This window comes from Niabella terrae (assembly GCF_054783135.1).
In genome coordinates this window covers 57,672-115,342 of record NZ_BAAGRD010000003.1, presented here as the reverse complement: position 1 = coordinate 115,342, position 57,671 = coordinate 57,672, and the positions used below count along the sequence as shown (strand labels likewise).

General features: G+C 49.8%; 48 protein-coding genes (2 of these 48 cut by a window edge). 9 read left to right on the top strand and 39 right to left on the bottom strand.

All coding sequences use genetic code 11. From position 1 onward, the window contains the following. The 17 genes from ACYVI9_RS03235 to ACYVI9_RS03155 form a co-directional block, all read right to left on the bottom strand. Positions 1–883: the 5' portion of an MFS transporter gene (locus ACYVI9_RS03235; protein ID WP_460760604.1), read on the bottom strand. It extends 500 nt beyond the left edge of the window; only the first 883 of its 1,383 coding nucleotides appear in the window; it begins with the start codon at positions 881–883; the stop codon falls past the left edge of the window. A gap of 44 nt (positions 884–927) precedes the next feature. Further along, positions 928–1,596 (bottom strand): beta/alpha barrel domain-containing protein, encoded by a 669-nt coding sequence (locus tag ACYVI9_RS03230; protein ID WP_460760601.1) that lies wholly within the window; start codon positions 1,594–1,596, stop codon positions 928–930. A 46-nt stretch (positions 1,597–1,642) separates the two neighbouring features. After that, complete coding sequence (locus ACYVI9_RS03225) at positions 1,643–2,101, bottom strand: NanQ anomerase/TabA/YiaL family protein (RefSeq protein WP_460760598.1); 459 nt, start codon at positions 2,099–2,101, stop codon at positions 1,643–1,645. Positions 2,102–2,180: 79 nt separating this feature from the next. Beyond that, positions 2,181–3,206: a PfkB family carbohydrate kinase gene (locus ACYVI9_RS03220; RefSeq protein WP_460760596.1), complete on the bottom strand. Its 1,026-nt coding sequence runs from the start codon at positions 3,204–3,206 to the stop codon at positions 2,181–2,183. A 45-nt stretch (positions 3,207–3,251) separates the two neighbouring features. Then, the gene (kduI, locus tag ACYVI9_RS03215; protein ID WP_460760593.1) at positions 3,252–4,151 is read right to left on the bottom strand and encodes a 5-dehydro-4-deoxy-D-glucuronate isomerase; all 900 of its coding nucleotides are present in this window, start codon (positions 4,149–4,151) and stop codon (positions 3,252–3,254) included. A gap of 77 nt (positions 4,152–4,228) precedes the next feature. Then, entirely contained in the window at positions 4,229–4,993 is a 765-nt protein-coding gene (locus ACYVI9_RS03210) for an SDR family NAD(P)-dependent oxidoreductase (protein WP_460760590.1), read from the bottom strand. Between the two features lie 100 nt (positions 4,994–5,093). After that, the gene (gene uxaC, locus ACYVI9_RS03205) at positions 5,094–6,509 is read right to left on the bottom strand and encodes a glucuronate isomerase (RefSeq protein ID WP_460760588.1); all 1,416 of its coding nucleotides are present in this window, start codon (positions 6,507–6,509) and stop codon (positions 5,094–5,096) included. Between the two features lie 82 nt (positions 6,510–6,591). Then, on the bottom strand, positions 6,592–8,235 hold the full coding sequence (locus ACYVI9_RS03200) for a UxaA family hydrolase (RefSeq protein ID WP_460760585.1): 1,644 nt from the start codon (positions 8,233–8,235) through the stop codon (positions 6,592–6,594). Between the two features lie 78 nt (positions 8,236–8,313). Further along, positions 8,314–9,750, bottom strand: a complete 1,437-nt coding sequence (locus tag ACYVI9_RS03195) for a tagaturonate reductase (RefSeq protein WP_460760582.1) — start codon at positions 9,748–9,750, stop codon at positions 8,314–8,316. A gap of 71 nt (positions 9,751–9,821) precedes the next feature. Next, a complete protein-coding gene (locus ACYVI9_RS03190) occupies positions 9,822–11,735 on the bottom strand; it encodes a DUF4350 domain-containing protein (protein ID WP_460760580.1) in 1,914 nt (637 codons plus the stop codon). Positions 11,736–11,868: 133 nt separating this feature from the next. Continuing rightward, positions 11,869–13,512, bottom strand: a complete 1,644-nt coding sequence (locus ACYVI9_RS03185; RefSeq protein ID WP_460760577.1) for a glycoside hydrolase family 28 protein — start codon at positions 13,510–13,512, stop codon at positions 11,869–11,871. Positions 13,513–13,667: 155 nt separating this feature from the next. After that, positions 13,668–16,199, bottom strand: coding sequence for a pectinesterase (locus tag ACYVI9_RS03180; RefSeq protein WP_460760574.1), 2,532 nt, complete (start codon positions 16,197–16,199; stop codon positions 13,668–13,670). Between the two features lie 55 nt (positions 16,200–16,254). Beyond that, positions 16,255–18,354 (bottom strand): RagB/SusD family nutrient uptake outer membrane protein, encoded by a 2,100-nt coding sequence (locus tag ACYVI9_RS03175; RefSeq protein ID WP_460760572.1) that lies wholly within the window; start codon positions 18,352–18,354, stop codon positions 16,255–16,257. A gap of 110 nt (positions 18,355–18,464) precedes the next feature. Next, positions 18,465–21,779 carry a SusC/RagA family TonB-linked outer membrane protein gene (locus tag ACYVI9_RS03170; RefSeq protein WP_460760570.1) on the bottom strand — a complete coding sequence of 1,105 codons (3,315 nt, stop codon included), beginning with the start codon at positions 21,777–21,779 and terminating at the stop codon, positions 18,465–18,467. A gap of 316 nt (positions 21,780–22,095) precedes the next feature. Next, entirely contained in the window at positions 22,096–22,299 is a 204-nt protein-coding gene (locus ACYVI9_RS03165; protein WP_460760567.1) for a hypothetical protein, read from the bottom strand. 239 nt (positions 22,300–22,538) lie between these two features. Next, positions 22,539–24,518 (bottom strand): DNA topoisomerase (ATP-hydrolyzing) subunit B, encoded by a 1,980-nt coding sequence (gene gyrB, locus ACYVI9_RS03160; protein ID WP_460760564.1) that lies wholly within the window; start codon positions 24,516–24,518, stop codon positions 22,539–22,541. Between the two features lie 188 nt (positions 24,519–24,706). Next, positions 24,707–26,110 (bottom strand): bifunctional UDP-3-O-[3-hydroxymyristoyl] N-acetylglucosamine deacetylase/3-hydroxyacyl-ACP dehydratase, encoded by a 1,404-nt coding sequence (locus ACYVI9_RS03155; RefSeq protein ID WP_460760561.1) that lies wholly within the window; start codon positions 26,108–26,110, stop codon positions 24,707–24,709. A 225-nt stretch (positions 26,111–26,335) separates the two neighbouring features. On the opposite strand from ACYVI9_RS03155, the gene ACYVI9_RS03150 reads away from it, so the two are divergent. Next, positions 26,336–27,826: a glycine--tRNA ligase gene (locus ACYVI9_RS03150; RefSeq protein WP_460760558.1), complete on the top strand. Its 1,491-nt coding sequence runs from the start codon at positions 26,336–26,338 to the stop codon at positions 27,824–27,826. Here the strand turns inward: ACYVI9_RS03150 and moaCB are convergent. Genes moaCB through ACYVI9_RS03110 form a run of 8 tightly spaced genes read right to left on the bottom strand, consistent with a single transcriptional unit; the run spans position 27,819 to position 34,215 of the window. Next, positions 27,819–28,751 (bottom strand): bifunctional molybdenum cofactor biosynthesis protein MoaC/MoaB, encoded by a 933-nt coding sequence (gene moaCB, locus ACYVI9_RS03145; RefSeq protein ID WP_460760555.1) that lies wholly within the window; start codon positions 28,749–28,751, stop codon positions 27,819–27,821. The two genes, ACYVI9_RS03150 and moaCB, sit on opposite strands and share 8 nt — an antisense overlap. 1 nt (position 28,752) lies before the next feature. Then, entirely contained in the window at positions 28,753–29,181 is a 429-nt protein-coding gene (locus ACYVI9_RS03140; protein ID WP_460760553.1) for a molybdenum cofactor biosynthesis protein MoaE, read from the bottom strand. A gap of 57 nt (positions 29,182–29,238) precedes the next feature. Then, a complete protein-coding gene (locus ACYVI9_RS03135; protein ID WP_460760550.1) occupies positions 29,239–30,372 on the bottom strand; it encodes a ThiF family adenylyltransferase in 1,134 nt (377 codons plus the stop codon). A gap of 4 nt (positions 30,373–30,376) precedes the next feature. Next, the gene (locus ACYVI9_RS03130) at positions 30,377–30,613 is read right to left on the bottom strand and encodes a MoaD/ThiS family protein (RefSeq protein ID WP_460760548.1); all 237 of its coding nucleotides are present in this window, start codon (positions 30,611–30,613) and stop codon (positions 30,377–30,379) included. A gap of 9 nt (positions 30,614–30,622) precedes the next feature. After that, positions 30,623–31,144: a molybdopterin-binding protein gene (locus tag ACYVI9_RS03125; RefSeq protein ID WP_460760545.1), complete on the bottom strand. Its 522-nt coding sequence runs from the start codon at positions 31,142–31,144 to the stop codon at positions 30,623–30,625. 26 nt (positions 31,145–31,170) lie between these two features. Beyond that, a complete protein-coding gene (locus ACYVI9_RS03120; protein ID WP_460760542.1) occupies positions 31,171–32,385 on the bottom strand; it encodes a molybdopterin molybdotransferase MoeA in 1,215 nt (404 codons plus the stop codon). 12 nt (positions 32,386–32,397) lie between these two features. Beyond that, positions 32,398–33,378 carry a GTP 3',8-cyclase MoaA gene (gene moaA, locus ACYVI9_RS03115; protein WP_460760538.1) on the bottom strand — a complete coding sequence of 327 codons (981 nt, stop codon included), beginning with the start codon at positions 33,376–33,378 and terminating at the stop codon, positions 32,398–32,400. Between the two features lie 12 nt (positions 33,379–33,390). Further along, on the bottom strand, positions 33,391–34,215 hold the full coding sequence (locus ACYVI9_RS03110; protein ID WP_460760536.1) for an MOSC domain-containing protein: 825 nt from the start codon (positions 34,213–34,215) through the stop codon (positions 33,391–33,393). 123 nt (positions 34,216–34,338) lie between these two features. Here ACYVI9_RS03110 and ACYVI9_RS03105 point away from each other — a divergent pair, with 123 nt between their 5' ends. Then, positions 34,339–34,926 carry a molybdenum cofactor guanylyltransferase gene (locus ACYVI9_RS03105; RefSeq protein ID WP_460760533.1) on the top strand — a complete coding sequence of 196 codons (588 nt, stop codon included), beginning with the start codon at positions 34,339–34,341 and terminating at the stop codon, positions 34,924–34,926. A gap of 29 nt (positions 34,927–34,955) precedes the next feature. On the opposite strand, the gene ACYVI9_RS03100 is transcribed toward ACYVI9_RS03105, so the two are convergent. From ACYVI9_RS03100 to nirB, 7 genes are all read right to left on the bottom strand, one after another. Beyond that, positions 34,956–36,440: a rubredoxin gene (locus ACYVI9_RS03100; RefSeq protein ID WP_460760530.1), complete on the bottom strand. Its 1,485-nt coding sequence runs from the start codon at positions 36,438–36,440 to the stop codon at positions 34,956–34,958. Continuing rightward, positions 36,437–40,033, bottom strand: coding sequence for a molybdopterin-dependent oxidoreductase (locus ACYVI9_RS03095; protein WP_460760528.1), 3,597 nt, complete (start codon positions 40,031–40,033; stop codon positions 36,437–36,439). The genes ACYVI9_RS03100 and ACYVI9_RS03095 overlap by 4 nt, the downstream gene beginning before the upstream one ends. Before the next feature lie 52 nt (positions 40,034–40,085). Next, positions 40,086–41,387, bottom strand: a complete 1,302-nt coding sequence (locus ACYVI9_RS03090) for a NarK family nitrate/nitrite MFS transporter (RefSeq protein ID WP_460760525.1) — start codon at positions 41,385–41,387, stop codon at positions 40,086–40,088. A gap of 33 nt (positions 41,388–41,420) precedes the next feature. Continuing rightward, complete coding sequence (locus ACYVI9_RS03085; protein WP_460760522.1) at positions 41,421–42,275, bottom strand: formate/nitrite transporter family protein; 855 nt, start codon at positions 42,273–42,275, stop codon at positions 41,421–41,423. An 80-nt stretch (positions 42,276–42,355) separates the two neighbouring features. Continuing rightward, entirely contained in the window at positions 42,356–42,760 is a 405-nt protein-coding gene (locus ACYVI9_RS03080) for a hypothetical protein (RefSeq protein WP_460760520.1), read from the bottom strand. Continuing rightward, on the bottom strand, positions 42,757–43,140 hold the full coding sequence (gene nirD / locus ACYVI9_RS03075) for a nitrite reductase small subunit NirD (RefSeq protein WP_460760517.1): 384 nt from the start codon (positions 43,138–43,140) through the stop codon (positions 42,757–42,759). Before nirD ends, ACYVI9_RS03080 begins: the two co-directional genes overlap by 4 nt. A gap of 32 nt (positions 43,141–43,172) precedes the next feature. Then, on the bottom strand, positions 43,173–45,656 hold the full coding sequence (nirB, locus tag ACYVI9_RS03070) for a nitrite reductase large subunit NirB (protein WP_460760515.1): 2,484 nt from the start codon (positions 45,654–45,656) through the stop codon (positions 43,173–43,175). Between the two features lie 193 nt (positions 45,657–45,849). Here nirB and cobA point away from each other — a divergent pair, with 193 nt between their 5' ends. Further along, entirely contained in the window at positions 45,850–46,638 is a 789-nt protein-coding gene (gene cobA / locus ACYVI9_RS03065; protein ID WP_460760512.1) for a uroporphyrinogen-III C-methyltransferase, read from the top strand. A gap of 203 nt (positions 46,639–46,841) precedes the next feature. Beyond that, positions 46,842–47,030, top strand: a complete 189-nt coding sequence (locus ACYVI9_RS03060; protein ID WP_460760510.1) for a hypothetical protein — start codon at positions 46,842–46,844, stop codon at positions 47,028–47,030. A 14-nt stretch (positions 47,031–47,044) separates the two neighbouring features. Here the strand turns inward: ACYVI9_RS03060 and ACYVI9_RS03055 are convergent, their stop codons facing one another. The 6 genes from ACYVI9_RS03055 to ACYVI9_RS03030 form a co-directional block, all read right to left on the bottom strand. Beyond that, positions 47,045–47,554 (bottom strand): PH domain-containing protein, encoded by a 510-nt coding sequence (locus ACYVI9_RS03055; RefSeq protein WP_460760507.1) that lies wholly within the window; start codon positions 47,552–47,554, stop codon positions 47,045–47,047. Between the two features lie 49 nt (positions 47,555–47,603). Continuing rightward, positions 47,604–48,983 carry an alpha/beta hydrolase family protein gene (locus ACYVI9_RS03050; RefSeq protein ID WP_460760505.1) on the bottom strand — a complete coding sequence of 460 codons (1,380 nt, stop codon included), beginning with the start codon at positions 48,981–48,983 and terminating at the stop codon, positions 47,604–47,606. 21 nt (positions 48,984–49,004) lie between these two features. Beyond that, on the bottom strand, positions 49,005–49,586 hold the full coding sequence (locus tag ACYVI9_RS03045; protein WP_460760502.1) for a hypothetical protein: 582 nt from the start codon (positions 49,584–49,586) through the stop codon (positions 49,005–49,007). Beyond that, complete coding sequence (locus ACYVI9_RS03040) at positions 49,573–49,851, bottom strand: DUF2089 family protein (RefSeq protein WP_460760499.1); 279 nt, start codon at positions 49,849–49,851, stop codon at positions 49,573–49,575. Before ACYVI9_RS03040 ends, ACYVI9_RS03045 begins: the two co-directional genes overlap by 14 nt. Before the next feature lie 162 nt (positions 49,852–50,013). After that, positions 50,014–50,805, bottom strand: a complete 792-nt coding sequence (locus ACYVI9_RS03035) for an MBL fold metallo-hydrolase (protein WP_460760496.1) — start codon at positions 50,803–50,805, stop codon at positions 50,014–50,016. Positions 50,806–50,838: 33 nt separating this feature from the next. Further along, entirely contained in the window at positions 50,839–51,126 is a 288-nt protein-coding gene (locus ACYVI9_RS03030) for a hypothetical protein (RefSeq protein ID WP_460760493.1), read from the bottom strand. Positions 51,127–51,291: 165 nt separating this feature from the next. On the opposite strand from ACYVI9_RS03030, the gene ACYVI9_RS03025 reads away from it, so the two are divergent. From ACYVI9_RS03025 to ACYVI9_RS03015, 3 genes are all read left to right on the top strand, one after another. Continuing rightward, on the top strand, positions 51,292–52,509 hold the full coding sequence (locus ACYVI9_RS03025; RefSeq protein ID WP_460760490.1) for an HD domain-containing protein: 1,218 nt from the start codon (positions 51,292–51,294) through the stop codon (positions 52,507–52,509). A 146-nt stretch (positions 52,510–52,655) separates the two neighbouring features. Further along, on the top strand, positions 52,656–53,696 hold the full coding sequence (lpxD, locus tag ACYVI9_RS03020; protein ID WP_460760487.1) for a UDP-3-O-(3-hydroxymyristoyl)glucosamine N-acyltransferase: 1,041 nt from the start codon (positions 52,656–52,658) through the stop codon (positions 53,694–53,696). A gap of 82 nt (positions 53,697–53,778) precedes the next feature. Next, positions 53,779–54,537, top strand: a complete 759-nt coding sequence (locus ACYVI9_RS03015) for a sugar phosphate isomerase/epimerase family protein (protein WP_460760485.1) — start codon at positions 53,779–53,781, stop codon at positions 54,535–54,537. 17 nt (positions 54,538–54,554) lie between these two features. Here the strand turns inward: ACYVI9_RS03015 and gpmI are convergent, their stop codons facing one another. Continuing rightward, positions 54,555–56,105: a 2,3-bisphosphoglycerate-independent phosphoglycerate mutase gene (gene gpmI / locus ACYVI9_RS03010; protein WP_460760482.1), complete on the bottom strand. Its 1,551-nt coding sequence runs from the start codon at positions 56,103–56,105 to the stop codon at positions 54,555–54,557. Between the two features lie 142 nt (positions 56,106–56,247). On the opposite strand from gpmI, the gene ACYVI9_RS03005 reads away from it, so the two are divergent. Both ACYVI9_RS03005 and nadC read left to right on the top strand, forming a co-directional pair. Beyond that, on the top strand, positions 56,248–56,637 hold the full coding sequence (locus ACYVI9_RS03005) for a DUF4783 domain-containing protein (protein ID WP_460760479.1): 390 nt from the start codon (positions 56,248–56,250) through the stop codon (positions 56,635–56,637). 238 nt (positions 56,638–56,875) lie between these two features. Further along, positions 56,876–57,671: the 5' portion of a carboxylating nicotinate-nucleotide diphosphorylase gene (gene nadC / locus ACYVI9_RS03000; protein WP_460760476.1), read on the top strand. 65 nt of this gene lie beyond the right edge of the window; the window shows 796 of its 861 coding nt (coding positions 1–796); the start codon lies at positions 56,876–56,878; its stop codon lies beyond the right edge, outside the window.

Sequence of the window (57,671 nt, the reverse complement as noted above, 5' to 3'; positions counted from 1 at the left end):
TATCCCCTTTTTCCATGCCGTATTGGGCTTTTAGATAAGCCGGTAGCCAGAAAAGAAAAAACCACCAGACACCATCTGTCATAAATTTGCCCACTACAAAGGACCAGGTCTGTTTATAGCCCAGCAGTTTAAACCAGGATATTTTCTCTTTTTCTACGGGTGCTGTCGTCACCAGATCACCTTCCTCCGCTTGCTGAATATAGGCCAGTTCCTCCTGGGAAAGCCGCTTTTGTTTCTCAGGTCGCTCATAAAATATCTTCCAGAAGATCAGCCACAAAAAGCCCAGTGCCCCTACGACAATAAACGCCGCCTGCCAGTGCCATATATCCACAATAAAATAGACCAGCGGAGCGGCCACGACAGCCCCGATATTGGCTCCTGAATTAAAGATACCGGTAGCCAGTGAACGTTCTTTCTTAGGGAAATACTCCGCCGTGGTTTTGATCGCTGCAGGGAAGTTCCCGGATTCCCCAAAGGCCAGTACCGCTCTGGATACCATAAAACCCAGTACCGACGCGCTCGCTACCGTAATACCCAACGCAGAGAATACAGAATGAAAAGCACCGCCCAGCGGAATGGCGACTGCATGAAGTACCGCCCCCAATGACCAGATAATAATGGCCCAGGTAAACCCTTTTTTCGTACCCAGTTTATCAATAATCCGACCGGCGAAAAGCATTGATATGGCATACACGAAAGTAAACACCACATTGATATTCGCATAGTCGGTATTGGACCAGCCGTATTCAGCTTCCAGGGTTGGTTGCAGGAGACTTAAAACCTGTCGGTCAATATAATTAATCGTAGTGGCAAAAAACAGTAAGGCGCATATTGTCCATCTGTACTTCGTCATCTTGCCGTTTGCGGTCATTGCATTGCTCATATTTCAATCGTTGATTTTTGTTTGATTAAATCGGCACCCGGTGTTCAGCCCGTAGTCCTGACGGAGCGGATGGTTTCAAAAACACGGATCGTGCTGTCCGTGATTCCCTGATAATCGCCGGCCGCCATCCGTTCCTTACTAATGAGTTTACTGCCCATTCCTACCGCACAAACACCGGCTTTGAACCATGTCTCGATATTCTCCTTACTGGTATCCACACCCCCGGTGGGCATAAAATACAGATCCGGAAATACCGGTTTGATCGCAGTCAGGTATTTGGGTCCCAGGGTATCTCCCGGAAATAATTTAATAAATCTGATGCCGGCGGTTTCTGCCGCTATAATTTCTGTCGGCGTCATACAACCAGGTGCATATAAAATATCCTGGGCTACTGCGAAGGCCGCAATCTCAGGAACATATCCGGGGCTTACCAGAAAATCTGCACCCAGGTCCAGATACTGCTGTGCCTGATTGAGATTTTTTACGGTTCCGATACCCAATAGCAAACCGGGCATTTCTGCGTTACGCAGGGCCACCAGTTGGCCGAAATTTTTCAACGCGGCCGCACCTCTTGCAGTGTATTCGATGGCCTTAACACCAGCTTTATATACTGCTTTTAAAATGTCGATACTAACCTGGGTATCAGCGTGAAAATATAAAGGCAGCATACCCTGTTCGGTAATCGTCTGTATTGCCTGTTCTGTGTTCGCCATAAACTTAAATTCTTTTGAAAATGGAATACAACAAAGTCGCGGCTGATTAGGCGGCGACTTGTACTTTAAAAACTATTTTTTTGATCTGCCCCTCGCCGATCATTGGTGCATGTACGTCTTCGGGAAACAGAATAACAAACTGATTGCTTGTTAGCGTGAAATAAGTATCTGGCGCATCGCCCCAGAACTGGACATCCTTTTGCTCATCATAGGCTTCCTTCTCCAACAGGCAACGCTGGATGGGCTTCCAGCCAATCTCTTCCACGCCACTAACGCAAAACTGGATATCGATATACTTACGGTGACACTCAAATTTCTCCAGAGATTCGGAACGTGCCTTTCCTGGTTTATCTGAAACAATCGCTTTTAATGCGTCACCCTGAATATCATAAATACCCGGATTAAGGGTAGACAGATCCACTCGAGCTATATAGTCAAAGGCCAGCGCAAACAACGGGTGCAGGCTGGTATACCTGGAAGCGTTATGTAAGGAATCTATGATCATAAATGATAGGTAAATTGTGATTGGTAAATATTGCTGTCTGAGGCCGCCACTTGTTCTGGCATCATCCGCAAATAGGATACTATCGCTGAACCCTGCCGCTGGCATCTCCCTTCATCAGGGTTTTCACGTCGCTTAGCGTTGCATGATTCAAATCCCCGGGAATGGTATGTTTCAACGCCGATGCGGCGACACCGAATTCAGCGGCATCAGACATACTCATACCGGTGACCAGGCCATAGATCAAACCGCTGGCGAAACTATCACCACTGCCGACCCGATCCACGATCCGCACGTCATACTTCCGGCTATGATAGAACTCATTGCCATCACTGACCAGTGCACTCCATCCGTTATCGCTGGCACTGTAGCTTTCCCGGAGTGAGGAAGCCACATATTTAAAATTAAATTTCGCCTTCATCTGCCGGATCACATCCTTATAACCTTCCAGATTCAATTCTCCTTTGGTAATATCGCTATGTGCTGCCTTGAAGCCCAGTGTGGTCTCAGCATCTTCCTCATTGCCAATACATACATCCACATATTTGCAGAGCTCGGACATTACCTGTTGCGCTTTTTCTTTACTCCACAACTTTTTACGATAATTCAGGTCGATTGAAGTCGTAATACCTCTGGCTTTAGCAGCTTTCAGAGCCGCTTCTGTCAGCGCAGCGGCCTGATCGCTTAGCGCCGGAGTGATACCTGTTGTGTGGAACCAGTCTGCGCCGTCAAAAATTTTATCCCAGTCAAATTCGGAAGCATCTGCTGTGGCAATCGAAGCATCCGCACGATCATAAATGACCTGAGAAGCCCGCATCGAGGCGCCGGTTTCCAGAAAATAAATACCCAGGCGTTCACCACCCCTTGCCACATGCGAGGTGTCTACTCCATAACGCCGCAGGTGGTTGATCGCTGACTGGCCAATCGCATTTTCCGGAACCTTAGAAACGAAAACGCCGTTCAATCCATAATTGGAAAGCGCCACCGCCACATTGGCTTCTCCACCGCCATAAGTGACCTCAAAAGAGTCTGCCTGTACAAAACGCTGGTGTCCGGGTGTGGACAGCCGCAGCATAATTTCACCAAGAGTTACTATTTTTTTCGACATATATGTTAATTGAAAAATCTGTTGATTCTAAATACTGAAACTGAATTATTTTAAAGTTGCCACAGGTGCGGGATCCATATCGCTGTACACCAGGTTTTCCCCTGCCATACCCCAGATAAATCCATAATTGGTCGTACCGCAACCAAAATGGGTGCTCCAGGGCGGCGAGATTACCGCCTCATTATTGGCCATTACGAGGTGGCGGGTTTCAAGCGGATTACCCATAAAATGGAAAAGCCGTTGATCCTCGGGTAAATCAAAGTAAAAATAGGCTTCCATCCGCCGGGTATGCGTATGCGGCGGTACAGAATTCCAGACACTGCCGGTCGCCAGTACCGTCAGTCCCATCACCAGCTGGCAACTTCTGATGCCGTCAAGATGAATGTATTTATAAATGGTTCTTTTATTAGAGGTCTCTGTGGCCCCCAATTCCACCGGCGACGCCTGTTCCTTGGTAAACCGGGTATTGGGATACTGAGCGTGTGCCGGTGCTGACAGGATATAATAAATTGCCGGCGTCTTCCGGGATCCGGATGCAAAGCTTACCTTTTTGGTTCCCTTACCTAAATAGAGACAGGACATTTTGTCCAGCTGGTATTTTACACCATCCGCCGTCACGGTACCTCTCCCACCTACATTGATGATGCCCATTTCCCTGCGTTCAAGAAAAAAATCCGCCCGCAGTTCAGGATGATTACCCAGTACCAACGGTTTGGTGACCGGAACCGCACCACCGACAATCAGGCGGTCATAATGGGTGTAAACTAATTTGAGCCGGTCGGCTACCATGAGCTCCTTTATCAGGAAATTATCAATCAGCTGCTGGGTATCCATGGCCTTTGTTTCCTCGGGTCCCACTGCAAAACGTATTTCCATATCCCCATCGATAAACGTATTGGTTTTATAATCCTTTAAGCCGGGGCCTTTTGCTATCTTTTTTGCCATAATAAAATGATTAAGATCCTTCGTCTGTATCGGAATATCCGGGCTCAGACTTCCGGAATAATTCGTATAAATATTGACTATCTGCCCATCCAGCCGCCGTCCACGACCAGAATTTCACCATCGACATAATTGGAGGCGGCAGCGGCTAGAAATATCGCCGGGCCGGCAAAATCTTCGGGCTGTCCCCACCTTCCGGCAGGTATCCGGCTAAGAATGGACTGACTCCGGTCCGCATCCTCACGCAGGGCCTGGGTATTATCCGTGGCTATATATCCCGGTGCGATACCGTTGACGTTCACACCCTTTGAGGCCCATTCATTGCTCATGCCCTTAATCAGGCTGGCCAATGCCGCTTTACTGGCAGCATATCCTGGCACATTAATTCCGCCTTGAAAAGTTAACAGGGAGCAGGTGAAGATGATTTTGCCACCCCCCTGCGCGATCATATGCTTACCCAGTTCGCGGGCCAGAATAAAAGGCGCATTCAGATTAATTTCCAGCACCGCATCCCACCATTCATCGGGGTGTTCTGCCACGGGTTTGCGCATGATGGTGCCTGCATTATTGACCAGAATATCTATACGCGGATGGTCGGTAAGTACACGGCTGATAAATTCGTAAACATTGTCGCGGTCGGACGCATCCAACTTATAGAAACTGAACCTGCGGCCCACAGACAATACATATTGTTCTATTGCTGAACCCGTATCGATCGATCTGGAAGCGACGATTATATCTGCACCTGCATCAGCCAATCCCTTGGCAATACCCATACCAATACCCTTATTGCCGCCCGTAATGATGGCCGTTTTTCCTGTTAAATCAAAATAATTACCCTGCATAATAGTATGTATTGCGGTGCGTCTATTTCCTGACGCTATGACTGCAGCCGCTCCGGTGCCTGAACCTTCTTGAGTTGCACCCAATGTGATTGCGCCGAAGCTACAATTTTATATTTAAGTTAAAATATTTATTTGCATTGTTAAAACAGATATCCTGCACCACTTGACCGATCCATTCCAACTGATCCGGCAACTCTCCATTTTCAATATCATTCCCGAACAAGTTGCACAAAATGCGTCGAAAATATTCATGACGGGGGTAGGAAAGAAAACTCCGGGAGTCTGTCAACATACCAATAAATCTGCTCAGCAGGCCCATATTGGATAGGGCATTCAGTTGCCGGGTCATGCCGTCCTTTTGATCCAGGAACCACCAACCAGACCCCCATTGGATCCTGCCAGGACTGGTACCATCGTTAAAATTACCGATCATGGTGGCCATCAGTTCGTTATCTGCCGGGTTCAGGTTATACAAAATGGTCTTGGTCAGCCGGTCACGATCAATAAGGCCGCCCAGGAATCGGGAAAGGGCCGTTGCCTGCGGGAAATCTCCGATAGAATCCCAACCGGTATCTGGTCCGAGTTGCCGCATCGCTTTTAGATTGTTATTTCTTAATGCGCCCAGATGGAACTGTTGCACCCATCCTTTCTCGTGGTCCCATTCAGCAAAATATACCAACATGGCAGAACGGAACTGATTCTGTTCTTCCAGACTCAGTTCCCGGCCTCCGTAAACCTTATCAAAAATTTCATGAATTTCTTTTTCGGTATAAGGCGCCGCATAAATCTGCTCCAGTCCATGATCTGAAACGCCGCAGCCCATAGTGGCAAAGAAATCATGCCGTTTTTTCAGGGCATCGATAAAATCCTGGAAAAAGGTAATCTTGGTATCTGCAGCGGCTTCCAGTTTGTTGACATAAGCGATAAAGTTCCCGGAATCAGCAACATTCATGGCTGCATCCGGACGCCAGGCTGGCAGAATCGGAATCTCAAAGCCCTCTTCCCTGAGGCTGCGATGGTGCTCCAGGCTATCCACCGGATCATCTGTAGTGCAAATGGTTTTGACATTCATCCGGCGCAGAATATTCCGTACACTATATTCCTTGGTTTGCAGCAGGGCCGTGCAATGATCATAAATCTTACGCGCTGACTGGCTGTCTAAAAGCTCCTCGACACCAAAATACCGTTGCAATTCCAGGTGGGTCCAGTGGTACAGGGGGTTGCGCATGGTGTAGGGTACCGTGGCTGCCCATTTTTCAAACTTTTCATAGTCGGACCGCTCACCTGTACAGTAACTTTCGTCTACCCCATTGGTCCGCATCGCGCGCCACTTATAATGATCGCCGTATAGCCAGATCTGTGTCAGGTTCTCAAATTGGGTATCGGCAGCAATCTGATCAGGAGGTATATGACAGTGGTAATCAATAATCGGCATCGAACTGGCATAATCATGATACAGCCGTTGCGCCGACGCTGTTTCTAATAAAAAATCCTTGTCTAAAAATTTTTTTGACATATAATACTACCTTTTAAAAACCGGGCCTACCGGATAAAAATTGAAAGATACGTAAACTACCCTCAGGATTTCCTGCCAAATATTATAAACTGACGCCTCTCTTCCAGGGAATGAAATCATCCTGATTCAGTAATACCGCTTTGGGAATAACCTCCCCTGAAGCCGCTTTGATACAGTACTCCAGGATATCTTCGCCCATTTCTTCGAGGGTTTTCTCGCCTTCTACAACCGGTCCGCAGTTAATATCTATGATATCGCTCATCCGCTTGGTCAATACATTATTGGTTGAAACCTTGATCGTGGGGCAAACCGGATTCCCGGTAGGTGTACCCAGGCCTGTTGTAAATAATATCAGCGTTGCACCCGATGCCGCTTTACCGGTAGTGGCTTCTACATCATTACCGGGCGTGCATACCAGGTTCAGACCTGACTTGGTCACCGGCTCGGTATAATCCAGCACATCGACAACGGGTGATGTTCCACCTTTTTTAGCCGCACCGGTACTCTTGATGGCATCGGTGATAAGACCGTCTTTAATATTACCCGGGGAAGGATTCATATGAAATCCCGAGCCTACCGCTTCTGCCTGGTGGCTGTAAGTGCTCATCAGGTGGATGAATTTTTTAGCCGCATCCTCTTCCACGGTTCTGTCAATCAATTGCTGTTCTGCTCCGCAGAGCTCGGGAAATTCAGCAAGCAGTACCTTTCCTCCCAAACCAACCAGCAGGTCGCTGGTATATCCTACCGCCGGGTTGGCACTTATACCGCTGAAGCCATCACTTCCGCCGCATTTAACGCCCAGGACCAATTCAGACAGGGGTGCAGGACGTCTTTCAATTTTATTCGCTTCGATCAGTTGCTCGAAAGTATCCCGGATAGCGTCACTAATCAACTGTTCCTCGCTTTGTGACTGCTGTTGTTCGTATACCAGGAGCGGTTTATCGAACTTGGGATTGCGAAGCTTAATCTCTTCCAGCAATTGCTGGGTTTGCAGGTTCTGGCAGCCCAGGCTCAAAATAGTTACACCAGCGACATTGGGATGGTCCGCATAGGCGGCCAGCAATTTACCCAGGATACCTGCGTCCTGACGGGTTCCGCCGCAACCACCCTGGTGGTTCAGAAATTTAATGCCGTCAATATTCTTAAATACGCGGTCCGCCGGACCCGTTTGCGCAATGGGCGACAGGTTCAGGGAATGAATGTCTTCTCCACTTTTATACGCTTCTGTCAACTGGTGAGCAAAGCGTTTGTACTTATCGGTAACCGCATATCCCAGCTCATTATGCAGGGCCTCCCGAATCACATCCAGGTTCCGATTCTCGCAAAATACCGTCGGCATGAACAGCCAGTAATTTGCCGTACCCACACGGCCGTCACTGCGGTGGTAGCCATTGAACTGTCGTCCCTGAAATTTCGATACATCCGGTGATTTCCAGCTATAATTATAGGGCCGGAAAGCATAGGGTTCCGCCGCATGTTTGGTGTTGGTCGTCGTCATCACGCCGCCACGGGGTATAAATTCCTGGGCTTTACCCACCAGCACACCGTACATCGTCACTTCATCCCCCGGTTGCATATCCCTGGTAAAAAACTTGTGTTTTGCATGTACATCATCCTGCAATACATACTCCGTTTCCTGATAACGGATGGTTTGTCCTTTTTTTAAATCTTTTAGTGCCACAATAACATTGTCGTCAGGATGCACTTTTAATACTATTTCTGCCATAATCAGATCATTAGCCTTTCCCGAATCCAAACGGATCACAGGACAGGATTTATTTTAAATTTTCGAGTTTGCTCCCTTCTACAGCAATTGTTTCAGTGCCGCTTCCATGCCGCCACTGAGGATATTTTCGACATACCCCGCCACCTGATCTGCAAATCCCGGAACAGTATCCAGTTCTACATTCCAGATAGACCGGTTGCCGACAATCCCCGCAACCCAGCCTTTGATATCATTCCGGTCAAAAGTAGATTGAATAAATTCCAGAAAGGCCGGTGTATCATTCGGGGTGAAATTTACTTCAGATTTTCCGCTGTACAATACCAGCAGGGCGGCAAAGGAAAAAACAGTAAGTGGCGCCTGCCGGTTCAATTGCTGATGATTATCAAGTACTGTCGGAAAATCACGGGTTTCCCATTTGGACAGCGAGTTCAGGGAAATATCCTTCAGGTAATGTTTCAAATAAGGATTATAGAAGCGTTCCAAAATTTTTGCAGCAAAAGCCTTAAGCTCCTGCTGGTCTTCATCGATAGCCGGCAGGACTTCCGTATCTACCAGCCGGTTGATATACTGCTCTACATCCGGATTGGCGAAAGCTTCACCGACCGTAGTACATCCCAGCTGCAAGGCCACCGGTACCATGGCCGTATGGGCGCCATTCAACACACGCACTTTTTTGGCACGGAAAGGGCGGATATCTTCCATAAACAAAACGTTCAAACCGGCTTTATCCAGCGGCAGCTTCTCTGCAATTTGCGGGTCACCACCAATCGCCCAGACATGGAAATATTCTCCTTTTACTACCAAATTATCGTCAAAGCCAATTTCCGCTTTCACCGCATCAATCGTTTCCCTCGGGAACCCCGGCACGATCCGGTCGACCAGGGTATCATAAAAATGATTGGCCGTCCTGATCCAGTCGATAAATTCGCTGCCTAATTCGTTGGCTTCTGCATGGCGAATCACATAATCACGCAGGGTAGAGCCGTTGTCTTCAATCAGTTCGCAGCACACGATCAGCAAACCTTTTTCGGCGGCACCGCTAAAATGCCGGAATCTTTTGAATAATAAGGCCGTCATCTTGGCCGGAAAAGATTTAGGCGGCTCCGCATTCAGATCATCTCCCTGTTCATAGCGGATACCCGCTTCCGTCGTATTGGAAATGATGATTTCCAGTTCTTCGCTCAAAAAAAGCGCTTCATATTTTTTATAATCGGTATAAGGGTCAATGATATTGGCAACAGATTTGACCAATGCGACCTCCTTTACCGGTTGCTTGTCTTTGATTCCTTCCAGATAAACATGGTACAGGCAATCCTGTTTTTCAAAAATCTCCCGGATATGCTGACTTCCGCCAATGGGTTGTACCAGAGAAATACCATGGTTCATGATACCCTTTTCATTGGCTTTGTCAATCATCCAGTCTACAAATGCCCTGAGAAAATTACCTTCTCCAAACTGCATCACTTTAACCGGATATACCGGCTTTTCTACGGTTGTTTTATTTAACGCTTTCATAATCAAAAATCAAATTTTCTGGTAGGTTATATTTTTGCATATCGCCTTTGGCATGGCAAAATGCTGTGGCCTTATCTAGCCTTTCGCAATAACCATTGTACCCAGTCAGTAGCTGCCTTAAAATTCTCATACTTTAACGGCAGCTTGCGGCCATCCAGATACTCATTGTAAATCCACGGATCACCCAGAACAAAAACGGTCCCCTTACCATAAGATGCAGTGGCCATTACTTCAAAGGCGTTGTTCTTTAACAAACTGCTGGCAGGTGGCTGGATTTGCAGGGAACTGATTTCCTTGATGTACACATTCCGGGCAGTCTTGAATATTGGATTACCGGCGGGTACCGCAACAGTGCCCTGTTCAAATTGATCGTTCTTTACCATCTGCTGGTCATCTCCGTTCATACGAACACCAAATTTTTCAGTTAGCAGGTTGATCTTCTCCTGTTCCGCATTTACTGAATTATTACCCAGCACGACCAGAACGCCGCCCGCTTTTACCCAGGCAGCAATTTGTTGGGCATGGGCTGCTGTCATATAATGGGGATGGGCCGTCTCTTTTTCGGTATCCGGATCGACGATGATATAAACCGAAGCACCTTTAAGGCTGGCTGCGGTCGGGGCCTCCCGAAGTGTTGCCAGCCGCGCACCCTGTCTTTCAAAAATCTTACCCAGGAAGGAGTAACCTCCATTGTCTCTTTCCTCCCAGATATAGTGAAAAGGAATCTGGTCGCCGGATGGACCTTTGCGGTACTCATTATTAAAGTAATTATCCAGCAGTACGGTCTTGCCCCTGCCTGTGGAAAGGTTGGACAGCATCTCAATCTCATTGGCAGCCAGGATAAATGCACCCACGCCCTTGCCGTCATTACGAATCACTTTTTCACTCATATAGTATTCAAAACTGCCGTCCCGGTAACGGGGACTGCCGCCCAGACCGGAAACTGAAACAGTGCCCTCCAGGTTGGTAAAACCCTGCGCATCTCTGGTGAGTTTATACTTCACCAATCCGTCAAATGCCGCTTTGGCGTTGTCTGCATAGGCAGCAGCAATATATCCTTTACGTGCACCTTTTGCCAGGGTATAAGATAGCATAGCGGTAGCAGAGGATTCCAGATAATTAGGTTTGCGATCAGGCAGGTTGACAATATCATACCACATGCCGGTTTTGGCATCCTGTACTTTTACTACCGCTTTTGCAAAACGGTTCAGAATGCCAATGAGCTTGGCCCTTCCTGGATGATCCTCTGGAAAATAATCCAGTGCGTCTACCAGTGCCACCCCATACCAGCCCAGGGCCCGTCCCCAGAAATGCCGGGACCGCCCGGTTTTCTTATCTGCCCATTTTTGTTGCCGGGATTCATCATAACCATGATACAGCAGGCCCGTTTTTGAATCACGGCTGTTTTTCTCCATGAGCACGAACTGCCGGGTCACATCATCGAAAATGCTGTCCTGACCGAATACCTGTGCATATTCGGCATAAAAGGGTTGCCCCATATAGAGCCCATCCAGCCACATTTGCCAGGGATAAATTTGTTTATGCCAGAAACCGCCTTCTTTGGTCCTGGGATGCTTCAGCAGCTGGGCGCGCAACAACTCTACAGCTTTGCGATACTTGGCTTTACCGGTCACCCGGTAAATGGTCAGTAATACCTTACCATTATTCAGGTGATCAATATTGTAGTGTTCAGGATCGTAGTCCTTGATGGTGCCATCTTCACGCACATAAAAATCCATGCTGTGCTCGATGTACTCGAACCATTTGGGATCGCCGGTGGCTTCCCAGATGCCTTCAATGCCTTTCAGTATTACCCCCTGATCATAACTCCACCGGGCCCTGTTGCCTGCCGTGGCACTGAAAGAGTCCGGCCAGATATGCATAGCGGTAAGTGCCATTTGCTGGGAATAGGGTAAGGTCTGGGCATTGGCCGACAGCGCCAGCATGCAACCCAGAATCAGGAGCAGGTTCTTCATCTTTTCCATAATTTCTTGTTCATAATCAAATCGCGCTATAATATCAATCCTCTTGGATTCCCGAGCGGACTATTCTTCCCTCTTTAACATGCCGGTTTCCGAACTTTCAGGGTCCCTGACAGGTACCGGTCGTATCTGCTTATTATTTAAACTCCACTTGTTTGCCATCTGCCCCCAGGGTCACATCCACTCTTTTTTTAGCCGCTGTATAATCGGTACCCGTAAACCGGATATCGCGGATGCGGTTGCCGGAAACCCGAAGCAGACTGGCAGCCCCCGTCGGGTAAGTCAGCCGGTCCATTTGGATATTATCACTGTTGATGATGTCGATTACCGGATCCGTATCCTGACTGAAAACTTTGACATTTCGGAAACTGATACCACTGGCTTCCTGAATATCCACCCCTTTGTCAGACTGAAATACCGCATCAGAAATTGTTATGTTCTTGACCTGCATTTCCGGGAGTCCGCGAATGAAAACAGCCTTACGTGCACCATTGCAGTAGACATTGCTGATCTCAATATTGCGGAACTGCGGCGTGGTTTCGTCCACGGGCAGCTTTTCCACTTTGGGTAGTGTTCGCTTCTCTCCTGCCAAAGGCACCGGATCACGGGCCATATAATACATATCAAATAGGATGGCTTCCCCCGGTATGTCCTTCATATAAATATCCTTGATATAGATATTTTCCACAATACCTCCCCGACCCCGGGTCGTCTTGAACCGCAAACCAATATCACTACCGATAAAAGTGCAGTTACTGACATATACATTATTGACACCACCGCTCATCTCACTGCCCACTACAAAACCGCCATGAGAAGCATATACCGTACAGCCCCTGATGATCACATCCTGGGTTGGCATGCCACGCTCGCGGCCATCGGCATCCCGGCCGCTTTTCATACAAAGCCCGTCATCACCTACATCAAATACACTGTTTTCTATCAGGACATTCCGGCAACTTTCCAGATCGATACCATCTCCGTTCTGTGCATACCAGGGGTTTTTCACAAAAACATTCTTCACCGTGATATTGCTGCTCATCAGCGGATGCAGACACCAGGCCGGAGAATTCTGAAAGGTCACCCCTTCCAGTAATATCCGGTCACAGCGGGTAAATACCGCCAGATTGGGTCGTAAAAAATCCTTTACTGAAGCATAGAATGCTGCATCCTTTTCCGGCGTAATGCGCCCCGGATCCTTCATATCATTCCCCTTGACAAACGACGCCGAAGGCATCCACAGCCTTTCGTCTTTAACAATTCCTCCGGAAGCGACCAGCTGTTTCCACTGACTGGCCGTCAGCTTTTCCTTTTTAACCGCCCGCCATACGTCTCCATTCCCGTCAATAATGCCCTGGCCGGTAATTCCGATATTGCTGGCGCCTTCCGCAGATATGGGCGACTGATTGCGCATTTGCGGAAAGCCCTCCCAGTTGGCTTTAATCAGGGGATACTGGGATTTATCTTTGGTAAACAGCAGGGTAGCTCCGGCTGCCAGATTCAGATTGACATTATTCTTAAGTACGATAGGACCGGTTAACCAGAGTCCCTGGGGCACCACGACAATGCCGCCTCCCGCAGCTGTACAGGCATCTATTGCCTGCTGTATCGCTTTGGTATTCAACTGATGTCCGTCCGGAACGGCACCGTAACGGGTAATCTCGTATCGGTCATTTTTAAAAGAAGTCGCAGCTATTTCAGGTAATTTCCAGCTGGTCTGCGCCGAGGTTACAAAGGCAGTTAATAGGAATAATAAACCAAAAAACACGTTTTTAAACATTGGCAAACTATTATAAGAGTGGACAAGATATAAAGAATCCCATTTGCTGTGACAATTGTCAAACACTTTATTTACGCAAACGTTTCCAATAGTCAAAAATTCCATGGCTTTAAGAAAAAAACACGGTAGATATGGCCGGCAGCCTTGTTTTCGACTCATTCCCAGCTTACTTCCAGGTCACGAATCAGGGTCGCGCCTGCCCCCACAGTTCCTGTGTGCTGGATACCAAAACCTCCAAAATCATTAGGCGGAACGGCGACTTCGATATCAACCACAGCGGACAGCGCTCGGCCAACCCCAGGATCCTCCTTAATTCGTTTGTTCTCCGCATGTACCCGGAGCAGACCCTCTTGATAGCTCAGCAGGATTTCACAGTCAGGCCGAAAACAAACGGTCGAGACCGGAGACGAGAGGGGTTCGACTTTCCCATTATCATAACGCATGAGGGTAAAATCCACCGCATCGCTGTACTTGGAGGTCCGCTCTATCCGCAATGCATAGCCCGTCAAATGCCGGGTATCGAATTTGATGAACAGGTCCAGGTATTGGGCCCGGGCGCTTCCGAATCCCTGACCCGCTGTTTTGGCCGGTATGGCCGTCATCCGAATCTCCATATTCTTATAAGATCCGCCCATCGGTGTATACCGCATCCGGGCCCCCTGTTGTGCCTGCACCAGACCAAAATGATCTGCAGCACCGTCGGTGCCGGCACCCACATACCAGGCGGGCCGGCTATTGTCTGCCTGCCATTGATAGGAACGGGTATCCTCCGGAGCAAAAGCATCAAAACTAAAAAAGCCAGGCAACAGTTCAGGCTGGTTGTCAACTGCCATCCATTCGGGTTCGAAAACCAGGGATCGGGGCGCTGGCAAAACTGCCGCAGCGGCTACAGGTCGGGAACTGATGACCGACCGGGGAGCCCCCATCCGGCTCATTTGATGCCTGGGCTTAATTACCGCCATAATATAGTAACCCGCATCGGCCGCAGTGGGTTGGTACCGGCGCAATGGATGTTCCTGCCGGGTCACGCCGATACGTATGGCGTCTACGCCCCGCGGATCCCGGCAGCGGTACCAGCTGATATCTGAACGATCCGGATATACTGTCTGCAACTGATAAGCTAATCGCAACCCGCCGGAATCGGTGGTCTGCAGACGCAAAGCCTGCAGAAATTCCGGGGGATCTTCCAATTCAGGTAATATGCTTACAAAACTGACCGCCTCCAGACCGGAACGGGTCCGGGCCAGTACCTGCACCCGACAGGTGCTGTCCGTATGGTTGGCGGGGATCAGCAGACAACTACTGTCATTGCGGACAATCAGTCTTGCCGCATGCGCCGCTCCGCCCAGCTGCCAGTTCAGTCCTTCCGGCGGAAGCGGGTTACCGACAGATCCGAGTGCCCGGGCCTGGATCTCCACACTGTCCTTTCCGGTTTCGATGGTCCCTTCCGAAGGGGTTAACCATAGTTGCAGGGCCTTATCCGCTTTTTTACCCGCCTGTCTCAGGATAGCTTTCAGCTCCAGCGGGTCCCAGTCATCCGGACCCTTGAGCAGGCTATAAGTATTATAATAAGTTTTCCCCCGCACTACAAACCGGTAAGCATCCAAAAGCGGCAGCCCGCGCAGGTCCACAGTAGTTTCCGGATGGGCGGGTTCCGGCGACAGGGGTTGGCCGTTCCAGCTAAGGCCATATATATAGTTGCGGGTCCGGAGATCGACCCGGTCCCTCCAGCCTATGTATAAGGGATCGGTACCATTGATCCGGGAATCAATAAGCGTTATGGGGCCACCGCTTTTGACAAAGAATTGCCGGCCCTTACAATGGGTATGGATATCACAGTTCAGAAAGACCGCTCCTATTCCTGAACTGCCCCAGAAAGGCTTGGAGCTGTAGAAATCGAAACGGCAATTCAGGTATACCGCATTGCCATTGAGTGCATCATCTGTACATTCAAAATAACAGCCTTCATAAAGGGTTCGTTTGCCGCCAATAAAAGGACAGGTATTCAGCCGGCTGATGAACCGGCAATTACGGAAAAATATCCGGTCGCCTTTACAAAATCCAATCTGCGCCTGTACGATGGCATCGGCCCGTTTTTTTCGGTTCAGTGCGGGTTTCAGGGGATATACCAGGTCAACATTACAATAATTACCGAAGCTGATGTTCTCGGCATAAAATCCGTCGCCTTCGATGTGCAGCAGGGTATAATTACCGCGGGCGCCGATCGTCTGCCCCCGGTTAGCAGCCAGTACCACATCCTGCGCACTGTCCGCCAGTCCGTATAGTTGCAGCCACTGGCATTGAATCTCCATGGCAAATGGCAGGCTGGTACCGGCTGCTGGCCTGCGTTCTGCGGGATCATCAGGATCATCCAGCCAATACACATAGGGTGCAATATACAGGCGCATCGGGGCTGCTTCACTGCCGTCCTGAAGTTGGCGGGCCGCCACCTGTAAGGAACGGAATACATACGGACTGGAATGCAGTTGCTGATCGCTCAGACCCGCATCGATATAGAAAGCTGCCGGTCCCAATACGATTTCCTGGTGTTTATAAAACAGCCTCCCCTGTGCAAAACGAATGTCCTTATTCAATGGGTGTTCCTGGGCAGCTGCATCCAATAAGGAACCCAGGCCCATCAGAAAAAGGACCGTCTGCAAAAGCATATGGCGGTAAAAGGCAGGCATATCAATCGAATAACCTCCGAAACCATCCCGTTAAGGACGGTTCCGGGGCAAGGTATTACTGTTGTGCAAATCCATAGCCATTGGTAATTAGGCCGTTGGACTTGGCGATGGTTTCTGATGACAGGGGTAGCAGATAACGGGGTGGCACACCCGATGCCACATAATCATCCGGATACCCTTTGAAAATATTGGTACTGTACTGGTCCTTGTAGTCCAGAATGGTAGCCCCCCAGGGCGTCTTCACATAACCGGCAGCCACCAGTGAAGCCGCTTCGGGACCATTCGGATTGATATATCGGAACAAACCTTCTATAGCCAGATTGCGATTGCCACTGTTAGGTAAAAAGCCGGAAGCTGCCCAGAGATCACAATTACCTCTCCATCCCGGGAAACGCAGCGAATGCGTGGGATCCGCCGCCGGGACTTCGCACTGTGTCGTCAGCATTTTGCTCATGCCGGCATCGGTTACATTCATTGCTTTCACATAGATATAGGCGGAAATCGTATTGCCATTGGCAAAAGTATAATAGCCCTGAGACTGCAGCCCGCTAATCATCGCTTTTTGCAGGTCTCTTACGGCTTTGATTTTCTGCGGCAGTTTTCCGGTCCGGATCAGGTCATAGCGGCGGTATCCTTCTCCGGCAAATTCCAGCTTACGTTCCTGCAGGATGGCTTCTTTCAGGTTCGCACCGGATAGTCCGCTGATATAGCCGGTAACTTTAGCCGCCTGATCAGCTGCGGAAAAAGCCCGGGACCTTACTTTGGTCAGTTCCGTTTTGGCAGCACCTTCCTCTCCCAGCTCCGCGTAGGCTTCCGCCAGCATTAAAATCACATCTGCCATTCGCATTTGTGTCCAGTTGACGCCCGATTTTCTCTGAGAGGCCGTATAAGGCTGTGGCATTCGGCTTTCATCCCATTTATTGTTGGGCAAGCCTCCATTGCTTCGGGAACCCGGGGAAAAACTGATAATGACTTCTGAAGCGGCCCCGGAATTCGCAGTGACCGTAGCAGTAACATCCCGACGCATATCGGCAGGATCATAATCGCCGTAATAGAATGCCGGCATCAACCGGCTCTGCCCATAGGATTTGCAGGGGTAGGCATTCGAACCACCACCATTGGAAGGACGTCCAAATGCATAGGGTCGTTCGGAAAACTGTCCCTGGGTCTCACCCATTTCATAAAGAGAAGCCGGACTCACCTGCAGGTTCATATTGTATTGAAAATTGTATTGAAAAGGGTTATTGAAACCGGCACCCCTGGGGTCACTTGTAATCAGGTAAGCCGAGCCCGGATTGTCCACGCAGGCTTTGAGATAAGTTCTGGCGATCTCATAATAATTTTTGTAATCAGTACGGCGGGCATACACAGCGTTCCATTTTTCCGTGCCAATCGTTTCCAGAGTTACAGCACCGTAATCAAAATCAGTACGACGCAGTCCATAGCCGCCGGCAAACAGGGCCATTTTACCAATCAGCCCCTGACAAAAAGTTCGGGAAAAACGTTCTGCCGTGATACCCCCTTCACCCAGCCGGTGCATGACGGGTTCCACCTTGCGGAGGTTTTCCAGTTCTTTGTCATAAATCTGGTCACGGGAAGTCAGCCCGGCACTGTCCGTCTGGCTCAGGCTGGCAATCGGAACATCAAAGTAGGGCACATCCCCAAAATAACGCACCAATTGAAAATAAGCATAAGCCCGGAACACCGCGGCTTCACCATACAATTGCGACCAGTCATTGGCCGTACCACTGCTGATCGCATCTTGAAACTCCTGTTTTTCAGCAATGGCTTCCATGATCATATTGGCCCGGTTGGCCACTTTGTAGAGGTTGGCCCAGGCACCCACGGCATTGGAATAATCGATGGAGATTTCGCTGGCATAGAGTCCCTCTGGAATATGCCTTGTCTGGGCATCATAACTTTCAGGATGGGTCTCGGCATCAGAGCCCACCACATCCAGATCATAAAACAAACCGTTACCAGCGCCCCGCCATATTTCATAGCAGCCTACCATGACTTTATAAGCTTCTTCGGTTGAAGAAAATACAAATTCCTGATCGGCTTCCGATGGAGACGATACCTCTAAGAAATCTTTTTTACATGCACTGAAGCTGACCGCCAGCAACAGCAGGATATATGCAGAAATCGTTTTCATTTGTTTACCATTTATCTTTTTTACGGAGTGGTTGCAGCCGGACTTACTGTCTGGGTTCTTGTCCGTGTTGATATATTTACTTGGATGCATGTTGTAAAAATTTAGTCAAATCAGAGTTGAAGGTTTAAACCCAGTGTAAAAGACCGCGCCCTGGGATAAGCACCCCAATCCAGGCCAGGTGTCGGGTACTGAGCGCCCCCCTGACTCAGGTTGGTACTGACTTCGGGATCCAGTCCTTTATATTTAGTAAACAGCAGGGCGTTATATACGGAGGCGTAGAGTCGTACGGATTTAAAGCCCGCCCGGGAAATCCAACGTTCCGGAAAACTGTAACCCAGGGTAACCGTATTGAGCCGCAGAAAAGACCCGTCCTGTATTCCCAATGTGGATACCACCGGATTCTCATGATAAGGCAGAAATGTGGTGGCACCTGCATTCAGCGCATTCAATGCGGCAGGGTCGGTCACGCTGACCAGGTTACCATCCTGGATGTCGAATATCCGATAGGCCCCTGACAAATAGTTTAACCTGTTGCGGAACAGCCCGTCTTCCTTACTGCCATAAAACGCAGCCAGGTATTCCGCATTGTAAATTTTATTGCCCACGCTCCAGTTAAAATTCAGGGCAAAATCCAGGCCTTTATAATTACCATTAAGGTTCAATCCACCGGTGTATTTGGGGTTCATATCTCCGATTACTGATACATCACCTTCATCAATCACACCATTGCCGTCCAGGTCTTTAAATTTTACGACACCGGGATAGGCCACCTGGCCACCTGGCTTATTGGCAGTAGTTCCATATACGGTTCCAATAATGCCTGATGCAATATCGGCTACGCCGCTTTTCAGGGTATATACCCCATTGGCATAGTCAAAATCTTCCGTCGTGTACCAGCCATCATAAGTGTAACCGCGAACCTGACCCACCGGCTTACCGACTTCCAGAATATAATCCCCGGTATTGGGTTGGGTCATGGTACTGCCCCAATTGGTTTTATATAAGCCGTTGACACCCGGAGCCAGTTCATCCACCCTTCCCTTATTGAAGTTGAAATTAAAACTGGCATTCAGGTTAAAGTCTGTCTTTCTGACAATGCCGGCACCGACAGAAATTTCGATACCGCGGTTGCTGGTACTGCCCACATTATCATAGGTAGCAGAAAAACCACTGATGGCCGAAATAGAGGTCAGCATCAGCAGGTCTTTGGTAGAGTTCTTATACACGTCAATAGAACCAAAAAGGCGGTTATCCAGCAGGGAATAATCCAGACCCAGGTTCCGGGTAATGGTCGTTTCCCATTTCAGATTGGGATTGGCAAGGGTGGAATTCGGGGAATAGGCCATCTGCTGGATCTCATTGACCGAGTAGCCGGTAAAGCCATCCGAAGTCCAGTTCATCCGCCACAGATTGGCACTGATGCCGTCGTTGCCGACCGTTCCGTAAGAAAGGCGCATCTTCAGGTTATTGATCCAGGAAACATCTTTCAGGAAATTCTCGTCAGACATCCTCCAGGCAAAAGCCGCCGCCGGAAAATAGCCCCAGCGGTTGCTGGGTGCAAATCGGGAGGAACCATCTGCCCGGAAAGTAAAGGTAAACAGGTATTTGTCCAGTAAACCATAGTTCGCCCTGCCGAAATAGGAATTCAGGCGGTTGGGCGTACCGGTATTGGAACTATAGCCGTAATTGATCAAAGCATCGCCGGTAAAATACTGATCCATCATGGCGAAGGCCCGATCGGCATCAAAATCCTTGGGATATTTATTGCCCCAGATATTAATGCTTTTGGATCCTGAGTTCATCACTTCCTGTCCCAGGAGCAGGTCGAGCTGATGGGCCTGTCCAAGATTTTGGAAACGATAAGCCAGGGTATTGGCCCAGCGCAGGTTCCAGCCTTCTGCAGTTGATATCGAGGCATTACCTGAAAAAGTTTTATTACCCTCCTGATCGATATAGTTATTGTAAATAGCTCCGGACCAGGATTCGCCGCGGTTCCAGTAAGTATTCAGTCCCAGTTCGGAACGGGCGGTCAGCCCCTTGACAATCCGCCAGGTCAGCCCGGTATTGACCCGTAGGGAACGGTTGACCGATGCCGGCGAATAGTCCCGCATCCGGGCCACGGGATTGAACATATCCTGCAAAACATAATCATACAATCCCAGCTGGGTATTTTTGGTATCATCCAGTTCACCCAGCACATCCGCAGTGGCAATGGGCCGGAACTGATAGGCGGAGGACAAAATTGATCCCCGTCCGCTGGAGGTTCCCTCATTGCCCATTTCATCGATATGGGTATATCGGGTATCAATTGAAAGGTCCAGTTTCTCGCCAATTTTCTGGTCCAGTTTGATAGAAGCATTATACCTTTTGAACCAGGAATTAATCTTCATGCCGTCATTGTCCACGTAATTCAGGGCAACCAGGAGCCGGGTTTTATTATTGCCCGCCATCAGCGACAGATTATGGCTTTGTGACATGGAAGCCGAATAAGCTTCGCGGGCATAATTTTTCGCGGCCACATTCCTGTAATGATCGATCCCTTCGGCATTACTGAAGTCTGCTGCCGCACCGCCGATCGCCCATAATTTCTCCCAGGCGGAAGCGTAGCCGTTGCTGATGGCTTTGGCATAGGCCCAGTTATAAGCGATATAATCGTAGGCGTTCATGGTCTCCACATACTTGGTGGGCTGATTGCTTTGCAGATAACCATCGTAATTCACGGTGACCGCCCCGCTCCTGCCGTTTTTAGTAGTAACAATTACCACACCGTTGGCACCCCGGGCACCGTATATGGCGGTGGAGGAAGCGTCTTTGAGTACGTCAACGGAGGCGATCTGGGCCGGGGGAATATCTGAAATGGAAGAAACAGGAAACCCGTCTACGATATAGAGGGGTTCATTGCTCTGGGAGATGGATCCACCACCGCGAACCCGGATGGAAACCGAGGCGTCCGGCCGGCCATCCTGGGTAGTGACATTTACCCCTGGCAGTTTACCCTGCAAAGCCTGGGCGGCATTCGCCACCGGTACCGCCGCAACATCTTTCCCGGATACCGACGAAACGGCGCCCGTCAGGTCTTTTCTGCGAACGGTCTGGTAACCGATCACCACCACTTCATCGCCGGCATTGGTTACGACCCTTTTCATTTTTAAAGATGCCGTATTACCGGAGACCGGCATCTGGACCGTCTCAAATCCCACATAACTGAAAACCAGTACGATCCTGCCGGAGGAAGGCACATCAATATGATAGGTTCCAGCTGCATCGGTCTGAGTTGCAGCGGTACCGTTTTCCAGACCAACGGATACGCCCGCTAAAGGGGCATCATTTTCGTCGGTCACGGTTCCCGTGATGGGCTTGGTCTGTGCCTGGGCACTGAAATAAAAAACAGACAGGAAACTAAAAAGACAAAAGAGGCTTTTCATCTGGCAAACAGTTTTAATTTAAGTAAAATTTCGACGACTAAATTATCTACTCCGGCGCTTATTACTCAAAAAAAATACGCAATCGTTTGCATGTCTTTCCAGTCATATAAGGCTAAACTATTGCCTTTCAGTCTGCTAAACATTCAGGTAACCGGTTGCAATTGTTCAGGCCTTTTGCTGCATGCAACGGGCCTGCCGGTTCCAGGGCATTTTCGCCTCCGCAATAATTGATGGCTGGGGGGCGGAAGTCTGAAGGGGGCTTAACAAAAAAAGCCCCGTCCGGAAACGAGGCTTGTATCTTTTAGCATTTGCTGAATTACCAATCCTGTTTGGCAATACCTGCTTTGATTGCAGCCAATGCCTTTTCTTCTCCTAATAAGGCAGTAAGCTTATTGCCTTTACCGTCATTTCCTTTTGCGATATATCCTCCTTTTGCGGTTCTTGATATCACGGCATCCAGAATTGGTACGTTCTTTTCCTTGGTTTTTACGTTGTAAGCTGTAAGTGTTACATCTGCCATATCTGTTAAGTTTTAATTAAGAAAGGCTGAAATTAAGGGTTTTACTCAAAATCAGGGTCAATTTATCGGTAAAAACCGCCCGGCATACCTAATTTTAGCGTTTACGGAAGTTGATCCTGGATCGGATCCCAGGTTAATCCCAAGGCGATAAAATCGCAAAACGTTGATTTCCAGTATAGTACGTATATAAAATAAAAAACCGCCCTTTCGGGCGGTTTCGGGCTTCAGGCCTTGGAATATTATACATCCAAATTGGCGTATTTGGCATTGGTTTCTATGAATTCCCGCCGGGGCGCCACTTCATCGCCCATCAGCATACTGAAGACCCGGTCGGCTTCTGCGGCACTTTCGATGGTCACCTGCTTCAACGTACGACGATCCGGATCCATGGTGGTCTCCCAAAGCTGCTCCGCATTCATCTCTCCCAGACCTTTGTACCGTTGGATATGAACCGATTCTTCTTTACCGGCACCCAGCTGCGCCACCAGGGCCTTGCGCTGCTCTTCATTATAGGCATAGGCTGATTCCCGGCCTTTCTTTACAAGATACAGGGGCGGTTGGGCAATGTAAACATATCCCTGTTCCACCAGTGTTTTCATATACCGGTATACAAAGGTCAGGATCAGGGTGGCGATATGGCTTCCATCCACATCGGCATCGGTCATGATAATCAGCTTATGGTAGCGAAGCTTCGTAATATTCAACTCTTTCGGATCCTCAGGCGTACCCACGGTAACACCCAGCGCTGTATAAATATTTCGAATTTCTTCATTCTCGTAAATCTTATGCTCCATGGCTTTCTCCACATTAAGGATTTTACCCCTAAGAGGCAGAATTGCCTGAAAACTCCGGTCACGTCCCTGCTTGGCCGTGCCGCCGGCTGAATCCCCTTCCACCAGGTAGAGCTCACAACGTTCCGGATCACGGTCCGAACAGTCAGCCAGCTTTCCGGGCAGGCCGCCACCGCTGAGAACGGATTTTCTCTGCACAAGATCCCTGGCTTTTCTGGCCGCCGCCCGGGCCTGGGCCGCCAGGATCACTTTATCGATAATGGTCCGGGCCGCTTTGGGATTTTCTTCGAGGTATGCTTCCAGTACCCGGCTTACAGTGGTTTGTACTACCCCACTTACTTCACTGTTACCCAGCTTGGTCTTGGTCTGGCCTTCAAACTGCGGTTCGGGCACTTTCACCGAGATAATGGCACTCAGGCCTTCCCTGAAATCATCCCCTTCGATAGACACTTTGGCGCGATCAAAATATCCGTTTTTATCTCCGTAAGTCTTGAATACACGGGTCAGGGCCTGCCGGAATCCGGTAACATGGGTCCCCCCTTCGATGGTATTGATATTGTTGACGTAGGAATAGATATGCTCGCTATAAGAATCATTATAGGTCAGGGCCACTTCCACAGCTACATTGGTGGCCGCGTCATGACCGTCAACACTGAGTACATTGGGTATCAGCGGCCGACGCCCGGCGTTATCGTCCAACATACTGACGAACTCTACAATACCGCCCTCACTGTAAAAGGTTTTGGAAATAATATTTCCGGCTTCATCCTTTTCTCTTTGATCGGTCAGCGTAATCCGGATGCCACGGTTCAGGTAGGCCAGTTCTCTGAGCCGGCCCTCGAGAATATCAAATTTGTATTCATCGGTAATAAAAATGCTGGTATCAGGCCAGAAATGCTGATGGGTACCGGTCCTGTCGGAAACACCAATCTCCCGGACATCGTACTGGGGAATACCGATCCGGTACTCCTGTTCAAAGATTTTTCCCTCCCGGTGTACTGTGGTAATCATTTTCGTACTCAGGGCATTCACACAACTAACGCCCACACCATGAAGACCACCGGAAACCTTATAACTGTCCTTGTCAAACTTACCTCCTGCATGCAGTACGGTCATGACGATTTCCAGTGCGGATTTATTCTCTTTCTTATTGATACCGGTGGGAATCCCCCGGCCATCATCCTGTACAGAGATGGAATTATCTTCGTGAATGGTTACATCGATGTTTTTACAATGACCGGCCAGGGCCTCATCAATAGAGTTGTCCACCACTTCATATACCAGGTGGTGCAACCCCTTGACACCAATATCTCCGATATACATCGCTGGGCGCTTGCGCACCGCTTCCAATCCTTCCAGTACCTGAATACTATCTGCTCCGTAAACGGGCTTGCGCACCGCTTCTGCTTCCTTAATTTCTTCGCTCATAAAATATAAAACTACTAGTAAAAATGCCCGAAAGGCAATTCACAAATATACGAAAAATCCAGCAGAGATAAGGGTTTTCTTGACCCGATGTGCATATCCTGTCAATAGCGGGAACGGGGACGTCAGCGGACCGAAAACGACCCATAGATCATCGGTACCAGCAGCAGCAGGCCAGGGAAATCTGGCAGTTAGCGTTTCACGATCTGAGCGACCAGGTCGGCCTCCGTGGCTACTTTATTGCCCACATAGACCGTGCCCCGCATTTCGCAGATACCCCGTCGTATGGGCGCCGTCAGCTCCATTTTCAGGATCATGGTATCCCCCGGGCGGACCATTTGTTTGAACTTACAGTTGTCGATTTTCAGAAAATAGGTATCATAATTGCCTTCACCAGCCAGATTGATGGCCAGAATCCCGCCACACTGGGCCAGGGCCTCGATCTGCAATACGCCGGGCATCACCGGATTACCGGGGAAATGCCCCTGAAAAAACCATTCGTTAAAAGTAACGTTCTTGATACCGACGATCTTTTCATCGGTCAGTTCAATGATTTTGTCTACCAGCAGGAAAGGAAAGCGGTGGGGCAGCCTTTTCTCGATATACTGCAGGTCGTATACCGGTGGTTCGGCGGGATTATAGTTGGGAACATCCTTGGTATGCTTATTGGCGCGGATATGCTTTTTGATCAGTCGCGCAAAGGCTACATTGGTACTATGGCCCGGCCGGTTCGCAATAACCCGGCCTTTTACCGGATAACCGATCAGGGCCAGGTCACCCACAATATCCAGGAGTTTATGCCGGGCGGGTTCATTCGGAAACCGCAGTTCAAGGTTATTAAGGTAGCCCTCGCTTTTTACCTCAATATCATCCTTATTGAAAATGGCCTTGAGCCTGTCGAGTTCCTTATTATCCACCGCTTTATCGACCACGACAATCGCATTATTCACGTCGCCGCCTTTGATCAGGTTATTGTCCAGCAGCATTTCCAGTTCGTGCAGGAAGCAGAAAGTCCGGCAGGAGGAGATTTTATCCTTGAAATTCCGCATGGTCTTCAATTCCGCATGCTGGGTGCCCAGTACCGGCGAATTAAAGTCGATCAGCGTGGTTATCTGATATTCCCGGGCGGGCATGATCACCATCTCCACCCTTTTGTCATCATCGGTCAGATAGAGGTTCTCATCGATGGAGTACCAGATTTTGGCAGCGTCCTGTTCTTCCAGTCCAACTTCCTCAATGACTTCCACAAAAGGCATGGAACTGCCGTCCATTATGGGAACTTCAGGGCCATTGATTTCAATCAGGCAATTATCGATACCTAGCCCTACCAGGGCCGCCAGCAGGTGTTCTACCGTAGAGACTTTCGCCCCATTGGCTTCCAGGGTCGTGCCCCGGCTGGTATCGGTAACTAATTCACAATCAGCCTTGATAACGGGTTTATTGGGCAAATCCACCCGCTGGAATTGAAAACCAAAACCCGCATTGGCGGGCTTTAAAGTAACATCTGCGAGTATACCGGTATGCAGGCCGGTGCCACTAATATTTACCGCGCTTTTCAGCGTATGCTGTTTATCCGGATTGAAGTTATTATTCATTATCAGATAGATTGAATGCGGCAAATATAAAGAGAAGTTAAATGCCTGAAAAGCCTGTCTGGATTTAAATTAACCAGGCTAAGCGGCGGTGCGCTTGTACGGACCGGTAATCCGGTGGCTCGCTCCGCCGGTGCAGCCGGCCGCCACCGGTCCGGCCACCCCTGAAAAGGGTTGGAATAGCAGATCTTCTATTCTTATCCATTCGTCCCTTATTTTTGCAGCCTTATGGCAACTAATAACAATAAGCCTGCCCAACCGGCAGGCCGGTTTCAGGCGATCATTTCGCATTGTAAGGAGTATGGATTTATTTTCCCCAGTAGTGAAATATATGACGGATTACAGGCAGTATATGATTACGGGCAATGGGGCGCGGAACTGAAAAAAAATATAAAAGATTACTGGTGGCGGAGTATGACCCAGTTACACGACAATATCGTGGGCATCGATGCGGCGATTTTTATGCATCCCACCACCTGGAAAGCGAGTGGACATGTGGATGGCTTCAATGATCCCATGATCGACAATAAGGACAGCAAAAAGCGCTACCGCGTCGACCACCTGATCGAATCGCATGCAGAACTGCTTCGCCAGGACAACCAGCAGGCAGCGGCGGATGCCCTGATTGCTGAGATGGAAAAAGCAGATGCCGCGGGCGACCTGGCAGAGCTGAAACAAATTATCGACCGGCATCAGATCAAATGTCCCATCAGCGGAACAGCGAACTGGACCGATATCCGGCAGTTCAACCTGATGTTTTCCACCGAATTCGGATCTACCGTATCCTCAGATGAGGAGAATAACAAGGTCTACCTGCGTCCGGAAACCGCCCAGGGTATTTTTGTAAATTTCCTGAACGTACAGAAAACCGGCCGCATGAAGATTCCCTTCGGCATTGCCCAGATCGGAAAAGCCTTCCGTAACGAAATTGTTGCCCGGCAGTTTATCTTCCGGATGCGGGAATTCGAACAGATGGAAATGCAGTTCTTTATCCGGCCCGGAAGTCAGCAGCATTGGTATGAATACTGGAAGCAGGCCAGGCTGCAATGGCACCTGGAACTGGGCGTGCCGGCCAGCGAATACCGCTTTCACGATCATGTGAAACTGGCGCATTATGCAGATGCCGCCTGCGATATCGAATATAATTTTCCCATAGGATTCAAGGAACTGGAAGGTATTCACAGCCGGACTGATTTTGACCTGAAAAACCACCAGGAATACAGCCGCAAGAAAATGCAGTATTTTGACAATGATATCAATGAACAGACGGGTAAACCCTATGGCAATTACATCCCTTATGTTATTGAAACTTCCATCGGTCTGGACCGGATGTTCCTGTCAATGATCTGTGCGGCCTATACAGAAGAAGACCTGAGCACGCCGGAGAAACAGGACAGCCGGGTGGTATTAAAATTTCCGGCCAAACTGGCCCCCGTCAAGCTGGCGGTATTCCCGCTGTTAAAGAAGGACGGTCTGCCGGAAATTGCACAGGAGATCATGAGCCGATATCGTGGTGCTTTCAAATGTTTTTATGAAGAAAAAGATGCCATTGGTAAGCGCTACCGCCGGATGGATGCGATCGGTGTACCTTTCTGTGTTACCGTCGACCACCAGACCAAAGAGGATCAGACAGTTACTATTCGTCACCGCGACAGCATGGAACAGCAGCGGGTATCGATCGATCAGATCGGCGAACTGGTCCTCCAGGCGATCAGCTAGCAGATTTCCCCGCATCCTCGTGGCGCTCCCCCCGGGCCACTTTAAACAGGTGCAGGACCTGAGGGAATAAGGCATCCATCGTTTCGGCTGCCCCCCGGGTGGAACCCGGAAGGGTCAGCACCAGGCTGCGGCCAATAAATCCGGCGATACCCCGGCTCAACATCGCATAGGGGGTACGTTGTTGCCCATAATTTCTGGCAGCTTCCATGATACCGGGTATTTCCCGGTCCAGCAGGGGTCGCAGGGATTCGGGCGTAATATCACGGGGCGACAGTCCGGTTCCTCCGGTAAAAAGTATCAGTTGATATCCTTCCGCTGCCAAATGACGGGCCTGCTGCTGAATGGCGGACGCCTCATCGGCAATAATTTGGTAGGACCCGGTTTCGATGCCGAAAGCTTTGAGTTTGTCTACGATCACCCGGCCACTGCTGTCCTGTTTGCTGCCGGCAGCCACGGAATCCGAGCAAACGATAACGGCTGCCCGCACCGTGGTGGTTAAATCAGCCGCCCTGTCCGATTTACCACCCTGTTTACTGATCAGCCGGATATCCTGAATCCGTACATCCGGATCCACGGGTTTGAGCATGTCATAAATCGTAAGGGCTGTGATGGAGGCCCCGTGCATCGCTTCCACTTCCACTCCGGTTTTATACACTGTATGCACTTCGACCCGGATATGAATTTCCAGTTCCGCCATTTCGTAACTGATGGAAGCAAACTCAACCGGCAATGGATGACAGTCGGGAATCAGGTCGCTGGTCTTCTTGATACCCAGCAATCCGGCGGCCCTGCCGATTTCAAATACATCGCCTTTGGGAATCTGACGGTGGCGGACGGCTTCGATCGTTTCTGGTCGGGAAACCAGTACTGTCGCCGCTGCAACGGCTTTTCTTAAACTGTAATTCTTATGTGTTATATTAACCATATTAATGTTGTTGTTTCCATTGATCGGTATGGTCTTCGAAGAGCTCCCGGCCCCAGACAGGCAGTTCCTTTTTGATCCGCTCTACCAGCTCTTCACAGGCGGCGATGGCTTCCCGCCGGTGTGCGGCGGAAGTAAATACAAAAAAGCAAAGACTGCCGGCCGGTACCCGTCCCAGACTATGGTGTATATGCATGCAATGCAGGGGATATTTCTCAAAAATAGCTTCCCGGATTTCCTGCATTTTTTTCAGTGCCATTTCCTGATAGGCCGTATATTCAATGGCCGCTACTTTTTTCCCATCTACTTCATCTGCCCGTACCTGTCCCAGGAAAATGCTGTGCGCACCGATACCGGTTTTTGCCGCATGCCCGGCAATACCGGAACTAATCAGTGCCGGCGGTATAGGCCCCTCTAAAAAAATATTCTTCATGTTACCCATCAATTAATTTTGTTTTTGTGTACACCCTGTGCTGCAAAGGCTGCATCGTTATATAATAGCTGCCCGATCTCTGCGGGCCAGCCAGTCCCGGATCCCGCCCTTCAGGCTGTAAACTTCCGGATAACCGGCCGCCCGCAGGCGGCCTGCTGCTGCCCGGCTGCGCGTCCCGGAATTGCAGCACAATAATAGCTGTTGAAAAGAAAGCGTCGGCAGAATCCGCAGCAATTGCGCTTCAGAAAGCCTGAGGTCTGCCAGTCCGGTCGCCTGGGGTAATTCGCCCGGTTCACGGATATCAACAACCAGTAATTGCTGCTCCTTTCTGGCCCGTTCCAATACCGGGACGTCCCATTCCAATGCTGCAGTCCCCGCCCCGCAAGCTTCCTGCCCGTAATCGCGCTGTAGATAGGCTGCTGCCGAGGATAGCAGCCAGGCATCTGCAGCTGCTGAAGCAACAAGCGCTGTATGAAAAGTCTGCTGCCGCAGTAGCTGGTATTGCAGCATAAAACCGGCTCCCTGATCGCCCAGTCCGGTCAGCAGCCGAATGGCTTCACTGGCCATCATGGTACCAATCACGCCGGTCAGTACCCCCAGAACGCCCGCTTCATTGCAATCGGGCACGGTGCCCGCCGCCGGCGGCCGGGCAAAAACATCTCGGTAGCTCAAGGGCCGGTTCCCTGCGGAATGCTGATGGCTATCAAAAACAAAAAGCTGCCCCTCAAATCCGGAAACCGCTCCTGAAATCAGCCTTTTGCCCAGCAACTGGCAACCATCACTGATCAGATACCTGCTGGAAAAATTATCCGTGCCATCCAGGATGATATCGTATTGGGGGAAAAGCTCCAACGCCTCCCTCGCCCGCAGGGGTTGCTGGTAAGTTACCACCTCCAGCTCCGGGTAAAACTCCCGGAGTCGCGCTGCGGCTGCGCTAACTTTGGGCCGGTCCAAATCACTTAAAGAATATAAAATCTGCCGGTGCAGGTTCGACAGGGACACGGTATCGGGATCAATGATCCCGATGCGACCCACGCCGGCGGCAGCCAGGTACTGCAGGGCCGGACAACCGAGCCCCCCGGCACCCACGACCAATACCGCCGCGTCCCGCAGGGCCTGCTGGGCTGCCGGTCCGAACCCCTTTAGCAGGACTTGGTGCCGGAACCGTTCGTATGAATATTTTCCCGCCATTAAATTATCCTCCTGAAAAAGGCGGCATCAATGCCACCGTACAGCCCGGTTCCAGTTCCAGTTCCCGATCTCCGTCCACCAGCCTTTCATTAACTGCGACGGCATAGGATTGGTCCCGGAGCCCGGGATAGCTTTGTTCCAGCTGATCCTTCAGTGCTGCCAGACTCACCGCCTGCGGCATTACCAATTCCGGAACCGCCAGTTCCGCCAATTTTCCAAATAAAAGTACCCTTATCGACATAATTAAATATTATAATACCCGGCTTACCTTAATTTCCTGAACGCCTTTGACATAACGTCGGCCCGTAGCCCTGTCGGAGGAGCTAATCATGCTGATGTAATGCTGCATCTCCCGGCCTTTACGGCCATCATAGCCCTTAATCAAAAAAACGGAGTCCCCCACTGCCGTATTATAGAGTTCGTTCCAGGAAAACACCACCTTGTAGCCGTCAGTCGCAATAATTGTAAAAAAAAATTCGCTGTATTGCTTGGGACCCCGACTGTTCAATTCCAGTGGCGCCAACAGGTCTTTGAGTCGAACCAGTTCCGGATGATGCAAGACGGAACGCGGTTCGCCGTGATGATTCAGAATCCGGATACTGTCCAAACGGTACTGCGGATATCGGGATAAATCCTCCAGGGTAAATCGCAGCTCTTTTTTTACCGCTCCCGTTACTGTAAAATGTTCAGTAGAAACAATCCGGTGCTGCGCCCGCAGGCCGAAGGCGGGCAGCCAGCAAATAATTAGAAGCAGTATCCTCTGTACACTCATATATTGTAAAATCTATCCTGAGATTATTAAATTAATTGTTGTCCCCTTTCGCCTTCAGTCTGGTATACTTTAACCAGGCTTCCCGCCGTATACCTGCCGGGTTCCGGCCCCAGTTCTACCAGACAGTTGGCCTGCGCAAAGGATTTCAGGCGATAAGATTCCTGCGCTTCCAGTATCCGGACCCTGCCTGCATGCAGGCTTCCTTTTAAAAAATGTGTCAACGGATGACTTTTTTCAAAGTCGTTTTCCAGGACGGCCTCGCTGCTGGCAGGCTGTAAAGACAGGCCGGTCAGCTGTTCCAGTGCCAGCCAGATATATTGGCTGAAACAGGTAAGCACCGAAGCCGGATTCCCCGGCAGACCAAATACAGGTTTACTGCCTTTTATTCCAAAGAACAGGGGTTTGCCCGGCCTTTGGCGCACTTTATGAAAAACCGGTGTAATCCCGCAGACTTCAGCCGCCCTTAGTACAAAATCATAGCTGCCCACGCTGACGCCCCCGGTGAGCAGCAGGAGATCAGAAGCTGCCAGTGCCTGTTGCAGCGTATCACTCAGTTCTTCCAGATTATCCGTCGCATGAAAGATACGATCGAGTATAAATCCTTTGGTTTCCAATGCGGCGGCCAGCATCAGGGAATTGGATTCATAAACCTGGCCATAGGATAAGGGCTGGCCCGGAGTCTGCAATTCAGATCCGGTAACGATGAGACTGATCCTTGGCAGTGGATATACTTCAACGGCTGCCCTACCTGCGGCAGCCAACAGGCCGATAGCCGCGGGACGAAGCAGACTGCCGGCATCGAGCACCAGTTGACCTTTTCGCAGTTCCGAACCCTGGGGGCGAACATTGGCGCCCAGTTGGATTTGTGGATCTCTTATCGTCAAACTTGGACCTGCTACTTCGACTTTCTCCTGCATTACGACCGTATCTGCCCCTTCCGGTACCGGTGCGCCGGTAAATATTCGAAAGGCTTCCCCGGCCTGCAGAATCTGCGACTTGCCGGCACCGGCAGGTAGTTCCCCTGCGACATGAAGCCCCCTGTCTTTTTTCCATTGCGGAAAACTGAAAGCATATCCATCCATGGCGGATTGTGGAAATCCCGGTATGTCCTGTTGCGCATATACCGGTTCCGCCAGTATCTTTCCAGCCGCTTCTGCCAAAGACAGCCGGACAGGTGGCAGCCGTGCAATTGCCCTGCTGATCAGCTCCTTTGCTGTTATGACCGATATCATCTGCTCCATTCCTTAGTTTTTTCAACCGCCTATCGCGATCATGGAACGGTTCAATACGCTCCTGGTATCCAGTTGTTTAAAATCTTTGGTAAACTGACCGCCCAGTTCCCGTGCCTTGCCGGCAATATTTTCGATGATCAATTGTCGCGGATCCTCCCCGCTGCGAATAACGCTCAGTAAATCCGTTTCACCGCCAGCAAACAAACAGTTTTTCAGCTTTCCATCAGCGGTTAGCCGCATCCGGTTGCAGCTGCTGCAAAAGGGGGCGCTCATGGTACTGATGACGGCAAAACTGCCTGCATGGCCCGGCACCTGATATTTTTTAGCTGTATCATGTGGACCGGTTGCTACCGGAACAAAAGGATAGCGGGCACCAATCCGTTCCAGCATCTGCTGCCAGGTAAAGACTTTGGATCCGTCCCATTGATTACCCGTGAAGGGCATGAATTCGATAAACCGGATCTGTACTGGCTGCTCCCGGGTCCATTCCACAAAATCCAGTAATTCGTCATCATTCAGACCGGCAATGACCACGACATTGATCTTCAGTTCAATATTTCTGCGCAGTTGCTGCGCTATATTACGCATTACCTGCCCGAAACCCTTGCGTTTTGTGATCATCAGGAATTTTTCGGGTTGCAGGCTGTCCAGACTGATATTGAGCGACCGGATCCCGGTCTGCTGCAGTAAGGGTGCTACCAGATGCAGCCTGGAGCCATTGGTCGTCAGGGCCAGCTCAACGGGCAGTGCTGCCAGAGCGCTGATGATTTCAGCGGCATCTTTGCGTACCAGAGGTTCGCCTCCCGTAAGCCGGATCTTGCGTACCCCCAGGTCGACAAAAGTTCGGGCCAGCGAAAGAATTTCTGCCGGCTGCATCAGACGGGCAGCAGGGGTCATCTGATAATCAGCGTCCGGCATGCAATACAGACAGCGGAAATTGCAATGGTCCGTCAGAGAAATTCTCAGATAATCGTGTACCCGGTTATATTGATCAGTAAGCATATTGAATTCTACTTAAAAAAGAAAGGGTTGCCGCTTCAGCACTTTCAAAGGCTGACCCACGGCAATGACGCCCTGTTTGTCATAAAGCAGGTTCTGGCCGAATAATATTTTATGGCCCAGCCTGCGATATTTCGAAAGTGTCAGCAGCGGCTCTTTTGCTTTGTGGCCAGTCTGTTGATCGATCGTCGTGATTACACAGCGGGCACAGGGTTTCACGGAAGACATACCAATGCCATTGATTTCGAAAGCGGCAAAACTGTCTTCCTCAAAAGCCCGGCCACCGGTAAAAACGATATTGGGCCGGAAACGGTCCATCGGCAGTGCTGCTGCCAGCCGACTGTTCAAATCATCCAGCGAAGCCTGACCGATTAACAGGAGCGGAAAAGCGTCGGAAAAAGCTGCAATATCCGTAGATCGACGGGCATATTCCGGATCGACTTTCCTTTGAAAACTGTCCGGCATGTATACCAGGTGGCAGGGACGTTCCAGTTTCCGGGAAAACCAGCGATCGGCTTCTTCAGCGACCAGAACCGCCTGACAGCTGTCTTCAAACAGTTGCACCTTTATCGTAGCCCTGCCCATATCCGGGTTCAGGGGCAAGCGGATCTGGTCCGCCAACCTGTGCTTGTCGTAAACCAGGAGGTCCGCACCTTCAAGCGCGGTTTGTAATAAAGCCATCCGGGGGCATTGGCGCTGACTAATAAAACAATGATCTGCATCCACCAGCATCATCCGGCGATCTCCCGCCAGCCCCCGATCCGTAAGCGCTGCCTGCGTCAAAGAAATCCCGGCCAGTGATTTTATCGGATATATGAATATTTGACTCACCTGGAGCATCACTGCATTTTATTGATTATTACCAACCCGGTTGCGGCTTAACCGTCCGTTCGTAAACTGGCGGCTGTCCGGACAATAATGATTAATTTTAAGTCAAAATTAATACTCCTGGACATACATCCCATGCATATATCAGGTTTGGTACTCTGTGGTGGCTTCAGCAGCCGTATGGGTACAGATAAAGCCCTGCTGGAATCCACAGGCGGCAAATGGGCTGAAATCGCAGCCGGCAAACTCAGTGAATTACAGCTTCCCGTAAAATACTCGGTACATGCCGGTCAGCATCGGCAATTTACCAGGTTGTTTCCGCAGCGCGAACTCATCGTAGATGATCCCCAGCTGGACGTTAAAGGGCCACTACTGGGCATTCTGAGCGCCTACCAGCAGGATCCCGGAAAAGACCTTTTCGTACTGGCCTGTGACCTGCCACTGATGGTAACCCCTTTACTCAAAGAACTTTTACGGCTGTATCAGGAACAACCTGCAGCCGCCTACTTTTTTACGAATGAAGGCCATGCAGAACCCCTCTGTGCGATTTATACCAGCCAGGGGCTTCAAAAAATCCAGGACATGGTGGGTGCCGGGACCCTGAAAAAATTCAGCATGAAATATGCCCTGGAACAATTGCATGTCAGGACCATTCCCTTGAACGAGGCTGATAAAAAATATTTTAAAAACTTCAATGCGCATGCCGATTTAAACGGCCACTGATCCCATGTTTCATTCGCCCTCCATCCTGCTCAGGCGGTCACCGGAAGCAGGGTCTTTGCATCTAGGGGAAGAAATCCGGAGGCTGCGGTCCCGCATACCGGACAAGCATAGGCTGCCGGCAGCGCCGTAAACGGGGTGCCTGCAGCTACCTGGCGATCCGGATCCCCGTATTGGGGATCATAGACGGTCAGACAATCGGGACACTGATGTACCGGGATTAAAGTAATCGGTTCAACCCGGGGTTTGGCGGTTTCCGGTGGGGAAGCCTGCCGCTGTTGTTCCATTCGTTTTTTATAAAACCAGCGTACCGCGTTGGCCAGTTCCGCCGCCAGATAAGGTCGGGTAATATTGCTGATAAAAATATTTTCCGTGCGCTCATTGGGATTAAAATCCCTGGCACATAAAATATCATATAACCAGAATACAGGCTTTCCGAACAGACGCAACAGGGGCTTGCGGCGGATCAGAATCGAACTGAAAATTTCTGTTTTAGGCTGGGTTTTTATACCCAGACAAATACCAAAACTTCGAAGATCCCAGTCATTGAAACGGCGTACGATGCGTTGTTTGAGCCTGCGGGCCGCCGGATCATTGTCCTGGACCTGAAAATTCAATTCATTGGCGGCATGCCGCATATTGATTTCATATCGATCCAGCAGATCACTCCAACGGGGTTTATCCCTGCCTTCAATACCTTTCAGTATTATGGATTTCCAGGGTGTGGAACAGATTTCACCGATTTTCGTTTGCAGACAAAGTTGACTGAGCTCTTTGAGAAACGCCAACGGGAACATTTCCGAACGCCGGTAGACGCCCAGCCAATACCTGGAATTATGCCGGTTGAAGCCTTCATAATAGGGCAGGTTAAAAGGCGGTAACTGCATCGTACCCGAAACCGGCTTCAGGTTGTACCCCTCCTGATCCATTGTGGCCATTAAGGCGGCAGCGGCGGCTTCATCCGAGCCCGCAGGATGCGGCTGGGCAAAATAACGGGATTCCAGCTCCCGGGACAACCGGGCCACATCATTGGTATAGACCATCTGATCCCATTGATAAACATCATTACTGCGGGGCAATCGGATAAACAGCCACCAGAAATGGGCGGTACCCGGGGCTGCCACCCAATTAATATTCCCGGTGAATAGCGGCGTAAAACTTTGATTGCTATTCGAGATATTGATCTTTAGCCGGGGCCGGTGGTCGAGCTCATCCAGAATGTCTTTATACACGCCTTCACTCAGCCAGCTTTGTTGGATAAAAACTTCCTCTGCCGGATAAGAGCTGACAATATTGGGATACGCATCGGCATTTTCCTCAATAACCAGTTTCAGGTCGCTCAGCCGGCTTTTGAATTCCGTCACAACGCCTGTGGCCAGTTCCAGATACAGCTGCTGGCGCAGTCCGAAACCGGCCTGACGGGCGCCCAGCGCCTCAGCCGTTTCCAGAAGGATCAGTAACTCCCCCGGGGAAATAATTCCACCTTTAAAGTTTATTTTCAGCCTACTGATTTTCATACTGCGAGGGTTTGCGCTTCGGCGGTTACCATATTGGCGCCCGCCAGCCTTTCTTCCAGAATTTTTTTGACTTCGGGTCGGCAACTGCCACAACCAGTACCGGCACCGGTAAGCTGACAAAGCTGCAAATGATCCCTGCATCCGGCGTCAATTTTATCCGTCAGATTACCTTCCCCTACATTATTACAGCTGCAGACCAGTTTTCCTTTTACCGGCTCCGCTGTTTTCCCGGACCGGAGGAGTTGCAGTCTTTTTTCACTGAGTTCCAGCTTGTTTTCAATCAGGTTGCGGAACTCCAGGAATTCATTTTTATCACCGATCAGAATGGCGCCGACCAACCGGTCATTGTGAATGATACATTTCTTATAATAGCGCTTGGCCTTATCGATAAAAACGACTTCTTCATAAGCCGGATCATCCGGGCATTCCACTTCTCCCAGAGAGCAAAAATCGGCGCCGTGTACTTTTAGAATATTCATCGCAAGGGTACCCTGGTAATACGGAGAAATATTACCATTCAGATAGCGGGATACCACTTCTGCCTGTTGTTCTGCAGCGGCAGTAATACCGAAGAGATTTCCCTGAAACTCGGCGATCTCCCCAATGGCGAATATCGAAGGATCACTGGTCTGCAGGTATTCGTTGACCACCACCCCACGTTTGCATTCCAGGGCCGCTGCTTTCGCCAGTTCGGTATTAGGCGTCGTGCCAATTGCCATGACCACGGTGCTACAATCCAGCACCCTCCCGCTTTTCAGTTTCAGACCGGTAATCGCCCCGGTACCCAGAAATCGCTCGATCTCATCGTTGTAGTGAATTTCGATGCCTTTGTCCGTAAGTTCTTCATGCAGGAGCTGACTGCCCAAAGCATCGAGCTGGCGGTTCATCAGTCTGGAGGTCCGCTGCAATAAGGAAACCCCGATACCCATCTCACGTAGGGAAGCCGCCAATTCTATGCCCAGCAATCCACCACCAATAATGACAACAGCGCCCTCAGCCTCACGGGTATATTCCAGAAACTTATCCGCATCATTCCTGTTGCGCATGGTAAACAGCCCCTGCATCTGCGGCGCGTCCCGCAACTGGGTGGATCTGCTACCCATTGCAAGCACCAGCAGATCATAGTTATGGCTACGACCGTTGCTGTCGGTTACGGTTTTGGCTTTTCGGTCAATAGCGACAACGGAAACCCCGCGATGCAGTTTTATATTATAGTCATATTCCTCCGCATCCGTCATTTTTACCAACTGGGGCCAGGGCATACTGCCGGTAATATAATCGGGCAACAGTACCCGGTTATAAAAAGGATAGGCTTCCTTGCTGAATACGGTTATCGGGTCTTCCCTGTTCAGTTCCCGGTAAGATTTTACAAAACCGCAGGCACCGGCTCCCGCACCGACGACGATAATTCTTTGCCGGGGTTTAAGGTAGGAACTGACAGCGACTGCTGCATATTTATAATCCGGCTGCTTGCTTTTTGGATCGAGCAGCTTATGTGTCAGATTATTGGCCCGCTTCAAATCACTGTTTAGAATTTTCCCCCAATGCATCGGCAGGAAAACCACGCCCCGGCGTATATCTTCTGAGTATTTTGCGGTTACCTGAACTGTCCCCCTCGGATTCTCTACTTTGACCAGGCTGCCGTCTGTAATGGAAAGATCCCGGGCGTCGTCAGGGTGAATTTCCAGAAAAGGTTCGGGAAGATGCTGTCTGAGTTTGTTCACCTTTCCGGTCTTACTCATCGTATGCCATTGATCACGGATCCGCCCTGTCGTCAGAATCAGCGGGAATTCCGGACTAAGGGGTTCTGACTGATTCTCATCATCAACGGCATGGATTTTTGCTTTGTGGTTCGGTGTATAAAACCGGCGGTCCACAAACAAACGGGTCGTGCCCTGAAAATCCTTTTCACCGATGCCCGCCGCACGGTGTTTTCCGGTAAAAGGCCATTGCACCGTGTGACGCTGTTTCAGGATTTCATAATCGAGTCCGCTCATATCCATTTTGGTGCCCCGGGTCAGAGCGCAATGCTCTGCGAATATGGCTTCCGGCCCGGAAAAATCGAACCCGCTGAATCCCATCTTTTTTGCGAACCGGCAGATGATTTCTGCATCCGGCAGGGCCTCTCCTGGCGGTTCGGTGATTTTATTGAGGTAACTGATACGACGTTCTGCATTCGTCATCGTACCTTCTTTTTCAGTCCAGGCGGCTGCGGGCAGGAGCACATCCGCATAAGGAAGGGTCGCCGGCTGGTCACTGATTTCCTGGACGACAACGAAGGCTGCTTTTTTCAAGGCTGCCTCTGCCCTTCGGACATCCGGCAGACTTACCAGCGGATTGGTACATAGAATCCAGATGGCTTTCAGCCGCCCGTCTTCCAGCGCATCAAACATTTCGGTAGCGGTCAGGCCCGGTTTTTCCTGAATCCTGCCTTCAGGCACACCCCAGAAACGCTCCACTTCCAATCGGTCGGCTGCATTGCCAAGGTCCCTGTGTGCGGGAAGCAGATTGGCCAATCCACCTACTTCCCTTCCGCCCATGGCATTGGGCTGACCGGTCAGCGAAAGGGGACCGGATCCAGGTTTACCAATATGCCCGGTAATCAGATTCAGGTTGATCAGGGAAAGATTTTTCTGCACGCCCACTACACTTTGATTCAGCCCCATGGTCCATAAGGTCATAAAACCCTTGGCGCCTGCGATCAGGCGGGCAGCTTCATAAATAGCTGCGGCAGACAGGCCACAGATGGTAGCAGCTTCTTCTACGGTTTTCTCAAAGACGACGGTACGATATTGTTCAAACCCCTCGCTGTGGTTATTGATAAAATCAAGGTCGGTCGCCCCCATTTCTATCAGGACACGGCCCACCGCATGGTGCAGGGTAATATCGGTTCCGGGCCGCAACTGCAGGTGCAGGTCGGCCATCGCGCAGGTCTGGGTTTTTCGCGGATCACTGACGATGATCTTCAGCTCCGGATTACGCTGTCGCGCCGCTTCGACGCGGCGCCAGAGAATCGGATGGCACCAGGCCGGGTTGGCCCCTGCTATAAAAAGCACATCGGCGCCGTCGAGGTCCTCGTAACTGACAGGTACACTGTCTTCACCCAGGCTCATTTTATAGCCTACCACAGCACTGCTCATACAGAGCCGGGAATTCGTATCGATATTGTTTGATCCGATAAAACCCTTGATCAGCTTATTGACCACATAATATTCTTCGGTGAGGCATTGACCGGAAGCATAGAAAGCCACGGCATCCGGACCGTATTTTTTAATCAGGGTTGCGAATACAGCAGCGGTGCGTTCAAGGGCGGTATCCCAGCTGACCCGACGGCGGGGCTGTCCCGGACCGTAACGCATTTCAGGATACAGCAACCGATCAGAGCGATCATTGACCGTATAGTGCAGGTTCATGCCTTTGGAACAGAGCATCCCTTTATTTACAGGGTGTGCCTTATTACCACTCACATGTATCCGACCCAATTTGTCGGTAGACACCTCGATTCCACAACCCACACCGCAATAACAACAGGTGGTTGTAGCCGTTTGCGCCTGCGGCTTTCGTTCTGTTACTGTATGATTGCTTTGCTTCATTTTTTCTCCAATTCTTTTCTCGGGCAATCGTCAGCGGTACTTATCCGCTTTGCTAATATGCGGGCGCAGTGCCGGCCTCCGGCTGGTCGGCTGCGTTTGGATGGGCAAATCGGGTCAGCATCACCAGCAGGGACACCAGGATAATGATGGCCGCGATATAGCTGAAGGCCTGTCCATAACTGATGGCGTCACTTTTAAACAGGAAACCAAACAACATGCCGCCCAGATTACCGCCTGCGCCTACCACACCACTAACCAGCCCCATATCCTTTTCACTGATAAACGGGGTGATGGCATAGGTGGCTCCGTTGGCCATTTTAAGAAAAAGGGCAAAAAGCAGCATAAACAGGATGGCCGGCAGCAGGCTGCCTGCATAGGCAAAACAAAGCAGGCCCACACCTTCCATCAATAGAACCGCGCCCAGCAGTAATCCCTTACCCTTTAATCCATATTTGCTACCCACCCGGTCTGCAAAAATCCCCCCCAGTGCCCGGGCGAATAAATTCATCAGACCGAACATGCCTGCCCAGAAACCCGCGCTACTCAGGGAGAGATGGTACTGCTGCGTAAAATAAAGTGCAGCTATATTGTCAAAAGTAATTTCCATACCAAAACACATGGCATACGCCAGAGTGAGTGCCCAGATGCGCCAATCCCTGAGGACCCGATAATCCGTTGGCAGCCGGTCTTTCTTCTCGCGGCGAATTTCATCGAAGTTTCCCGCCTGCGTATCCTTGGTATACCGGTAATACAAAATGGCAGCCAATAACATCATGATACCAGGTACAAGCATGGCATATCGCCAGGCCTGATCCGATGCGTACCCCAGACCGACGATGGCGGCAAATATCAGGGGCATGACGATATTGGTGACGCCGCCGCCCAGGTTTCCCCAGCCACCTGCAATTGCATTGGCGGTACCCTTGATCCGCGAAACAAAGAGTTGTGATGTGTGAAACTGGGTAATCACGAAAGAAGCGCCGATGACACTAATGGCCAGTCTGAATAAAAGAAAGCTGGCGTAATTATCGGCCAGACCTACAGCCATTACCGGAATGGCACCCAGGACCAGTAAAACCGTATAGGTTTTGCGGGGGCCCCAGTAATCGCAGAGCCGACCGATTACCAGACGGGCGATTATGGTACCGGATACCGATGCAATGACGATATTACCGATCTGCGATTTGCTCAGCATTAGTTCTTCACTGATCACCGGCATCAAAGGTGCCAGGCCAAACCAGCCGAAGAAACAGATAAAAAAAGTCAACCAGGAAATATGAAAGCTGCGCATCTGCACCCCTTTCAATGAAAACAGTCGAATCTGTTCTAATGGCTTATCTGTGGTTTCGTTCATATATTACTTAGTCAACTGGGATAAAGGAAAACCTCAGGCAACTTTGGCACCTGCGGCGATTTCCGTGTTTACAATAAGTTCTTCTGCTATTTTTTCCGATGGCTTTTTCCGACCGTAAGTCAGATACAGGGCGCCTGCCGTAAAGACGACGGCACCCACTATATTGCCTGCCGTCACAGGAATCTGGTTAAAAAACCACCAGTCGCCCAGACTTACTTTAGCACCGAAGAGCATGCCCGCCGGTATCACAAACATATTTACAACAGCATGTTCGAAGCCCTGGGCAAAAAACATGAATATGGGAATCCATGCGCCGATGATTTTTCCGGTGGTCCCGCTGCTGCACATGGCCAGTACCACAGCCATACTAACCATCCAGTTACAAAGAATCCCTTTGGTAAAGGCAGTAGCGACACCCGCTGCACCTAGAGCACCATAGCCGATTGTTTTCTGTTCTGCAATTTTCAGGATGGCGTCCGCGACAGCCGTGGGTTCTGACTGGCCAAAGTTGGTAGCCGAAAGCCAGTAGAGGCAGGCATACAGAAGCGATCCGAAGAGGTTGGAAAAATATACGATCGCCAGATTTTTAATCAGCCGCGGCAGGCCCTGCCCTTTCCTGAAATACGCGATTGGTAAAATCGCAAAACTTCCGGTCACCAGCTCCAGACCCATCAGGACAACGATGACAAAACAGACCGGAAATAACAGGGCGCCTACCAGACCAATGCCGGTCTGTACGGATCCTGTCACCGCCAGTGAGGTACCGATGCCCAGCAGCATGCCTGAAAGACTTCCTCTGATAAACAGATCCAGATTACTCAGTTTAAGTTTGGTATTTCCTGACTGGATCATTTGAGCGACGACTTCCCGGGGATTCTTATAGTCCATGATTCCTATTTTTATTGGTTAAAATATTCGGATGGCTGGTGATGAACTTTAGGCGGGCTGCCGCTGCTTCCGCCAGCTGTTCAGAATTTATAACCCAGGCCGATACCAGGTGTCCATTTGCCATCTGCGCTCGCCGATTTAGCGGTATAATACAGGGGCAACTGCAGGACAATATGCTTGTATACCAGTCCCAGGCCGGCACCCAATGTGGGTGTTATAAATGAATTTTTTGTAGAAGCCGCAGGATCCTCACGAAGGCGCAGGGAGGGCAACATGCCCAACATCAGGGAAAAATTTTTCCGGGTCCAGTTTACCGCGGGACCTCCGAAATTAACAAATGCACCCTTGTCCAGATAGCCCGCCACCACCATACCTTTCCAGGCGGACAACTGCAGCGGTGCTGCGGATACGGTCTGTGCCTCCGTCCTGAGAAGTGGCGAAGACATCAGCATTCCCACCAGCGCAACTAAAATTATTTTTTTCATGCCACTGTTTTTTCAGCATTCAGGCTTACCGCATTTACGGTTTCCACATTAATATATACACGGCCATCTTCCACTTTCACATCATATACTTTGATATGATCGCAAGTGGCGTCATTAAGACAGGCGCCGTCTTTCAGGGAAAAAGTCTTTTTATGGAAAGGACAGGCGACTTTCGGTATATCCTCCTGAGAACCCAGCATACCCCGGCTGATGGCCATTTGCTGGCGATGGGGACATAGATTCTGGGTCGCGTACCATTCATTTCGTCGGGTAAAATAAAATACAGCAATCTGCTGTTCGCCATATTTGACGCAGACACCGCCATTATGGGGCATATCATCTACATTACAGGCATAAAACCATTTCTCGTTTTGCATCATAGTCATTATAGTTTGAAACAGAATTAGGGATATTATTTCCAGTCGAGGGCTTTTTTCTGATCCCGAAGGGTGCTGAACTTCACCTGAGGATCCTTCTCGCGGGGCGCGTTGACAAAATGCGTGAATCTTCTTCTGAGTTCCGGGGTCTCAACGACCCGTTTCCATTCGCATTCATAGTGATCCACCAGGGTTTGCATTTCGGTTTCCAGATCCCCGGCAATATCGAGTACGTCTTCGACGACCACAGAGCGCAAGTAGTCGATGCCGCCTTCCATTTTATTGAGCCAGGTAGCCGTACGGGTCAGCGGGTCGGCCGTTTTTATATAAAACATCAGGAAGCGGTCGATATAGCGGATACAGGTGTCCGAATCGATATCGGAGGCCAGCAGCAGTGCGTGTTGCGGTTTGGCGCCGCCGTTACCACAGACATAGAGATTCCATCCTTTTTCAGTAGCGATGATACCAAAGTCCTTGGACTGGGCTTCTGCGCATTCGCGGATACATCCCGAAACAGCCGATTTGATTTTATGAGGTGCCCGTAAACCCCGGTACCTTTCTTCGACCCGGATGGCGAAGCTGACACTGTCGTGCAGGCCGAAGCGACACCAGGTAGAACCCACACAGCTTTTCACCGTCCGCAGTGCCTTTCCATAGGCATGGCCGCTTTCAAATCCGGCAGCGATCAGTTCTTCCCAGATATCAGGAAGATCATCCACATGCGCCCCGAACATATCAATTCGCTGGCCACCGGTGATTTTCGTATAGAGGTCATATTTCTTGGCTACCCGGGCAATCACCGCCAGTTTATCCGGGGTAATTTCGCCACCGGGTATCCGGGGTACGACAGAATAAGTGCCACCTTTCTGGATATTGGCCAGAAAGCGATCATTGGTATCTTGAGATGTTTCATTTGGTCGCTCAATCACAAGTTCGTTCCAGAGGCTGGCCAGAATGGAGCTCACTGCCGGCCGGCATGTTTCGCAACCATCGCCTTTTCCGATATGATCCAGGACTTCGTCAAAACGTTTCAGGTTTTTGATTTTTATCAGGTCATAAAGTTCCTGGCGGCTGTAGCTAAAATGCTCACAAATCACATTGCGCACCACCCGCCCCTGCTTCTTAAGTGTGGCATTGATGATATCTTTCACCATGGGGGTGCAACCACCGCATCCGGTACCGGCGCCGGTACATTGTTTCACCGCATCGAAATTCTCACAACCGCCCATGACAGCTTCGGTGATCGCCAGTTTCCTGACACTTTCACAGCTACAAATCAGTGCCTCATCCGGTAACTCAAAATCTTCTCCCGTTGTCCCCGTCGATTTCAGGATAAGGTCCAGTGGATTGGGCGGCAGGGCCATTTTATTATTACATATCTGCTGCAGTTTTCCGTAATCTGAAGCATCGCCCACCAGAATACCCCCCAGCAGGGTTTTGCCATCGGGCGCAATATTGATCCTTTTATAAATGGCATTATGGTTATCCTGATATACAATGGGCCGGGCTTCCTGCCCTTCAACAAAAGGATCACCGAAGCTGGCCACGTCAATTCCAATCAGTTTGAGTTTGGTGCTCATATCAAAAGCACTGAAAGTCTTCTCTTCTCCACAGATACGGGCGACAGCTACTTCAGCCATTTCATAACCCGGGGCCACCAGTCCGTAGATCATGCTGTCGAAAAGGGCACATTCACCGATCGCCAGAATATGAGGATCCGCCGTCGTCATGTGTTCATCTACCTGGATCCCGCCACGGTGACCTACGGGAAGCTGGGCCTGGCGAGCCAGTTCGTCCCGGGGTTTGATACCGGCAGATATGACCAGCATATCAGCATTCAGCACCGTACCATCTGTAAACATCAGGCCCTGCATCCGTTCATTACCCAGTATAACGGCGGTATTCTTGCTGGTATGCACAGTTACACCCAGCTCATTTAACTTCCTGGTAAGCACTTCAGAACCGCCGGCATCAATCTGCCGGGGCATCAACCGGGGCGCAAACTCCACGACATGGGTATCTTCAATTCCCAGATCCAGCATCGCTTTTGCTGCTTCCAGACCCAAAAGTCCGCCGCCGATAACAACTGCAGATTTGGCAACTTTGGAATGACGCCAGATCAGGTTGAGGTCCTCGATGGTACGATAAACAAAGACCCCTTCCTTGTCGACACCGGAGATAGGTGGTACAAAGGCCGATGACCCGGTCGCCAGTACCAGAAAATCATAAGGTACTTTTCGGCCTTCAAATGACACAACGTACTGCAGTTCCCGATTGATCTCCTGAACCATATCTCCCAGGTGCAGGGTAATATTATTATCCCGGTACCAGTTCATGGGTTTCATACTCAGATCCTGTACCGTTTTACCTGCAAAATATTCGCTGAGGTGTACCCGGTCATAAGCCGCCAACGGCTCTTCACCAAAAACAGTTAGTTCCAGATTTTCGAGAGGCCGGGTCAGGATCTTTTCGCAGAATTTTTGTCCGACCATGCCGTTTCCAATAACGATAATTCTCATTCTTATTTTTTTATTCAAATTAGAGAGAATGGCAAATCGTTTATATAGTATTATTTATAATATGTTGTTTATACCGTAATAATCTATATTTACGATGTAATATTATAATTATTTTTGGACCTGACAAAGTTTTTATCTAATATTTTATTATTTTTACCTAGCATTAAATGTATATAATTTTTTATAATATATAATGAAGCAACTTATTCTTATCGGAGCGGGGCCCGGAGATCCCGAATTAATCACCGTAAAAGCGATCAAGGCGCTTAAAAAAGCAGATATAATATTATATGATGCTTTGGTAAATCCGGAATTGCTGGAATATGCGGCTGCCGATGTGCCGAAAATATTCTGCGGCAAACGCTTTGGCTGTCACTGGCTGAGTCAGCAGCAGATCAACGAATTGATTCTGGAATCCGCCGGCCGTTATGAAACCATCGTCCGGTTGAAAGGGGGCGATCCCTTTATTTTTGGCCGGGCACAGGAAGAAATCGAGACTGCCCGGTCTGCGGGCATGCAGGTAGAAGTGATCCCGGGCATATCCAGTGCCCTGGCCGTCCCCGCATCCCAGATGATCCCGCTGACTTCCCGGGGTGTCAATGAGAGCTTCTGGGTCGTAACAGGCACCACCCGATCAGGCGGCGTTTCGGAAGACCTGCGGCTGGCGGCACAATCTTCAGCCACCCTGGTATTTTTGATGGCAATGAATCAGCTGGAGACCATCACCGATGAATTGATTCGTCATGGCAAATCCGAAACACCGGCAGCCATTATCCAGAACGGCACCCGTCAGGATGCCAGGATCGTGACAGGAAAAGTGCGGGACATCGCACTGCGGGCAGCCCATGCCGGCCTAGAGAATCCGGCCGTTATTGTCGTTGGAGAAGTGGTGGATCTAAACAGGGGCCTGGAAAAAACGCAAATGGAACAGATTTCTTCGCTGCTTCAACATGCTGCAGCACCGGTTCACACGACAGATTAAACTGTTCTGGCGGCTGATATTGAATATTGCCCCCTGGCAGGTGTACTCCGCTTCCGCTTTTTCGCCGACTGCTTTTTAATTACGAATTGGTTTAATTGGGTACGCACGGCCTTCCCCTGGTACCTCGCATTTTCATCCTTCATGAATTAGTGAAAACATCTGGCACTGTTTTTTGTATATATTAGTTGACAAAAATGCATATTATGAAAAAAAGCAGTGGACTGATTGCCCTTGGCCTGGCAGCTTGGGCCTATTGGAAATATAAGATGACTCCGGAACAAAAAGCTAATGTAAAAAATAAGGTTAATGAAGCCGGAAAGAATCTCTGGGAAAAGGTCCCCGATCAAGTCAAAGATGCGGTAGGGCAGAAAAAAGCGCCGGAAACCACCTGACAAGTTCGCCAGGATCATACCCCGCTTGCCCGCTGATTTGCGGGAAACGCCGCCAGAAAACGGTTCGTATCATCCGGGCTGAGCAGGTAATTTTTACCATCATGGGTCCGTAGCAGTACAGCTTTTTTCAGATTGGTGGCATACCAGGTCATCCGCCCCAGTTTTCTATGGTAAAATTTACCAAAATAACCCAGGAAACCACCGGAACCGAAGGTTCTGATGCTGCCTTTGAATGCTTTTCGGTCGAGCTTTTCTACCGACCGGACATCAGCCAGTGGAATTTCCACGGAAGGCGACAATAATCGATCAATATACAGCCGGCCATCTTCCACGCGGTAAGATTTTGGGGCCCAGCAGATACTGCCCGCCATAACGATTAGTAGGAGGGCCATTGCCAGATACCGGAGGGGACCGGGCATATCGACGGGCGACAGCAGGCTGAACAGCAGGGTGCCGATCAATACCAGGAGCACCACCGGGGTTACTATTTTGACGGTACGGTCATAAGTAATGCTAAAATGCATGTTACCAGTTTTAAGATGATTCAACAATTAAATTTGCCCTAGCTACGAATCAGGGTTGTTTATTAGCCAAACCCAGGATCCATTGTCGCATGAGCTCTAACACTTCCGGTGCAAAACTCTGGTCCAGTGACGCATATTCTGCAATGGTACCCGTCTTTGCCTGCTGAAACAAATGATTCAATCCTTCAAGTTTACGGGTTTCGAAATGCTTATTGCCTGCCCGCTCCAGACTGCTGCGGATCCCCGCCAGGTTTTCATCTGCAGTTACCTGCAAATCCAAAGACCCGTTGAGCGCCAGAACCGGTAGCTGCAGTTTAGAAAGATAATCCTGAGGATTGAACCGGATAAAGTACTGGTACCAGGGTGAAGTCAGTACTTTGATCTGTTGGTCCAGCCGGGAATCATCCGCCGAATCAATGTGTAATTGCTGTTGTAATGTCGTCCGCAGTTTATTTTCGAGATCCGCATCCTGGTATTGCAGGATCAGGGCATTCCGCTTTTTTGTCTGAGCGACGCTTACTGCCACCGCGTCTTCGGACATGCCGGCTGCCCGGTTAAGAGCAGCCATCTGCGTTTCCAGCAATTCGGCGCCCCGAACGCCTGGCCCCGCCAGTAAAATTATAAACCGCAGCTTCGGGTTGGCGGCCGCTACCATAGGAGCAATCATACCGCCTTCACTATGTCCTACCAGGCCGATATTTTCATAACCTTTGGCCGATAGCCATTCTACGGCAGCATTGATATCCATCGCAAAATCAGCACTGGTGGCTGTAGAAAAATCTCCCGAAGAGCCGCCTATACCCCGATCATCCAAACGCAGGGCACCGATGCCGTGTCGGGCAAAATAGTCGGCGATCACCCAGAAAGGTTCATGACCGAACAAAGTTTCATTGCGGTCCTGGGCGCCACTGCCGGTGATCAAAACTACTACCGGGAAGTCTTTCTTATCCGAGGGTGTGGTCAGGGTTCCGGCCAGGGTGACGGATTGAACGGCATTGGTCAGGCTAATTTCTTCAACCCTGTAATTGAAGGGCGGCCGCGGCTGCTGGGGTCGGTTGTACCGGAATACCGAGTCCCGGCTGCGTGCCAAAGACAAAGACAGCCTGGCACCCATCTGCGAGAAAATCCCGGTCATGCTGTCGGCCGTGACCAGGCCGCCGGTATATCGCATACCGATTTGGTTGATCGTCACCCGGAGGCTGTCCTCCTTAAAACTAATACTATCCACAACAATACCTTTAGCACCCTGGGCGGGGCTGTCCAAAGTTGCCGCCAAACCGGTCCCCTTTTGCTGTATATGCAGCACCAGGGGCAATTGCATGCCACCGGTCAGGTCCAGATTGCCCATCCAGGTACCGGCTAGTTGCTGCGCCCCTGCCGTCATAACCAGGAGCAGGTAACCGGTTAATACCATGAAATATTTCTTCATTATCGATTTTTTATAGAATGATTAAGAAGTATATAGCCGCGTGATCAGCCATTTGGAGCACAGGTCCGCCAATAACAGCCCCAGCAATACAAAGACCAGGTGCAGGTTTTTCTTTGAGTTGGTGGCAACTTTAAAACCATTGATCAGCAATACCACGGCATATAACAGCAAGCCTATACCGACAATGCCCATCAGTGAGAATAATAATAGCGCTACCGGACCAGGCTGAAACTGATCCATCCGGTCCAGGGCCGGCAGCTCTTTGAGCATGGGCCGGCTGAGCGGTACTACAAATGCCAGCAGATAGAGCGGTATACGGAATATCAGGACCGCAGTCAGGATATCAATCCACCGGGTTTTGCGATTGATCCCGCAGCCGGTCAGCCAAAGGATCAGTGTCAGGATACTGACTGCGATTAACTGCTGCACCAGAGCCGGACCCAAAGTTTGCCGGTCTGTCGCATGAATATTAATCACGCCGTCGTAAATAATATCAAAATATACCGAAAACAAGCTCGCTATTCCCAGGCTGATGAGCCCGATCAGGAGGAGCTTTGATTCCGGCATCCGGTTAAAAGGATTGATTAAATTATTGGCCTTCATATCCGGTGGTTTTCATTTCTCTGATCTTGGCAATCATGTCGTCCATTTTGTTACGCATGGTTGGATAACTATGTCCTGCTAAACGAGCCATCTCCTTAATAGACCCGCTGGCCAGAAAAAAATCCATGATAAATTCCTGCTCTGCCTCACTTAGTTGCAGGTACAGGGGTAACTGATAATCACCGGTAATCCGGGTGGTGCAATGGGTACATTTGAGTTGCCCTACAGTTAGGGTGTGCAGACAACTGGGGCAATTAACTGGCATTCGCATTTAACAAAGTTAAAGTTAATTTTAACTTTGTTAAAATAAATTATTTGAAATCGCTAAAAAAGTAAAGATCGCCGTGTAAGTACAGCGATCTTAACCCAAAACTATCTGAAAACAAGCATTAAGAGTAACAAAGTTACAAGGCTTTTCTCAAAACTCCTAACAATCGTTAGTGATTTTTATTTCCAATCCGTCATAAGCGAGGTGACGTCCATCGGGTAGCCCGGCTTCCACCTGCTGGTGCAGCCCCATCTGGTGCGAAATATGAATAAAATAAGAGGTTGGAATTTCCAGTTCCTCGCTCATTGCGATGGCTTCCTTCAGTGAAAAATGAGAGATATGTTCCTGTTGCCGCAGCGCATTCAGGGCCAGAATCCGAGACCCCCGGATCCGGTCTTTAGAACTGTCTTCGATCCGGTTGGCATCAGTGATATAGGTAAAAGCGCCGAAACGAAAGCCCAGCACCGGCATATTGAGGTGCCAGACCTTTACCGGTACGATCTCTATATCGCCCACCGTAAAGGTGGATGCACCATCCAGCTGGTGGAGGTCAATAGTGGGCACGCCGGCATAGCGAACTGCTGCAAATGCATAATCAAATTCCATTTGCACCCGGTTCAGGGTCGCAGCATCACCATAGACCGGCATCGCGGTTCGCTGAAAAAAATTAAAGGCCCTGAGGTCATCCAGGCCGGCAATATGATCCTTATGAGAATGGGTCAGCAGTATGGCATCCAGTTTTTTCACACCATGACGCAACATTTGTTGCCGAAAATCCGGCCCCGCATCCACTACCAGGGTCGTATGAGGTGATTGCACCAGGATGCTGGCCCGTAAACGCTGGTCACGACTGTCCGTAGAACGGCATACCTCGCAGTCACAGGCTATCATGGGTACTCCGGAACTGGTACCGGTACCTAAAAAAGTAATTTTTAATGGTGGATTAGACAAGGGATGCGCGCTGGATTAGGATATTGAAATGTATTAATTGGAAGAGTCTTCCTCTTGCGAAAGTTCCTGGATAATCTCTGTGTACAACTTGCCGGCCGTATTGTCTAAAAGAGTCTTGTCGATTACCAGTTGCGGAATAATCTCCACCAGCGCATTGATCCGGCCTTCGATTTGCAAAAACTTATTCAAAACCACCACTTTCTTACTGTCGAGTATACAATAGCCGCTCTGAAAATTACCCCGTTCATATCTAAGGATATAACCATTTTGCTCCGGTATGGATTGCAGCTTGTCTAATGTGCTTTGGGTAAACTTAATCATACTATGGCAAATATAAAGATTTGCCCACAGAGCCGGATCCCGATTTCCGTACTTTCACCGGCCTTTCAGCCGCAACAGTATACCAGCCTCCAGCCCTGGCTACGCCAAATATCCAAGTACCCGGCTCAAAAAGCCCGACGGGACCTAATTTTGTACATTTACCACATGCAGCAATCAAGAAAAATTATCAATGATCCGGTTTATGGTTTTATTACCATCGATCACCCCCTTCTGCTCAGGGTAATTGCGCATCCCTATTTTCAACGGTTGCGCAATATCTATCAAATGGCCTTTGCGCATCTGGTATACCCCGGTGCCGTACACAGCCGGCTGCTGCATGCCCTGGGCGCCTATCACCTGATGGGCACTGCACTGAATGAACTGAAAAGCAAGGGGGTAGCGATCACTGAAGAAGAATGTCTGGGCGCCAGACTGGCTATACTGCTGCACGATATCGGACATGGGCCTTTCTCCCATGCCCTGGAACAGGAACTGATTACCGGCAGCCATCATGAGGACATTTCCCTGCTTATCATGCAGCGGCTCAATACCTGTTTTGATGGCGAACTACAGACAGCCATTGATATTTTCACCGATCGCCATCCCAAAAAGTTTTTACACCAGCTGGTCTCGGGTCAACTGGACGTAGACCGTATGGATTATCTCAACCGGGACAGCTTTTTTACCGGTGTGGCGGAAGGCGTTATCGGCTATGACCGGATCCTCAAAATGCTGGCCGTGCATGAAGGACAACTGGTTGTGGAAGAAAAAGCCATCTACTCCATCGAAAAATTTCTGCTGAGCCGAAGACTGATGTACTGGCAGGTCTACCTGCACAAAACGGTAGTGGCGGCAGAAAAAATGCTTATTATGGCGATCCGTCGTTCCCGAGAACTCATCCGCAGTGGACAGAAAGTTGCGGGTGCCACCCAGGCTTTTCATCATTTTTTGCACGCTGACAAAATAGACCTTCAGGCCCCGGGAATACTGGAGGACTTCTGCCGTATGGATGATCATGATATCATGGCCACCCTGAAAAGCTGGTGCCATCATGAAGACCGGGTACTGGCCACCCTATGCACCAGTATTCTTCAGCGAAAAATCATGCATATAAAACTGCAGTCCGCCCCTTTTGATCCGGCCTTTCTGGAACAGAAAAAAAAGGAACTGGCGGATCGTCTGGAAATCACCGGTGCGGAAGCCGCCTACTTGGCATTCGGGGGACAGACCAGCAACCGGCTTTATAATGCCGAAATGGAACGTATCAATATCCTTTATAAGGATGGCAGTATCCGGGATATTTCCCGGGTAGATAATGCACTGATTAATCTGGAGTTGAGTGAACCTGTAAAAAAACACTACATTTGTTACTTAAGAAACTGACCGTTAATCCCTTAGTTGCAGTAGTCGGTCTGATTTATAATTTTATTAAAATTAGGACGGGTACAGCAGGATTGTAGGGAACTACCCCGGGGATTCTTTAGTTTTGTTCCGATTCTGATTTTCTTTGGCTGAAAAAATAATAAACAATGATTTTCCCTGCATCGCAGATTGCGTTACTGGTAGGTGGGACGGTAGAAGGCAATGCCGACGCTACCGTAAATTCTTTTGGCAAAATCGAAGAAGCGGGTGCGGGACAACTCAGCTTTCTGGCCAATCCCAAATATGAGGAATACCTCTATTCCACCCATGCCAGCATCATTATCGTTAATCAATCCCTGGAACTCAAAGAACCCGTACAGGCGACGCTGATCCGGGTTAAAGATGCTTATTCTGCCTTCGCTACTTTGCTGGGCAAATACCAGCAACTCAAACAACAGCAGCTCAAAGGTCTGCAGGAGCCGCATTATCTGGATCCCAGTGCCCGCTATGGCAAAGATGTTTTTATCGGTGCTTTCGCCTATCTGAGTGCTGAAGTAAAAGTCGGCGATCATACAAAAATTTATCCTGGTGTTTTTCTGGGGGACGGCGTCCAGATTGGCGATAATTGTGTCCTGCATCCGGGCGTCAAAGTTCTACACAGCTGTAAAGTTGGAAATAATGTCACCATTCATGCAGGTACCGTGATCGGTAGTGACGGATTCGGATTTGCGCCTCAGCCGGATGGCAGTTTTGCCAAAGTTCCCCAGATCGGAAATGTGGTTATTGAAGATGATGTGGAAATCGGTGCCAACGCATCCATTGACCGGGCCACGATCGGCTCGACCATCATACGCAAAGGCGCCAAGCTGGACAACCTGATACAGATCGCCCATAATGTGGAAATCGGCAGCAGTACCGTAGTAGCAGCCCAGGCGGGCATCAGCGGCAGCACAAAAATTGGTAAGGGCGTCATGATTGGGGGACAGGCCGGCATCGTGGGGCATATTCACATTGGTGACGGCGCCAAGATCAACGCCCAGAGCGGTGTCAGCAAAAATATTGAACCAGGCAAAGCAGTCACCGGATCACCGGCGCATGATTATACCTCCGCACTTCGCAGCCAGGCACTGAACCGAAAACTGCCTGAGCTCGAACGCCGGCTGAAGGAACTGGAACTGATGATTCAGGAAATCAAACAGACACAATAGACCCCGGGAGGTTGCTTTTGGGCAGCTGTAGCTTGCATTGGCAGCCGGTCAGTCAACCGGGCCCCCACGACAATAAAGTCATATGAAGGATCCGATTGGTGCACAAATATGGTCACTCAGAAAAAGAATGCAAACCGCTCCGGAAGCGGTGCTGGAAACCCTGGCCCAAACAGGATATGCCTTTATTGAACCGGCGGGCTTCGATCCGCAGACCGGAAGCTTCCAGGGCATTCCAGCCCGCGATCTCAAAAGCATGGCAGGCTATCAGGGATTGAAAATACCCAGTGCCCATATTCAGTTCTGTCCCGAAGATATTCATATCGTTTGTGAAGCTGCCGCCGAACTGGGGCTCGAGTACCTGGTTCTTCCTTTTCTCAGAAAATCATTGCAGGATGCGCCCGATGGCTACCGGCGCGCAGCTGATGAGTTTAATGAGGCCGGCGAAAAAGCAGCTGTCTATGGACTTCGGCTGGCCTATCACAATCACGCACATGAATTCCAGGCATCTCCGGCAGGTCCGCTGCCTATCGATATACTGCTGGAATTTACGATGCCGGAATACCTTTGTTTCCAGGCAGATCTGGGTTGGATTATTGCCGCGGGCAGGGATCCCAATGTGTATTTCCACCGTCATCCGGGCCGTTTCCCGCTCTGGCACCTGAGAGATATTGATCCCAAAAGCGGGGAAAGCACGGTTATCGGCAAGGGGACAGTACCCTTTAGCCGGATTTTTGCGGACAGGCAGATTGCCGGATTAACATATGCGGTCGTGGAAATGGCCTCATCTGCCGCAGATCCCCTCCAGGAACTGATTGAAAGTTATCCTGCCCTGCGGTTCTGAGGCCCCAGGTGGTGCACTTAGGCCGGACTGGTGGTTTCCACCAGAATATTTCCTGTCATTTTTTCCGGAACCGGCAACTGCATAAAATGCAGTATGGTCGGTGCGATATCGCCCAGCTTACCCTCACTGATCTTACCCCGCCAGTGCCGATCAATAATGAATAGCGGAACCAGATTTAATGTATGGGCTGTATTCGGTGTACCATCTGCATTTACCATAAAATCCGAATTCCCGTGATCTGCTGTCAGGAAAATCACATAGTCCTGTTTGAGGGCCTCGGTAACGATCTGCTCTACACAATGATCTACCGTTTCCACCGCTTTCACGGCTGCTTCGAACACGCCGGTATGGCCCACCATATCAGCATTAGCGAAATTCAGGATGATCAAATCGGCTGCCTGTTGACGGATTTCGGGCAAGAGTGCGGCCGTTAATTCTCCGGCACTCATCTCCGGTTGCAGGTCGTAAGTAGCCACTTTAGGTGAAGCTTTAAGAATCCGGCTTTCCCCTTCAAAAGGCAGTTCGCGTCCACCGCTGAAAAAGAAAGTTACGTGAGGATACTTTTCGGTCTCGGCAATCCGGATCTGCCGCAAACCGGCTTTCTCTATCACTTCTCCCAGGGTCTCGGTGAGGTCTTCATTTTTAAAGATCGTATGCAGGCCGGCAAACTTATGATCATAAACCGTCATGGTGGTATAATCCAGTGGGATCGTTTTCATACCATGTTCCGGCATATCCTGCTGGGTCAATACTTCAGTAATCTCCCGACAACGATCTGTCCTGAAATTAAAGCATAGTACATGATCTCCTGGTTGAATGCTGGCAAGGGGCCGGCTGTCGGCGTCTATAATAACGGTAGGCAGTATAAATTCATCGGTGGTACCGGCTTCATAACTCTGACGGACTGCTTCCAGGGCGGAACCGGATTTCGGCCCCTCGCCTTTTACGATTGCATCATAGGCTTTCGCCACACGCTCCCAACGTTTATCCCGATCCATCGCATAATAACGTCCGCTTACGGTGGCTATCTGCCCCAGTCCAATCTGATCCATATGATCCTGCAATGCTTCAATAAAATGCAGCCCGCTTTTGGGGTCGGTATCCCGGCCATCCATAAAAGCATGCACAAATACCTGGGTCAATCCCGCCTTTTGGGCAATGTCCAGAAGCGCTTTCAGGTGGTTGATATGCGAGTGCACCCCGCCATCACTGACCAGGCCCATCAGGTGGAAGGCTTTTCCGGTTTTCTTCGCCGTTTCCATACTGCGTACCAATTCCGGGTTACCGGCAAGTTCCCCGGAGTTGACAGCTACGTTGATCCGCTGTAATTCCTGGTAGACGATACGACCCGCTCCCAGATTGAGGTGACCTACTTCAGAATTACCCATCTGGCCTTCCGGCAGACCGACCTGCTCCCCATAAGTGACCAGGGTCGTATGGGGATAGTTACCGTAGAGGCTGTCGGTAAAAGGTGTTTTCGCATTTTGGATGGCGTCGGCGGATGCAACTTTTCCCAATCCCCAACCGTCCATTATTATCAGGATCGCTTTTTTTTGACTGACTGACATTTTTTAAATTATTGATTATCAGTTATATAAAATTTAAGTTTCGAAAGATTAAGCTGTAAAGTTAAAGAATGCATATTGATTAAAATGCTTAAATTGGCATATTTTTAGCACTTGATAGCCGTTGATCCTAACAAAAAATGACATGAAAAAGATAGCAAGCATCGTACTTATTGCAGCCGCCATTTTTGTAACGACGGGTTTACATGCCCAAAGCATTGACGGAGTGGTTGGTGGTCTGAAGTCTGGCAGTGCTGAAAAAGTAGCAGCCAATGCCGGTAAAAACCTCACGCTGAATGTTCAGGGCAAAAGCAGCACTTACAGCAAAACACAGGCACAGCAAATCATTAAGGATTTTTTCAGCAAGAACAGTGTAAAAGGATTTGAACTCAAGCATAAGGGCAGCTCACCCAGCGGTCATTATGCCATAGGTACCCTGAGTACCGGAAATGGTAACTACCGGGTAAATATTTTTATGAAAAACGAAGGCAGTAAAGAAGTGATCAAGGAACTGCGGTTTCAACTGATAGAATAATCCCTGGCGGTCTGCCACTTAGTTTTTTTATTGGCACAGGTGCCCCAAATCCGAATCTCCAAGAAGCGATTGGCTGAAAAATTCGCTTCAGAGCCGGACCTGTGCAAACTACGGTTCTTCCAGCCCTACCCGGCGCCCCCATCCAACAGCGTAACATCACGGTCCTGCAACAGTTGTTCTGGGAGCTACTTAATTACTATCGGGAGCCCCGCTTCCGTTATTTTTGCAAAAACATATCATGGATCAGGATTTCAGGGAAAAATTAATGGTATTGGTTCAAAATGCGCTCCTGGAGGATATCGGGACGGGTGATCACAGCACCCTGTCCAGTATAGATGCCGGTGCCAGGGGGCGGGCTGTGCTGAATATTAAAGAAGCCGGTGTACTGGCGGGAATGGAAATTGCCCGTTTTATATTTGAATACAAAGAACCCGATTGTAGTTTTGAACCACTTAAACAGGATGGCGCGCCCATGTTCCCCGGTGAAAAAGCTTTCGAAATTGCGGCCAGCGAACACACCATTCTTCAATGTGAAAGACTGGTACTGAACTGCATGCAGCGCATGAGCGGGATCGCCACACTCACCCGCAGCTATGTGGACAAACTGCGGCCTTATAAAACCCGACTGCTGGACACCCGGAAAACCACACCCAATTTTCGGTTACTGGAGAAAGATGCCGTTAGAATCGGTGGTGGCGTCAATCATCGCTTTGGACTTTACGATATGATCATGCTAAAGGATAACCATATTGACTATGCCGGCGGTATTGAAAAAGCCATCCAAAATGCCTATAATTATATCCGTGAAAGAGCACTGGATATTCCGATTGAAGTCGAAACCCGTAACCTGGATGATGTCAAAAAAGTACTGGCAGCCGGCAAAGGAAAAATTCTTCGGGTGATGCTTGATAATTTTACACCGGAACAGATTACTGAGGCATTGGCCATGATCGACGGTGTTTTTGAAACTGAAGCCAGCGGTGGTATCAACCTGGATACCATTGAACAATACGCCGCTACCGGTGTGGACTACG

What these genes read in the sequence shown, in the direction of transcription:
- ACYVI9_RS03230 (WP_460760601.1), bottom strand. Translation starts at nt 1,596, where the DNA reads ATGGCGAACACAGAACAGGCAATACAGACGATTACCGAACAGGGTATG.
- ACYVI9_RS03225 (WP_460760598.1), bottom strand. Translation starts at nt 2,101, where the DNA reads ATGATCATAGATTCCTTACATAACGCTTCCAGGTATACCAGCCTGCAC.
- ACYVI9_RS03220 (WP_460760596.1), bottom strand. Translation starts at nt 3,206, where the DNA reads ATGTCGAAAAAAATAGTAACTCTTGGTGAAATTATGCTGCGGCTGTCC.
- kduI (WP_460760593.1), bottom strand. Translation starts at nt 4,151, where the DNA reads ATGGCAAAAAAGATAGCAAAAGGCCCCGGCTTAAAGGATTATAAAACC.
- ACYVI9_RS03210 (WP_460760590.1), bottom strand. Translation starts at nt 4,993, where the DNA reads ATGCAGGGTAATTATTTTGATTTAACAGGAAAAACGGCCATCATTACG.
- uxaC (WP_460760588.1), bottom strand. Translation starts at nt 6,509, where the DNA reads ATGTCAAAAAAATTTTTAGACAAGGATTTTTTATTAGAAACAGCGTCG.
- ACYVI9_RS03200 (WP_460760585.1), bottom strand. Translation starts at nt 8,235, where the DNA reads ATGGCAGAAATAGTATTAAAAGTGCATCCTGACGACAATGTTATTGTG.
- ACYVI9_RS03195 (WP_460760582.1), bottom strand. Translation starts at nt 9,750, where the DNA reads ATGAAAGCGTTAAATAAAACAACCGTAGAAAAGCCGGTATATCCGGTT.
- ACYVI9_RS03190 (WP_460760580.1), bottom strand. Translation starts at nt 11,735, where the DNA reads ATGGAAAAGATGAAGAACCTGCTCCTGATTCTGGGTTGCATGCTGGCG.
- ACYVI9_RS03185 (WP_460760577.1), bottom strand. Translation starts at nt 13,512, where the DNA reads ATGTTTAAAAACGTGTTTTTTGGTTTATTATTCCTATTAACTGCCTTT.
- ACYVI9_RS03180 (WP_460760574.1), bottom strand. Translation starts at nt 16,199, where the DNA reads ATGCCTGCCTTTTACCGCCATATGCTTTTGCAGACGGTCCTTTTTCTG.
- ACYVI9_RS03175 (WP_460760572.1), bottom strand. Translation starts at nt 18,354, where the DNA reads ATGAAAACGATTTCTGCATATATCCTGCTGTTGCTGGCGGTCAGCTTC.
- ACYVI9_RS03170 (WP_460760570.1), bottom strand. Translation starts at nt 21,779, where the DNA reads ATGAAAAGCCTCTTTTGTCTTTTTAGTTTCCTGTCTGTTTTTTATTTC.
- ACYVI9_RS03165 (WP_460760567.1), bottom strand. Translation starts at nt 22,299, where the DNA reads ATGGCAGATGTAACACTTACAGCTTACAACGTAAAAACCAAGGAAAAG.
- gyrB (WP_460760564.1), bottom strand. Translation starts at nt 24,518, where the DNA reads ATGAGCGAAGAAATTAAGGAAGCAGAAGCGGTGCGCAAGCCCGTTTAC.
- ACYVI9_RS03155 (WP_460760561.1), bottom strand. Translation starts at nt 26,110, where the DNA reads ATGAATAATAACTTCAATCCGGATAAACAGCATACGCTGAAAAGCGCG.
- ACYVI9_RS03150 (WP_460760558.1), top strand. Translation starts at nt 26,336, where the DNA reads ATGGCAACTAATAACAATAAGCCTGCCCAACCGGCAGGCCGGTTTCAG.
- moaCB (WP_460760555.1), bottom strand. Translation starts at nt 28,751, where the DNA reads ATGGTTAATATAACACATAAGAATTACAGTTTAAGAAAAGCCGTTGCA.
- ACYVI9_RS03140 (WP_460760553.1), bottom strand. Translation starts at nt 29,181, where the DNA reads ATGAAGAATATTTTTTTAGAGGGGCCTATACCGCCGGCACTGATTAGT.
- ACYVI9_RS03135 (WP_460760550.1), bottom strand. Translation starts at nt 30,372, where the DNA reads ATGGCGGGAAAATATTCATACGAACGGTTCCGGCACCAAGTCCTGCTA.
- ACYVI9_RS03130 (WP_460760548.1), bottom strand. Translation starts at nt 30,613, where the DNA reads ATGTCGATAAGGGTACTTTTATTTGGAAAATTGGCGGAACTGGCGGTT.
- ACYVI9_RS03125 (WP_460760545.1), bottom strand. Translation starts at nt 31,144, where the DNA reads ATGAGTGTACAGAGGATACTGCTTCTAATTATTTGCTGGCTGCCCGCC.
- ACYVI9_RS03120 (WP_460760542.1), bottom strand. Translation starts at nt 32,385, where the DNA reads ATGGAGCAGATGATATCGGTCATAACAGCAAAGGAGCTGATCAGCAGG.
- moaA (WP_460760538.1), bottom strand. Translation starts at nt 33,378, where the DNA reads ATGCTTACTGATCAATATAACCGGGTACACGATTATCTGAGAATTTCT.
- ACYVI9_RS03110 (WP_460760536.1), bottom strand. Translation starts at nt 34,215, where the DNA reads ATGCTCCAGGTGAGTCAAATATTCATATATCCGATAAAATCACTGGCC.
- ACYVI9_RS03105 (WP_460760533.1), top strand. Translation starts at nt 34,339, where the DNA reads ATGCATATATCAGGTTTGGTACTCTGTGGTGGCTTCAGCAGCCGTATG.
- ACYVI9_RS03100 (WP_460760530.1), bottom strand. Translation starts at nt 36,440, where the DNA reads ATGAAAATCAGTAGGCTGAAAATAAACTTTAAAGGTGGAATTATTTCC.
- ACYVI9_RS03095 (WP_460760528.1), bottom strand. Translation starts at nt 40,033, where the DNA reads ATGAAGCAAAGCAATCATACAGTAACAGAACGAAAGCCGCAGGCGCAA.
- ACYVI9_RS03090 (WP_460760525.1), bottom strand. Translation starts at nt 41,387, where the DNA reads ATGAACGAAACCACAGATAAGCCATTAGAACAGATTCGACTGTTTTCA.
- ACYVI9_RS03085 (WP_460760522.1), bottom strand. Translation starts at nt 42,275, where the DNA reads ATGGACTATAAGAATCCCCGGGAAGTCGTCGCTCAAATGATCCAGTCA.
- ACYVI9_RS03080 (WP_460760520.1), bottom strand. Translation starts at nt 42,760, where the DNA reads ATGAAAAAAATAATTTTAGTTGCGCTGGTGGGAATGCTGATGTCTTCG.
- nirD (WP_460760517.1), bottom strand. Translation starts at nt 43,140, where the DNA reads ATGATGCAAAACGAGAAATGGTTTTATGCCTGTAATGTAGATGATATG.
- nirB (WP_460760515.1), bottom strand. Translation starts at nt 45,656, where the DNA reads ATGAGAATTATCGTTATTGGAAACGGCATGGTCGGACAAAAATTCTGC.
- cobA (WP_460760512.1), top strand. Translation starts at nt 45,850, where the DNA reads ATGAAGCAACTTATTCTTATCGGAGCGGGGCCCGGAGATCCCGAATTA.
- ACYVI9_RS03060 (WP_460760510.1), top strand. Translation starts at nt 46,842, where the DNA reads ATGAAAAAAAGCAGTGGACTGATTGCCCTTGGCCTGGCAGCTTGGGCC.
- ACYVI9_RS03055 (WP_460760507.1), bottom strand. Translation starts at nt 47,554, where the DNA reads ATGCATTTTAGCATTACTTATGACCGTACCGTCAAAATAGTAACCCCG.
- ACYVI9_RS03050 (WP_460760505.1), bottom strand. Translation starts at nt 48,983, where the DNA reads ATGAAGAAATATTTCATGGTATTAACCGGTTACCTGCTCCTGGTTATG.
- ACYVI9_RS03045 (WP_460760502.1), bottom strand. Translation starts at nt 49,586, where the DNA reads ATGAAGGCCAATAATTTAATCAATCCTTTTAACCGGATGCCGGAATCA.
- ACYVI9_RS03040 (WP_460760499.1), bottom strand. Translation starts at nt 49,851, where the DNA reads ATGCCAGTTAATTGCCCCAGTTGTCTGCACACCCTAACTGTAGGGCAA.
- ACYVI9_RS03030 (WP_460760493.1), bottom strand. Translation starts at nt 51,126, where the DNA reads ATGATTAAGTTTACCCAAAGCACATTAGACAAGCTGCAATCCATACCG.
- ACYVI9_RS03025 (WP_460760490.1), top strand. Translation starts at nt 51,292, where the DNA reads ATGCAGCAATCAAGAAAAATTATCAATGATCCGGTTTATGGTTTTATT.
- lpxD (WP_460760487.1), top strand. Translation starts at nt 52,656, where the DNA reads ATGATTTTCCCTGCATCGCAGATTGCGTTACTGGTAGGTGGGACGGTA.
- ACYVI9_RS03015 (WP_460760485.1), top strand. Translation starts at nt 53,779, where the DNA reads ATGAAGGATCCGATTGGTGCACAAATATGGTCACTCAGAAAAAGAATG.
- gpmI (WP_460760482.1), bottom strand. Translation starts at nt 56,105, where the DNA reads ATGTCAGTCAGTCAAAAAAAAGCGATCCTGATAATAATGGACGGTTGG.
- ACYVI9_RS03005 (WP_460760479.1), top strand. Translation starts at nt 56,248, where the DNA reads ATGAAAAAGATAGCAAGCATCGTACTTATTGCAGCCGCCATTTTTGTA.